Source organism: Chryseobacterium sp. SIMBA_028, assembly GCF_046535285.1.
Taxonomy (GTDB): Bacteria; Bacteroidota; Bacteroidia; order Flavobacteriales; family Weeksellaceae; genus Chryseobacterium.
Window position 1 is genome coordinate 1 of record NZ_JAWRWZ010000005.1, and the last position, 56,801, is coordinate 56,801.

The following is a 56,801-nucleotide window of genomic DNA, read 5'->3' on the forward strand; positions in this document are numbered from 1 at the left end:
AGGCTAATAGAACATTCTCCTAAAGTTACTTGTTCCCATTCCCCATCAAACCCCGGAAATCTCAAATTGGGAACATTAACTAATTCATATCCTCAAGGTTTTTGAATCTTTAATTGCTTTCCTTTGGTATTTAAATTTAAAAAATAATGATTAAACAAAAACAATTGTCCGAAGTCATCGAACTATGGAAAGTAAACAAGAAACAATACGTTAAAAAATCAAGTTTTTCTGCTTACACACTTCTAATTGAAAATCATATAATTCCAATCTTTGGTAAAGCATTTATTATCGAGGAAACCGATGTGCAAAACTTTGTTTTCAAAAAACTAGAAGTGGGTTTAAGCCATAAGACGATTAAAGATATCCTAATTGTTTTAAAGATGATTCTCAAATTCGGGGCAAAAAATAAATGGTTTGATTACACACCTTTTGATATACAGTTCCCTACGGAAAGGGAAAAGCATAGCTTGGAGGTACTTACCAAATCTGACCAGAAAAAGATAATGAATTACATTCAGGAACATTTTACATTTAGAAATCTGGGTGTTTACATTTGCCTAAGTGCTGGAATGCGAATTGGCGAGGTATGTGCATTGACTTGGGAAGACGTTGATACAGATAATGGAATTATAAGTGTGAACCAAACCATTCAACGCATATATGTAATAGAGGAGGGAGTTCGAAGAACAGAATTGATTTTGGATACGCCCAAAACTAAAAACTCTATCCGTGAAATCCCCATAAGTAAAGATTTATTAAGAATCTTAAAACCTTTTAAAAAAATAGTTAATCCTTCTTTTTTTGTATTGACAAATGATGCGAAACCAACAGAACCGAGAACTTATCGAAGTTATTACAAAAACCTTATGAAGGAACTTAATATGCCCAACCTAAAATTTCACGGATTAAGGCATAGCTTCGCCACAAGATGTATCGAAAGTAATTGTGATTATAAAACAGTAAGTGTTCTGCTTGGGCACTCTAATATTAGTACGACATTAAATCTCTATGTTCATCCTAATATGGAACAGAAAAAGAAAGCGATTGAGCAGATGTTTAAAGCTTTGAGATAATTGCTTAATTTTGCCAAATTATTAATAAGATGAAAATAGAGAAAACTTTAAATATTTGTATCTTATTTGTATCATTTAAATGTAACTAATTGATATTCAGTATTAGTTATTTTTGAATAAGTAAAATAATAAATGTAAACACTAACATTTAATTATAAATTAAACCGGCAGTAAACAAAGTTTACTGCCGGTTTTGCTTTTTATCATATTACCGTATATTTATATCAGCAATTTTTATAATTAGATATAAATAGAGATTCACTACAAAATATATGAAAAAAATTATCGGTATAATATGTCTGGCAGGAGTGTTGGCAGGTTGTAGCAAATCAGATCATAAAGGACAAAAAGAGGAGCCGAAAGAAAGGCAGCAGCTTTCTCAAGAAACAAAACCCAAATCAGAAGAATCAAAACCCTCAAAAAACGGAATTTCAAAAGAAGAAGCAGTAAAATTAGCCATGAAGCAATTTGAAGATTATTTGCCCAATATTCTTAAAACCTATGGTGGAATCATTGATCTTCAGGAACCTTATGTAGGAGACTTTACCGGCGATGGAATAGATGATGTAGCCATTTATTGGTCTGTGGCACCTGAGGGCGGAAATGCAATTATAGGACAAGGATTATCATTGTACAAGAATACCGGGAGCAAGGTGAAAGTAATTGCCGGCTACGAGCCCGATTATTTGTTCAGTTTTGATGAAATCAGTAATGGGAAAATTAGAGTTAAAAAATTAGAATATGCTGAAGAAGATGGCAGATGCTGCCCGTCGATAAGTACCGGACATACCCTAACTATTTCAGGAAATAAAGCCTATTAAAAGAGTATACATTCTTGAACGCATACAATGGTGTGAAAATGTATTTCACATCATTTATAAGTTAAAGGTCCAATCTATTTTTTGTACCTTATTCGCTCATTTTTCAACAAGAAATTTAAACATATGAATAAGCTGAAGTTTTTCTTTTTAATCGTAAGTATGTCATTTTTATTTCAGTCATACCAAGGCCAGCAGTTTGACTTAGAGAAACTTGTATTACCAGTCAAACAAAAAGAATTAAAAAAGTTTGATTTAACAGTTTCCGATGCAGGAGTTGGAACTCAGGCAGTCCAATATTCTTCTTATCTGTCTCAGGCAGTTGATGACGCGAAACTTTCATTAAACTTTGCTAAAATTGAAATAGAAAAAGCTCCCGATACAGATTCTTTTACACAAAGTATGATCCGTTTTTATGGAAAAGGGAAAGACAATAACCTGGACGGATATACTCTTACTATTGAAAACGAAGAAAGCTTTCAGAAAGTATTGAATTATTTACTAATTAAAAAGGAAAAATTCAATCTGGTTTTTGATGATGGCAAAGAAAATGAGGAAAGAGCCAGGGTTTTTAATTGTTATCAGAATAATACCATATATCTGGTTTTATCCAGATTTAACAGTAAAGGAAAGAAAGTGGGATATATAGATGCAATTGGTGCTCATGAGACTTTCCTGTTAACTTCCAGACTAGGTGGAGCATTTGGGTACTATAAAGAATATCTGGAGTACCGTAAGCGCAAACCTGCCAATTTTAGTTACCTTGATTTTCTGAAAGAAACAGACGATGAACTTTATAAGCAAAATAATAATCTACATTAATAATCAGTAATGTGTAATGTTTTGCGAAATTCTATTTTGTTACAAAGCATAAAAATCTTATAACAATTCAATCTTTATAATATCGCTCGATTGGTGATGGCTACTGTATTTTTGTACACTTCTATACCATGCTGTCGGGCTTTATATCATCACAAACAAAACTAATATATGAAATACCTTTCAATTGTACTGGTTATTATTTTATTCCAATCCTGTAATCAAAAAAAAGAGAGCAAAAAGGATCCGGTCATTCAAAGTGAAATACAGAAAACAGAAGTTAAAACCGATTCTGCCATTCAAAATACCTCTAAAGCTGCGGAGATTAAAAAAGATACTCTGGATGAAGTAATGTTGGAACAGGATATAATGTTTAATGGTAAGCTGAAAAGGTTTTTTAGCCTTAATGATTTTGGAAAAGTATTCGGAAAGGCAGATAGTACAAGGCTATTATCCGAAGAACAACCCTGTACTTATATTTTTGAGACTCCGGAAAATAACGGAATGAATGATCAATATCTGTATAAAAATGGATCACGCTTTGAAAACAGCGGCCAGAAAGTAGCAGTAGAGGAGTTTAGATTTATCAACGGAAATTATATTCTGTACAAAGGAGTAAAAATAGATTCTAAGTCTACCATCAATGATCTTAAACAGATATTTCCAAATGCAATCAGAAACATAGGGAATCTGGATGTTTATGGTGAGGGAACACTTCAGGCTATTAGGCTAAGAGAAGATAAAGAGGGGATTTCTGATGGTCATATTAATATATTTTTTAAAAATAACAGGATATATTCTTTACATTGGTGGTTTCCTTGCTAAAATTTTATAATAACCAATCTCACAAAGTAAACGGATAATATGAAACTGAATTTAACAAAATACATAGCATTACTATTTGCGGTATGCTTACCACTGATTTCCTGTGGACAAGACACTTCAAAGGATAAGCAAAACCTCCAGACCAAGGCAGAACAATTTACCCAAAAGATAATTACCCTTATATCTCAAAAGGATTATGCAACATTAAATCAACTGACGGCTCAAAAGGTATATTGCTATTTGTGTTTTGAAACAGCCCCGGAAAACAATGCTTTTGTGAACAAAAAAACTTTTTATAGTAAACATAGTAACCATATTTTTAACAAGGATTTGTTGGAGAGACTGAAACGTAAGGAAATTAAGTTTGCAATTGACCAGGATGACCCTGCATTTGGAGACAGAAATTATATTGTACTATATACCACCCATCGTCCCAATGAACTGGATGACGGACATGAAGGAGCACAATTTATCTTTTGGTTGAAAGATGAAAAAGGTATCCTTAAGTTTTCAGGAGTGGAAACAGTGCCCTAATTTGTTTTTACTTCTTAGGTCTTATCAGATAATAAACTTGGTTTTGGGTATCAATCAATAACAGGTAAGCTCCTTTTTTCGGTTGGTAAATAAAATAAGAAAAAGGATCTCTTAAGTTTTCATTAGGATAGTCTATAGAAACATGCTGCTTGTAATGCAGCATTTTTTTTGGCATTGTAATCGAAAAATAACTTGTACCGGTCCAGCCATCACCACCAGAACCATTTCCTGATCCCCAGCTAAAATTCTTCAGATTCCAAAAAGAACGGGCAGCCCATTTTTCTTTGTGAACAAATTCTCGTTTAATGATATTTGCCTGAGTATCTATGGTGTAGGTAGATGTATCGTACTGAATTGATTTTTTATTGGTTTTGTATGCCGGATAATCTGTCCAGCTCTTTTCAGTATAAAAATAATTCCAGACATTATCCTTAAATACAACTAATTTGTATTTGTAATCATTATCAGCCGTATCGGAATGAATGATATCATCGTACATATATTCCTTATCGGCAATGATTTTTTGTGCTTCAGAAACGGAAAAGATTTTATTGTCTGTAATGTTTTTATAGGGATAATGAATGGTATCCCCATCTTTAATCCAGTTAGAGTAGGTATTTTGATCCACATCTACAATATAATCGTTGAAAGTCTGATAGCTATGTGTAGAGTTTAGACTCTTGTAACTGTATTGCAGAGAATCCGTTATCTGACCGTTTAGATTTATTTTATACCATTTATTTACGATATCATCACCACCGTCTTTTGATCCTTTTCTACTTCCGGAAATGATGATAATTGTACTGTCATTTCCTTGAAGTACGGGTTCATTAAAGCTTCCATATATTTTCAATACTTCATAATCAGGATCTTTAAGGCTGTCCAGTGTAGTGTAAGACCTATATTTTTCCGGAAGTTTTTCAGATTTTAATTTGTATTGCTGATAATGCATTCTGATATCAGGCAAAATAATAACGGCAATGATGATGATACACCACAGTATAATGTATTTTTTTTTAATATTTAGTTTCATCTTATTTGTAGGTTTTTTAGTTTTTAACTCCTTTCAGATGGGATTTTATGGTAGGGTCTGAAAAGAAATAAGGGTGTTTTTATTTAATTAAAATTCTCTCTGTGCGGTAAAACAAAATACAAAAAAATAAAAAATGTCAAAAGTAAAATGTTAAATAAATATTTTGCCCTTTCTTTCCTGTTGATCCGGAAAAAGGTTTCAATAGCTATCAATCCTCCCAAAAAGAAAAAAACATACAACGGAATGAGGTCCAGATCGTACGTTTGACGTTTATATCCTGCCTCGGCAAATAAAGCAAACCAAGCAAAGTAAGGAATGGCCAGAATAATAAACCTCACCAGTATATATATCATAACTGTTTTCATTTTTTAGAGCATATTATTTTTTCTGAATTGAAACCTTTCATATTGTGTTCTTATTTTTGAATGAAAAAAATAGATTAATGATGAGCAAGACAATTAAAACTCCAATAAAGATAGAAAATGCGTAAATAGCTGATCCCTGCAGATAAAAAAGTGAGCGGGAGACAAAGAATCTGCTTTCTTTAGGATGGGTTGCATTATAAAGAAGTATACATTTTTGAGAATCAATCTGCTGCTTTGTTTGCTGTAGAAGCTTTGCCTTTAATAGTTGGATTCTTTCTTTACTTTCCCATATCGGGTAATACATTTTTTCAGCTTTCTGTTCTGTATTTGTATAGGTTTTATGATTGAGTGTATATTGATAAGATACATCAATAAAAGCATATCCACTCGATCTCCTAAATGGGTTTTCCCATTCTGATGTATAAGATAATACCTGTCCTTTCGTTTGCTGCCATCCGGGATGTGTCCATTGAAACTCCTTGAATTTTAAAAAAGGTGAAACAGACATCAGGGTAAGCAATGGGAAATAAATTAAGGCCAATAACATTAAAAAATATTCACCTTTTGCTTTCCAGCCTGTCTTTGTAGAGTTTCTTAATAAAAAAATAATAACAGCAACAATCAGTGCATAGATAAAATAACGGTAATTATTGATCCAAAATAATAAGCAAGCTACAATAACCATCATGAGCAGAAAACCCAAATAATGGAACATTTTGTCAATAATGTATTTGATGCTTTTCAAATTCTTATTTATTTTGAAATATACTTGATTTGCAGTTTGTTGTATTCGTTATCATTGAATGTTTTTGCAATAACTAATCTTGCTGCTTGGGTTTGGGTATCAAAAATTTCAATCCCTTTTTGGGTAACATATACAAAATGAGAGGCATCTATAGATTCAATACCAGAAAGAGGTTTGTCTTTAATTTTGACCTTAGTGAAATTTTTTCCGTTAGTGTCTATATAAAAAAGAGTATTAGCGTTATTACCAATGATTTTACCAAGGCTAATAGTCCAGTTTAAAACATCAGGTGGCAGAATTTGTTCCCATTCCAGATTTCCATCTTCAGCATTAATGGCAAGAAGTTTTGATTCATCGTTAGAGGATATTCTCATCTCAGTGTATAAAGTACCGTCCTCAAAAAAAAGGATATGGCTTCTTTTAGCAACAAGCTTGTCATTCTTGTAGATCCATTTGAACACCTTAGGATTTTTAATGAAAGTATTATTTGGATCAGAGATGTCACCATTAGGGAGATTGCCATCTTTATCAAGGTTCAGGGCATAGATGGTTCTTGTTTCACTTCCAATGAAAAGAGTATTGCCATCAGTGTACATCTGGTTGTAAATAGGACGTTGAAATTGGTTAAATTCGTTATGCTGTAAGAGTTGTCCTGCAATTTCCACATCTCTGTCAAACATTCCATACGAAGTATTTACCCCATTTTGAGCACTCAATTTTTCCAGAAAAACAGCCGAATTCACAAAATAGGAATTACGGTATTTTACAGGAGCAAAGTAATTATATATCGTTGGCAGTTCACTAAGCCAGTTTTTTGTACCATCAGCCTTATTGAAATTATAGAGCCAAGCACTATTAACCTCTAAGGGATGTCCGGTTGATGCTATTAGAATATTTTGACCATCTACTAAAGGTTTTGCCATAAATAAAGGCATCCGTGCACTTAGTTTTTTTGCTTCTTCATTCTCATCATTGCTCATATCCAACGGTTGGTCTCCATTACCATAGATCTGTTGCTGCCAGATGATTTTACCCGTGCTAATATCAAAATTAATAAGCTTTCCACTTTCAAAAGGCATAAAAATACTCTGCCCATCCACTGCAAAAAGATTTCGGTTACCGACGCTGTCTATGGCACTTTTATATTGCCAGACCATTTTATTTTCGTCAAGGTTAAAGTTGAAAATCTGGCCTTCAGTAGCCACTAACAATGTAGCATGGTTTACTTTGTTGGATTCTGTTTTTGAGTTCTTATTACAGCCTAAAAAAATGGAAGCTGAAATAAGGAGTATTAGTTTTTTCATGGTGGTGATGGTGGGGGTGTTTATTTTAAAAGCTTGATAAGCTCTGTATTCTTATTGGCTTTTGCAAACTGTAAAGCAGTCTTTCCCTCAACAATTCCGTTATCTGTTTCAAAGGTGACTCTGGATTTTTTATCAGCTCCCTGAGACAAAAGATATTTCGCAATGTCTGTATAATCCTTTTCTACGGCATACAGCAAAGCATTGTACCCATCGTCGTCAAAATGATACATGGGAGAATCCTTACCTTTCAGAGGAATCTTCTTTATAAATTCCAGATCATTGTTCTTTACCGATAGCAGCAGCAGTTTTCCAAGATCTCCTCTTTCAATTTTCTGAGGCTGATGGCTAACATATAATTCTTTTGCAATTTCAAAATTTTCATAAAAAATAGCAGTATACAATGCATTTTGAGCATAGATGCCTTTCCCGAGAAGATAGCGTGTAATCTCCGGGCTTCCATACTCAATGGCTGTATCAATAAGGGTTTTGTCTGCTGTGATATTGGCCCCCTTATTCACCATGTATTCTACCATGGGTAAGTTTTTCTTCCAGATAGCGGCCTTTACAGGTAAAATCTGATCTGAAAGAACGGCTTTAATAGGGTATCCTTGTTCTGTTAACTTTTTCACCAAGGATAAATCATTACTGCTGATGGCTCCATAGAAAGCATCCACCTGTTGTTTACTCTGAGCATTCAGCATCGAAGACAAGGCTATAATGATTGACATTCCAATCTTCTTCATTCCTGTATTATTTTAATAGAATGTAAAAGTAACTAATTTCCCGTATTGCAGAGAACCCCTGATTCTAGGGATATAATTTTTGTATTCTATATTCATTACTACTTAAAAATAATTAAAATAAATGAACAATCTTTTTCTTGTAAATTCCTACATTCGTATAGCATAAAATAAAATTCAATGAAATACTCTAAGATTATTGTGGTTGTTACCTTACTATTATTTCAGTTAGGAACAGCACAGGAAAAAGCAGATGTGGTATTAAATAAAGCGCTTACAGAAGCCAAGGCGGGGAAGAAAAATGTTCTGTTAATGTTTCATGCTTCATGGTGCAAATGGTGTAAGATGATGGAAAAGAATATGAATCTTCCGGAAACCAAACCTCTTTTTGATAAGAAATTTGTTACAGCTTATGTAGACGTTCAAGAAAGAGGTGAAAAGAAATCTCTTGAAAATCCCGGTGGGCAGGAGCTTATGAATAAATATAAAGGAGAAAATGCAGGACTTCCTTTTTGGTTGATTTTAAATCCGAAAGGAGAAGTGCTAGCAGATTCATTTAATGCTAAGGGAGAAAACCTCGGCTCACCTTCAACCCCCGAAGAAGTAGCCACTTTTATTACAAAGCTGGAAAAGACCTCAAAATTGAAAAAAGAAGAACTACAGATCATTGAAAATGTATTTGTGAAAAAGTAAAAGCAGTTTTCTGTTTTTATTAGAGAATGTCCCTTGGCAAAAGTCTTGGGATTTTTTATATTTTTACCGAAATATCAGTTATATGGAGAATATTTACTCTAAAAAGCAATATTATTTTGTAGGATTTACGTCATTGATTGTTTCAGTACTTGGGCTGATATTATCAATAAGTACTTTTAACATCATTAAAAATAGCCTTGGATTTATTTCTGACGAAAGAAAATATGTTGGCTTGTATTGGCTATTTAAACCAATGACCCTTTTCATAGGGGTTACAAAGAATGCTTTTGACGTCTGGGAGGTCTTTTTACTATCCTTATTGCTTGTCGGAAGTATTATATTTTTGCTTAAAAAAAGAGATACCCGGTTAATTGCATTTGTCTTTTCAATCATCTTGATTTCTAACGCTCAGGGAATGTTTAATACTCTGTTTTATTTCCTTTATACCAAAAAGAAGATAGAAGCAGAAACAGGGTCGGGCATGGGAATAATGATGTACTTTTATCCTGTAGTTGAAGCTTTGTATATTGTAATAAGCTATAAAATTCTTACCATCATAAAGAGTAAAAAAGTACTGAATATAACCCATACAGAAACATCTACAGTTATAAAAGATACGCCTAAAATACAGCGGTTTTTCCATTTTTTGATAGATACATTTATTATCTTACTTGTTTTCTGTCCATTGGTTTTCAATCTGTTTGAGGCGTACCTTATAAAAATTTCTTTTTTTAGGGAAAAACTGAACAACGAATTTGGCGCGCTTCTTTTAATTGTTATTGTAAGGTTTATTTACTATCCTTTCTTTGAAATTCTATTTGGTTCCACCCCTGCAAAATTTCTTACAGAATCAAGAGTGATTAGCAATACAGCAGAAAAACCATCTGTATCAGATATTTTTAAAAGAACCCTTTACAGAAATATTCCTTTCAATGCAGTTTCTTTTTTTTGGAAAACAGGTTTACATGATTCCCTGTCGTATACCCATGTTGTAAAAGAAAAAAGGAATGGCTTTAAAACAGGATATCTTTTGATTGTTCTGGCGGTGTTTATCCCGTATGTTTATTTTTATTATTTCGGAGAGAAAATTATCACAGATTATCGGACCTCAAAGATTGATGAAAGAATGATTAAATATGAAAGCGATTTTAGAAGAAGCAGTGTTGAGAATATTAATCCAAATCAGGTTTATATTCTTAAACGGCTTGGAAGTATGTTGTATGAAGGGAAAGCTTTAAAGATTGAAAGGATAGAAGGGAACGAAATTATTTGTAAAGAATTGATCAAGAAAGATACTTATGACCTGAATTATTATGGGCTTGTAGATTTATATAAGAATCAGAAAGATACAGCAACAGTCTATAGATTCACCAAAAAAGATTTTATCAACGCTGTTCCTAAGAATATCAGAGAAATGGATGAAGAAAAACGAAATGGAACAAACTTCTTTGATCAATACGGAACCTATGAAATAAAGGATATCTATACCCTTAACGCTCCATTTATTGAGGAGGGAAAAATAGAACAAGAATATTCCATGAAAAACAGGTCCAATGTTCAGCGGATTTCTTTCAAGAATATTGGAAAAAGCGGAAGAATAGTTTCCATAAAAACAGCAGATGGTAAAGTGATCTGGAAAGATAAATTTCCAATCATGATGAAAGGTTCCAATACTTACTCAGACTGGTTTTCAGTACATGTTGATAATTTGAAAGCTGAAGATACCTTTAGTGCAGATATGGAGGTTGCGGATTCATTGAATAACAGACAAATGTATAAAATAGAGATGGATCAGGCTCCTTATACTGCCATAAGGATCTATCGACTGAATTAAAAAAGCTCCCCAAACAGATCGTGTTTGGGGAGTTTTTGTTCTAATGTAATTTTAAATTTACAATGATTTGTAATGATATTCTATATTGCTCCAAAGTACTGTGTCATCTGCTTCCGTCATTTCAGAGGGAGAAGTAAAAACAGTTCCAAAGGCATTTTCATATTGAGTGATGCCAAAATCTGTATTTTGGTTAATAAATAACGGGCCGTGGTTTCTTGGAGCTTTTTTGATATACCTGAAAGTTCTTTTTAGGGTAAATGTTGAGGCGTTTTTATTGAAATCTCCTAAATAATTGGGCTTATTGCTGCTATCATTGATTAATACAGAATCATTAACGATTTTGATAGGGTATGATACATTACTGGAAGTTCCTGAAATCAATTTTACAGAATTATTTTTCAAATCAAGGCTGATGATTTTCCAGGCTGGCTCCTGATAGGTATTCCAATAATTCTTCAAATAAGATTCATCAGGAGTAGATTTTTGTCCCATTGATCCTCTATACAAAACAGTATTTTTTACGGCATAACTTCTGAATTCAAAATTCCGGATTTCATGATCAATCGGTCTTGGATCATCAATTATATTATCATTATTTCCGCATGAGATCAGGGATAACAATATCATGACAGCATAAAAAGAGTATTTCATTGGTTTTTTTGCAAAAGTAGGGTTTTATAATAGGAAAGCAAAAAAGGCAAAATGGCGAAAAAGTTAAAAGATTTAAATTGCTGCCAAATATATTCTTTCCTCCCTCTTTTAGTAAAAAGATATCGGAAGACTTAAGCAAGCAATCTTGCCAATTTACCTCTTTGTAATTTCGCCTCTATAAAAACTATTTATTTCCCAAAGTAGATCTGGTCTTGCTTCTGCTGCTCATTATAAATAATCTGGAAGCTCACAGGCATATAATGATAAAGAAGCTTCCAATGCTGGATTTTTGCATGCTTTTTAAAGCTTTCAAAAGACCTTATGAAGATATTTTCAATCATGGTTCTTACATAAGAATTTCCATTCCTGTAAAGTCCATCCATAAGTTTGATGTGATGGGCAATAATGTTGATCTTAGATTCCTGCAGCAGGCCTTTCAGATAATTAACGGTTGCCTGCATGATTCCTGCAAAATTATCATGAACAGATAACTGTATGATTTCCTTGCGAAGTGGCGGATAGAAAAATTTTAAGTATTCAACAGCTATTTTTTGATTAATAGTTTGCATTTGTACTTTCATCATAATTAAGAATTTTTCAAACACTTTTTATTGAAGCTAAATGTATACCAAAATTTAAAGACAGGCTGCAAAAATAAATACACCAATGATTATAGCGATGTGAGTGAGTAATATCTCCGAATTGTGTCTGTTAGTCGTTGTTTTCCAGGTTTTCCAGTCTGAAATTTTTCTTATTTTATTTTTCATAATCTATTGATTGTGAGTTATTTTTAATTTTGTTTAATTTAAACACTTTGTAATGAAACGGGTAAAAAATGTAATAAAAACTTTATATGCCGTGGCTGTAAATTTGTCTTGAATAGCTGCTTTTCAGGGGAGAAGAAATATGACTAAATATCATTTTCCGGTCTTCCTTGCTGCAAAAAGCTGTACAATTGTCCAAAGAATAGATAAAAGTGTTCTCAATTGCATTTTTTAAGGTAATATCACCATCGGTGTAAATTTTGTCCATTTTTTGTAAGCTTTTGAGTAGCAGATTACTGTCATTCTGGCGGATCATTTTTTTTATACGGTCCGTGAATGTCCTGATAACACTATACGAATTCGGATTTTTATTCTCTTTTAGTTCAGTTTCAAAATCAGGAACCAATTCTGTTATTTCCTGTACGGCTTGTAAATAGTTCATATTATATTTTTTTAAATGTGGTTTTGTTCAAGTAGCTTTATAATGGCTCCAAAAATGAAAATGGTTAAAAAGGCGATAAAAAGCATGTGGTAAGGCTTTAACCATTTGGGAGTCTTAGGTCCTCTGCTTTTTAATCTTCTTAACTTGTCTATTCTGTTTAATGTTTTCAAGTCCATTTTTTCCATGTTTTCAAATGATGATGCCAATGGTATTCCGTTGAATGCTTATTTGGTTTAATTATTTGATTATCAAAATATTGTATTGTTTTGGGTGAGGTTTTAAAATGACAAAAGCATTTCAAAATGATAAGGATTTTATCAAATTGGAAAAGGAAGAACTCTTTTAACTGTAAAGGATTTAAGAGTAAACTAAACCACAAAAGTCACAAAATAATAGTAGCCTTTAAGTTATTTCAAGTAAAAGGCTTGATATATAAGAAGTACGCATGAGTTTTAAAAACCTGAAATTTTCATCTTTAATGAACTTTTTTCAGCATTATTTTAAACTTTTAAAGTGAACTAAATTGTTTTAAAATAAAGCTTTTGGGACTTTTGTGGTTCAAAAATTCAACACAACCCAAAAACAAAATCATTCCTGTTTTTAAGTTTCGCATAAAGAATAGAATGAATATCTTTGCAGTCCAAATATTCAGAAGATGTTTTCAAAAATAATAGTACACAGAGTCGGAAATAAGATCAACGGAGAATCATTAACGCTTTCTCAAGAGGAATTGAAGCTTGAGGAGGGAATGGCAGAAATGCTTGAGAATTACTTTTTAGGTTCTTTCAAATCAGAAGAAACTTTCCATTTTTACAGTGATACCTACCTGGTGAATAATCCGGTTTACAGCGCAGTATCTGAAATTTTTGAAGATAAGTCCAAGTTCATTTGGGAATCTGAAAATATTGCAAAGCATCTTTTCGAAGCGGCTGAAAACCCAAGAGTTCAGGGAGGAGAATTGTTCATTGTTCTTTTTGAAGATGAAAGTGACCGTCCGGATAGAGTAGACAAGATCGGAATTTTCAAAACTGAAAAAAGAGAGTCATTCTTGAAAATTAATCCACAGGATGAAACATTTGATATAGAAAAAGACATGGGAATTGGTTTATCTAAGATTGATAAAGCAGCCTTAATCTACAATAATAATAAAGATACAGGATATGTACTTTCCGTCGTTGACAACAACAAAAACGGTGATATGTACTATTGGTTCGAGGATTTCTTAAAGGTAAAACAACGTGACGATGAATACTTCCACACTCAGGAAGCATTGATGGTGTACAAAGATTATATCACAAAGCAGTTGCCGCAGGAATTTGAGGTTTCAAAAGCTGACCAGGCAGATTTCCTAAATAAATCGATCAATTTCTTCAAAGAAAAAGAAGAGTTTAAATTGGATGAGTTTGCCAGTGAGGTATTGGGAGATGAACATGTAATTGAAAGTTTCGTCAACTTTAAAACCGATTACGAACAGGATATGCAAGTGAATATTGCAGAAGAATTCCCAATTAGTGAAGCAGCAGTAAAAAAGACCCAAAGACACTTTAAAAGTATCATTAAGCTAGACAAAAATTTCCACATCTACATCCACGGAGACAGACAGAAGCTGGAAATGGGTGAAGATGATAAAGGAAAATACTACAGACTTTACTTCGAGAAAGAGGTGTAATAAAAGAAAAGCCCATTAAATAATAATGTCATAACTTTATCTCGCATCGCAAAATAACAGTTATGAAATTTATGATCATTTTCTGGGGAATCTTTATCCTTTTTTTCTGCATACCATTTCCGATTTTCATTTATATGATGACTGAGGAACTCGCAACAGAACCGAGAAATTCATTAGCTGTGAGCTATGGGTATCTCGGTTTTTCGTTGCTGATATGGCTGTACATTCTTGTATTCTTTATAAATAATCTTTTCGTTAAAACTTTTAAACAGAAAAATACCATTCATTCCATTCTGAGAAACGGAATACCCAGAGAGGCGAAAATTATCCGTTACCAGCTCATCAAATATTTTCCCAAAACCAATATGAATGCCATTCAGATTGTTCTTTCATTTCGTAATCTCAGAAACACGATGATTGAACATGAAATGATGTTTCATGATTCCAAGCCGCAGGAAAAAAGATTTGATGTCGGAAAAGAAGTAAAGGTATTACTGAATTCTAATGCTTCTCAGGAACCTTATTTTATCTTGAGTGATCAGAAAGTTGGATTCAATGCATCGGGAATGATTTTAAGAGTCATATTTATCATATTATTGGTGGCTTATGTAATCGGATTATACTCTTATTTTTATATGCGGGAATCCTTTGACTTTGGCTGGAGGTTTCTCACCTTTATGCATCCGATTATTTTCAGTGGAATCATGACGATTATCTATATAGTAGTATTTCAGCTGATTGTAGGGAAATTTTTTAGGAGTAAAAAAGAAGAACATATTCTTTTTGCCGGAAGAAATGCCAATGCAGAAATTATCAGTGTAAGTCAAACTGGTCTTACTGTGAATGATCAACCGGAATTGATGTTTCAGGTTAGCTTCAAAGATGATAAAGGAATCGAACATATTACTGTTTATAAAAAAATCGTCAGCCTTCTCAATCTTTCTTCTGTACCGAAAAACGGAACCATAGAGATTATGTATGATGAAAATGATCCTAAGAAGATTATGATTCCGAAAATATTTTAAGGCCAAAAAGTAAAAGGGCAAATCTGCTTATTTACAAATCTGCCCTTCATACATTATCGATCTTTTCTTTTTTGCTCTAATTATTTTTTCTGAAAGAAAAGTGCTCTGTTATATTCGAAATTCATTCTGGCAATATTCAGTACTGAAATTCCCTGTGGACATTCCACTTCACAGGCTTCCGTATTAGAACAATGCCCGAATAATTCGCCATCCATCTGTGAAACCATATCCAGCACACGTTTACTTCTTTCTTCTTTTCCTTGGGGAAGTAATGCCATATGCGTAATTTTTGCTGAAGTAAATAATGCCGCACTTCCGTTTTTACAGGTCGCAACACAGGCACCACATCCAATGCAGGCAGCAGAATCAAAAGCTTCTTCAGCAGTTTGGTGAGCAACCGGAATTGCTGTGGCATCCGGAGCTTGCCCTGTATTTACAGATACAAAACCTCCGGAAGAAATAATCCTGTCAAAGGCAGAGCGATCTACCTTTAAATCTTTCTTCACTGGAAAAGCCTCTGCCCGGAATGGTTCTATTAAAATAGTTTCTCCATCCTTAAAAGATCTCAGGTGAAGTTGGCAGGTCGTCGTGTTTTTTAAAGGACCGTGGGCAATACCGTTGATCATCATTCCGCATTGTCCACAGATTCCTTCACGACAATCATGATCAAATTCTACAGGTTCATCTCCTTCGGTAATCAGTTTTTCGTTTAAAGTATCCAGCATTTCCAGGAAAGACATGTGGGAGTTCAGGTCTTTTAGATCGTAATTGACCAGTTTTCCCTCACTTTTTCTGTCTTTCTGTCTCCATATCTTAAGGTGTAAATCCATAATTTTTGTTTTTTATTTGTAACTTCTTACCGTTGGCTGTATTTCTTCAAAGATCAAAGGTTCCTTGATCAGTTCAGGCTCGCCGTTTTCACCTGTCCATGCCCATGCAGAGATAAACTGATAGTCTGTATCGTTTCTCAGTGCTTCACCATCCGGAGTCTGGTATTCTTCCCGGAAGTGGGCTCCGCAGGATTCATTACGAGTTAAGGCATCATAGCACATCAATTCTCCAATCTCAAAATAATCGGCAACACGACCTGCTTTTTCCAGTTCCGTATTCATGGTATCACCTTGTCCGGAAACCCTTACCTCCTTGTGAAATTCCTGTTTTAATTTTCTTATTTCATCAATGGCATATTTAAGACCTTCTTCAGTTCTTGCCAATCCACAATAATCATATAATAACTTTCCTAATGTTTTGTGAAAATAATCAACAGTTTTAGTTCCTTTGATATTGATCAAATCCTGAATCTGGTTTTTAACCGCGTTTTCGGCTTTTTCAAATTCAGGGGTATCCGGTGAAATTTTTCCGGTATGAATTTCATCTGCCAGATAATTGGCAATGGTATAAGGAGCAATGAAATAACCGTCTACAGAAGCCTGTAAAAGAGAATTAGCTCCCAGTCTATTGGCGCCGTGGTCTGCAAAATTAGCTTCTCCTAAAGCAAATAATCCCGGAACGGTAGTCATCAGTTCATAGTCTACCCAAAGTCCGCCCATTGAAAAGTGTGCGGATGGAGAAATCATCATCGGTTCTTTATAGGCATTATATCCTGTAATCTTAAGATACATATCGAATAAGTTTCCATATTTCTCCTGAATCTTATCTTTTCCCTGTTCTTTGATGGCCTTGGAAAAATCAAGATACACCGCGTTTTTCAGAGGCCCGATTCCAAATCCTGCATCAATTCTTTCCTTAGCTGCACGGGATGAAATATCTCTTGGAGCCAGGTTTCCGAAAGCGGGATATCTTCTCTCAAGATAATAATCTCTTTCGTTCTCAGGAATATCGTTGGGTGGTCTATTTTCATCTTTGTGCAACGGAACCCAGATTCTCCCGTCATTACGCAATGATTCAGACATCAATGTTAATTTAGATTGATAATCTCCAGATTGCGGAAGGGAAGTCGGGTGCACCTGAATCCAGCTTGGGGAAGCCATTAAAGCTCCTTTTTTATGGGCTCTCCAGATAGCAGAACCATTGCACCCCATCGCTAATGTAGAAAGGTAATAGATCTTTCCATAACCTCCTGTTGCTAATATTACAGCATGTGCTGCATGACGTTCAATTTCTCCTGTGTCTAAATTCCTTACGATAATGCCTCTGGCCTTGCCATCAATGGTAACCAGATCAAGCATTTCATGCCTTGAAAACAATTGTACAGAGCCTTTTCCTACCTGCCTCATTAAGGCCTGATAAGCTCCCAAAAGCAATTGTTGTCCCGTTTGTCCTCTGGCATAGAATGTTCGGCTTACCTGGACTCCTCCGAATGAACGATTATTAAGGTAGCCGCCATATTCACGGCCGAAAGGAACACCTTGAGCTACAGACTGATCGATGAGGTTTAAGGAACATTCTGCCATCCGGTAAACATTGGCTTCACGTGCCCTAAAGTCACCACCTTTTAAGGTGTCTACAAACATTCTGTAAACGCTGTCACCGTCGTTTTTATAATTTTTAGCGGCGTTTACACCACCTTGTGCTGCCACAGAGTGTGCTCTTCTAGGGCTGTCCTGAAAGCAAAATGACTTGACATTGTAACCCATTTCACCTAAAGAAGCAGCAATAGAACTTCCTGCCAGACCTGTTCCTACAACAATAACATCCAGTTTTTTACGGTTGGCCGGATTAACAAGTTTCGCTTTCTTTTTATAATTATCCCATTTTTGTTCCAATGGGCCTTGTGGTATTTTTGAATCTAAAATCATGATAGGTCTGTTTAATGATAAGTAAAGAATACATAAATAGGCATCAGTGCAAAACCTAAACTGATGATGATTGAATAAGCAATCCCAATGGTTTTGAACCATTTTACAAACTTAGGATGGTATAGCCCAAGTGTTCTTACAGCACTGTGTATTCCGTGAATTAGGTGGTAGCATAGGGCAATCATGGAAAGTACATAAATAAGAACGTACCACCATTCCTTGAAAACCGTTACGACCAAGATGTACAAGTCCTTATTCCCATTCTCATCCAAAGGTGGATTACCGAATTTGTAAACGTACCAGAAGTTTTGAAAGTGGATCACCAGAAAGATCAGGATTAATGTTCCCAGAATTCCCATATTTCGGGAAGCCCATTTACTGGCTCTTCCACGTCTGTCATTCTGATAACCACCACCGGATTTTTTATTTTTTAAAGTGATGATTAAGCCATCTACTGCATGCAGAATGATGCTGGCATACAAAACATAAGAAACTATTTTGATGACGATATTCCCTGATAAAAAATGCGAATAGGCATTAAATTGTAAATGTGCCTGTTCTTGCGGAAGAAACAGCTGGAGATTACCCAGAAAATGAATCAGCAGGAAGAACCCCAGAAAAAGTCCCGTGAGACACATCAGCATTTTTCTTAACAATGTTGATAACATATATTTGATTTAATAATTAATAATATCCTAAAACTTTCATCCAAAGACCTCCAACAACCATGTAGATAATTAATAGAACAATTCCTATTTCAAGACCTCTTAGCCACCAGATTTTTAGATCGACATATCCACTTCCGAAGAATACCGGAGCCGGGCCGTGTCCATAGTGGGTAAGAACTCCATAAATTGAACCCATAAAACCTAGCATCATTGCCAACAGCATAGGAGGGATTCCCAAAGAAACACCTACTCCCAATAAGGCGGCATACATCGCGGCTACGTGGGCTGTAGCACTGGCAAAAATATAATGACTGAAGAAGTAAACTACAATAATAACAGGGAATGCTACCTGCCAGCTAAGACCTCCAATCTGTACTTTAATCAGATCACTAAACCATCCAATGAAGCCCAGCTCATTTAAAGAACTTGCCATCATCACTAAAACTGCGAACCAAACAATAGTATCCCAAGCCCCTTTTTCACTTTTTACATCTTCCCAGGTTAATACTGAGGTTAATAACAATAGTGTTAATCCAATAAATGCGGTTGTTGTAGCATCAATAGAAAGGGCCCCGCCGAATATCCAAAGTGCCAACAGGATAAAGAAAGCCAGTAGCATCAACCATTCGTTTCTGGAAATTGGTCCCATTTCTTTTAATTTTTGGGCAGCCATTTTCGGAGCATCACCTGTCTTTTTCAATTCAGGCGGATATAATTTGTATAATACCAACGGAACTACAAAGAATGCAACCAAACCAGGCACAAAACCTGCAGCTGCCCAAGACATCCATGTAATATCTATTCCAAGGTTGGCTGCAAACTTCTGACACATCGGGTTACTTGCAGTCCCTGTAAGGAACATGGATGAAGCAATAAGATTCATATAATAACTGTTCAATGTTAAAAATGAACCCAGTTTTCTGTGAGTTTCCGGTTTTTCAGGAACAGAGTCAAAGCTTATCGCCATAGATTTCATGATAGGATAGATAATTCCTCCACCTCTTGCCGTATTACTCGGAATGGCCGGTGCCAGACAAACATCCGCAAGCCCCAGTCCATAGGCTAATCCCAATGAACTTTTACCAAAAACCCTGATGAATAAAAAGGCAATACGGTTTCCAAGACCTGTTTTGATGAATCCTCTGGCAATAAAGAATGAGATCCCGATCAGCCAGATCACTTTATCTCCAAATCCGGAAAGAGCCTTTGTAATAGATTTTCCTGCATCTCCCGGAGCAACTACCTGTGTAAGGGCTGTAAATGCTATGGCCATCATACACATGGTACCCATAGGAGCTGCTTTTAAAATAATTCCTAGAATGGTTGCCGCGAAGATAGCAAACAGATGCCAGGCATTCTCGGCTACCCCCTCAGGAGCAGGAATGAACCATATAATCAACGCAGCAATAAATGTGATCGCTACGTTTTTAATATTAATTTCTTTCATGATGATAACTATTTAAGAGGTTAAAATCTACTCTGCACCTGTACGATGAATAGATTATTGTTGTATTGAGAGGTATTTTCTACTTGATGTTTGTAACGGTCAAACTGTACACCCAGCTGAATTCGGGCACCATAATTTTTTAGAAACTCCAGCCCAACCATTGGAGTGATGGTTTGTCTTGGATTGGAAGCCATTCTGAAATTTGTATCAAGGTATTCATATCGGCAAGACAGTTCAAAGGCACTCAGGTTTTTATGGTTGATTTCATATCTCACATTCGGAAGAAAATAAACCCCGCGCACCAGATACTGATCAGGATTAGCAGGTCTTACTTCAGGAGCAATGGAGTTGTACAGGATATGGTTGGTAGCCTGTTTTGCTTCCAGCTGCATATCCAGGCTCCATCTTGGATCAAATTGAATCATGGAACTAAGATCAACCCCTACGGCATATACTTTTTTGCTAAAAACTTCACCAATACCTCCATTCAGACCGACGTTGAAATTATATTTTTTAGATAATCCGAAAAGTAATCGGGTGGAGTATTGTTTTCCGTTGTCGTTGTCATTGACCTGGTTTTTTCCATTACCGTTCACTACAGATACTGCATATTGGAAAGGAATTTCACCAAGCTTAAGCTGTCCCGTTGCAGAAAGTCCGATCTGGAAACTAGTCCAACCCAGTTTTCCAAATTCCGAATACTGATTAGACCAGTCTAGAGATTTGATAATGTCAATAGGATAAGTTTCTTCAATTCCGAACCAAGGTCTGAACTGTCCTACAGTAAATGCCAGTTTAGGACTGAATGTGTACTTCAGATAGGCATTTTCAAGGACCCTGCTTTTAGGGTCATTTTTAAAATCGGCAAAATTAGCCAGGGCAACAACTTCTGTTCGTTTACTGATTTGGGCACGAACCTGAACTCTCATATACTTTAGCATAAAATTATTGCTCGTCCCGGAGCCATCAGAGTGATGAAGCCCGTTTACATCTACATCCTTGCTCATACCCACCAGATAACGAGCCTGAAAAAGCCCTTTGATCTGAAGCTGCGGATATTTTACGTTATCTTCTTCCTGTTGTTGTGGTTTGGTCTGTAAAGAATCCTGTATCTGTGCGTTAGCTGAAAACCAGCCTATAAGAATGCACAGGAGCAGGCTTCTCTTTTTAAATGAAAAAAAGGCCATATCTATTTGTTTAATTTTTGCTTATTTGAAATTTTATTTAAACATAAAAACTTTATCTCTATCCTTAAAAAGTTGAGGTGAAGCACAGAATGTGCTTATAAATGATAATGCTTTTATTGTTTAAACCCCTCCGTTAAATCTTCCATTTATACTTCTCCAGTGGAGGGAAATGATCACCTATCTAATCCTGAATCTGCATTCATGATTTTCTAAACCTTGCGTGTTTCTGGCTGGGTTTTCAGATAGAAACACGTAAGGTTTAAATTTTTGGTTTGGACTTAAATTATTCTAAGCCTAAGAATTTAAAAGATGGGGTTTCTTTGAAGTCAGTATTGGATTTACCGTGATAAGTCTGATAGTTACTTAGATCCAGTTTCATAACCTTTCCTTTAGTGCTCAGGTCAAAATCTTTAAGATCTACCCAGAATGTGTTGGGGGTAAAAACGGTCTCAAAGTAATAGACTAAATTCTTCTGATCCGAAACAGAACGCCATCTTGTAGAAGAAATGTTAGGTTCTGTGGGAGAAGTAATACCATAGGGTACGGAACAGTTTCTGATCACCCCGAATACACTGGCTACAGCCGTACGGATATCAGCCGTTTTTGGAATAGCATTCACATAGTAAGAAGCTCTTACAAATCTGTCTGCAGCACGGTTGGTCCCCGGAAGCATCACAGTACCCGGAATCCCTTTCCAGTAATTATTAAGAGCAAGCTGCTCTTCAAAGATAGGAGAGTTGGTCATTACCGTGTAAGACGGGTCATGATGAATAACCAGTTTCCCATTAATGTATTCCAAGACAGCGTTGTCTCCTGATGCATCAGAAAGAGAAAGATGGATGGTAGTAAACCTTTCTGTTCCCGGAATATAATCACTTACTACAACGAACGGTTCTTTTCTTGAAAAGTCCACCGCTTCTTTTACTGTTGAAAAATTATCAAGATAATATTGTGCCCATAAAGAAATGGCAAGTCCCTTTTTACCGGCTTTGGGATCGAACTTTGGATATTGTGATTCGCCTAACCACAGCATATTGGCCACAAGTCCTTTTTCGTTCATTCCATCTGCAGAAGCAATATCCCATGTAGAACTGATGATACTGCCATATTTGGAAGTCCATTTTACAGATTTAGGTCCGGTTTGTCCGTTCCGGTCAATTCCTTTTGGAAAAACCCAGAGGTTGGCCGGAATTTCGTCACGCCAATCCATAGAACGGGCGGTAAGAATTGTATTTTGCGGACCTTTGTATACTACTCGTGTACATGCTTCAGATGGATTCCATAATCCTACAGAGAGGACCAAAGAAAATAAAATTAATGGGAACTTTTTCATAATAGTATTATTTGTATTTAATTATTATCTTGAATTTATTGTGAATAATTCAATAGATTTTGTTCATATTCATTATTCGGTGATATAAATTTAGCTAAAAATGTTTAAATAAACCAATTATTCTGGTTAATAATCCTTAATTCATGTTATGAATCAGGGTTAATAGTTAAAAACATAGATATTGTATTTTTTTTCGTATATTTTAGAGATATCCTATTAAAATTACTTGAAAAAGGAGAATATTTTAATGTTGTTTTTTTTTCTGTAAAATCATATAACTTTCAGTGTGGAGGAAAAAATAATACTACAGAATCAATACCGTTAAAAAAAGCCTTATATTTGATTGATAGACTGAATACTTATATGAATTTTGTAGAATGCCAAGATGAACCCATCCATATTCCAGGCTCCATACAAAGTTTTGGTTATTTGATTGGCATTGATGCGGAGTCCCATTCCATTACTTTTTTCAGCAGGAATATATCGGATATATTTAAGATCGGAAACCTAGATGAGTTGTTCGACAGGAAGCTTTCGGACTTTCCGGAAAGTTTTCAACATATTATTGATTCAGATATCTATACTTCACTGAACAGATTCACCAGAAGGGAAAATGAGACGTATTTTGATAAGATCTTTATTAATGATAAGGAATATCATTTTTCTGTATTCAGAAGTGGGGAATCTATTTTTCTGGAATTTGAAGAGGTTTTAGTTAATCCTGATAAAAGAATTTCCAATAAATATGATAACTTTTATATCATAGATGACGAAAAAGAACTTTGGAACCATTTGCTGGAAACCCTTGCCAAGGTCGTGAACTATGACCGTATGATGGTCTATAAATTCATGATGGACGGTTCCGGAAAAGTTATTGCCGAAAAGAAACATGAAGAAATGGAAAGCTTCCTTGGACTTCATTATCCGGAATCAGATATTCCAAAACAAGCCCGGGAACTTTATCTTAAAAAAAGAAAAAGAATATTCAGTAACGTGCATAGTGAGGTTGTTCCGATTATAAGCAAAAGCAATAAAAATATTGACCTTAGTTTTTCAGGATCGCGAGGAATGTCTCCTGTTCACAGGCAGTATCTTATAAACTCTGGTGTTTCTTCCAGTTTTAGTGTTTCGATTATTATTGATAACCATCTTTGGGGGTTGGTGACCTGCCAGAATACTGAACCAAAGCATGTAGATCTTGAAGACAGGGTACAGGCAGGGATTTTTACAGCCCTGGCAGCAAATGCTTATTCTTCTTTTAAATCCAAAAAGGAACTGAACTACCGCCTGGAACTGAATGAGATATTAGGTCAGCTGAAAACAGAGTTTTTAAAGCGCCATAATTTATTCGATTCTCTTCTGGAAAGTAAGACAGCGATTAGAAATTTGCCTGAAGCAGATGGCCTTGCCATTATTTCGGATGAAAATATAATTACAGAAGGGGGCGCTCCTTCAATTGATACAATTAACAGAATTGTACGTTGGGCACTGGAAAATACAGCTGATCGGATTTATGTTAACAGAAGTTTCCTTAAAAATCATGGAGAAGAACTGAATCTGCCTGAAAATGCTGCCGGAATCATTATTTATTTCATTGAAAGAGATAAAAATGAAATGCTGATTTGGTTCCGTAAAGAGTTTGACGAACATATTAGCTGGGCCGGTAATCCGGAGAAAACAATAAGCGTGTTTTCTCAGAATGGAAAGGAAAAACAAATGGTTTCTCCCAGAACTTCATTCCGAATTTTTACAGAAAATATTAAAGGTCATTCTAAAAGATGGAATTCCAGAAATGTGAGTGCAGTACAGGCTGTAAGAGATTTAATTCTGGAAACCTCTCACAAGAATTATAATGCAATCAAAAGGCTTAATGATGAGCTTAAAAAGGTGAATGAAGAACTGGATAGCTTTTCTTATACAATTTCTCATGATCTGGGAACACCTTTAACAGTGATGAAACTGAATGCCCAGATGCTTTTGGGGAACCTTACTGATGATTCTGAAAAGAGCAAAACAAAGATCAATACCATTATTGAAGAAATTGATAATATGGCGGAAATGATGAAAGATGTGCTTCAGCTCAGCCGGGCCAAGCATAGCGAGATTCAGCTTGAGAGTCTCAATACATTGAATACCATTTACAAAATTTCTGAAAATGCAAAAATGACCTACGGAAGTCCTAAAAGTGAAATTATCATTAAGGAATGTCCGGATGTAATGGCAGATAAAACCTTGCTTCATCAGGTATTTTTAAATATCATCAATAATGCGGTAAAATATTCTTCTCATAAAGATCAGCCAAAGGTAGAAATTGAGGGAACAGAAGACGGCCCAACCATTACTTACAGAATCTCGGATAACGGGATTGGTATTCCTGAGGAAGAGAAGCATAAGATGTTTAAAATCTTCAACAGGATGGATAATGCAAAGAAGTTTAAAGGAAATGGAGTAGGGTTGTCCATCGTATACCGAATCATGAAAAGAATAGGAGGAAATGTGGATTATGAGAGTAATAAAGAGGGTACTTCTTTCATTTTAACGTTCAAAAAACCTTACATTTGAGAAACTTTTAAAACGTTATTTATGGTATCAGAATATCTTAAACAAAATACAGCAGAATATCACGATGCAGCAGAAAGGCTTTTTAATTCTGAAAAGATTTTTAATAAAACTTTCACCTTAGAAGATTATAAAAAGATCATCCATACCAATTATCTGATGCTTCTTCACAGTGAAGATAAAATATTCAACAGTCTTTCTGATAAGTATGCGGAAAAACTTCAGCTTGAAGACAGAAAGAAACTTTCCCTTATTGAAAAGGACCTTGAAAGTCTTTCTCTGGATAATCAAGCTGTATCTCATTCTCTTGAGTTTGAGAATGAACATGAGGCTCTGGGTGCCATGTATGTTATTGAAGGTTCTACTTTGGGTGGAAACGTTATTGCCAAACAGCTTTCTAAAACGGAAGGTTTTGATGAGGTAACTTTTAATTTCTTTGGATGCTATCAGGAGAATACCGGACCTATGTGGAAAAGCTTCAAGGAGGTTTTGGACACGGAAGTTGCAGAGGAAAACTATAATGAAGTGCTTTCCGGAGCAAAAAAACTATACACGTTTTTACTGAACGTCAACTAATTTCTTTTAATTCTAATTAAATTTCTGAAAAATTGCTCATTTTTTCAGGATTTATTAAATTTGGGGAGTTTCAATTTTAAACTTAACTAACAAAAATAAATAATTTAAAAAGTAACAATATGAAAGTAACTGTAGTAGGTGCAGGCGCTGTAGGAGCAAGCTGTGCGGAATACATCGCAATGAAGAACTTCTGTTCAGAAGTAGTTTTGGTAGATATTAAAGAAGGATTTGCTGAAGGTAAGGCAATGGATTTGATGCAAACGGCATCTCTTAACGGATTCGATACAAAAATTACCGGAACAACAGGAGATTACAGCAAAACTGCAGGTTCTCATGTAGCAGTAATCACTTCAGGTATTCCAAGAAAACCTGGAATGACCAGAGAAGAACTCATTGGTATCAATGCGGGTATCGTAAAAGAAGTTACTGAAAACTTAGTAAAACATTCTCCAGAAGTAATCATTATCGTGGTTTCTAACCCAATGGATACTATGGCTTATTTGGTTCATAAAACTTCAGGTCTTCCTAAGCATAAGATCATCGGAATGGGTGGTGCTTTAGACTCTGCAAGATTCAAATATAGATTGGCTGAGGCATTAGAAGCTCCAATTTCTGATGTTGATGGTATGGTAATCGCTGCTCACAGTGATACAGGGATGCTTCCATTATTGAGCAAAGCTACAAGAAATGGTGTTCCTGTAACTGAGTTCCTAAGTGATGAGCAACAAAAATATGTAATCGAAGAAACCAAAGTAGGTGGTGCTACCCTTACTAAATTATTAGGAACTTCTGCTTGGTATGCTCCAGGTGCAGCAGTTTCTGTAATGGTTCAGGCAATTGCATGTGACCAAAAGAAAATGATCCCTTGTTCTTTAATGCTTGAAGGAGAATATGGACAAAACGATATCTGCCTAGGTGTTCCAGCTATCATTGGAGCAAATGGAGTAGAATCCATCGTAAACGTAACGCTTACTGCTGAAGAGCAATTAAAATTCGCTGAAGCTGCTAATGCAGTGAGAGAAGTGAATGGAGATCTTAAATTCTAATTTACTGAATTATATATATGAAAACCGCGCCCAGAGGGCGCGGTTTTTTCTTATTAAATTATCTAAGATCTTATAATCAAAGGCCTATTTTAATAGTTGAATATAGACAAAATCCAGATCTTGAAATTTTAGTTTATTAAAATTCTTATTTGGAATTTGAATTCCATTTAAATTATCAAAAAGAATTGAATAATCTGCAGAGCCAAATTCCTTTTGCATAATTTGCTCTGTTTTGTCCCGTGTTACTTTTACTGTCTTTTGATATTGGGTATAATATTTTGTCTGATCTTTAAAATCAATCGGAATGGATGTTATTGTGATATTTTTAGTTGAGGTTTGGGCGAATACCTGAAATGCCACATAGATAATATCTCTTTTGATATTTTCATCAATTATTTTATCTGAATCTCCTTCTACAATCGGTTTTGAAATCTGAATATGGAGGTTATTCTCATCACTATTGATAAAATTTAATGTTCCTTGTTCAAGAGTGAAATCATGGGCATCTTCCAGCATTTCTTTTACAGATTTAAACTTTTTGAGTTCAGATGTGGAGACTTTTTGAGGTTGAATTATTGTGTTTTCAATAATTGCTGGTTTGTTTTTTTTATCATTGCTACAACTCAGAGATATGAGTGTAATAACCGACAAAATTGGATTAAATTTTATTTTCATGATCATTTTTTGCAATAATTCAAAATTAAAGAATCTTCGATTTTGATCATTACGGAAAGCCATAATAGTGTTGCCAGCCAGCTGGCAATAGATTCGGGGCGGCCTTTGGCCGCCCCGAATCTATAAGGGTTTATTTTTACTTTATTTTACTCATAAATTGGGTAACCGTGTTCACAAACTCTTTATTCTTTTCATAATACAAAAGATGTCCGCCATCGATGGATACTACTTTCTGATTAGGAAACTTAAAGGTTTTATAATGTTGGGTTCCTACTGCTTTATCCTTTTTCCCGGTAATAATGAGTACAGGGATACGAATCTCTTTTGTCATTGGAGCGTAATCTGCATAATATTCCGGATAGTCTTTAGGCTTTGAAATAACTGCCATCCCGAAATCTATGATCCGTGGGTGAAGTGAATCAATCTTATCCATCTCCTGTATGGTTTTGATGTCATCAGTAAGAAATTTATAGCCTATCCGTTTTTTTCTTAATAAGCTGCTTATTTTTGAAAGTTCCGAAGAAAGACTGTCTTTGGAAACTGTTTTATTTTCTGTTTGCAGAAAGCTGTTTCCATATTCAATTTGTTCTTTTATGGATTCATTATTCAGAAAGTGAAGGGTGACATTGGCCAGGATAATCCCTTTGGTATGTTGTGGATATTTTTTTGTATAGTTAACTGCAATAATTCCACCGAAGGAATGGGCCAGAAGGAACACTTTCTTCAATTTCAGATGCTGTCTCAATTCTTCAATATCCTGAACCATTTTTTCTAAATGATAATTCTCCGACTGACCAGATTTCCCTGAGCCACGTTGATCCATATAAATCATCTGCATTTTCTTTTCAAGATTATTTCCACTCATCAGTTCAAATGACGGATATCCTTGGCCGGGTCCTCCCGGAATATAGATACATGGATTTCCTACTCCGGAAACTTTATACTTTATTTCGACATGATCCGAAGTTTCAAAAAAATCTTCGGAAGTATTGGTCTGAGCTGAAACAGGAGCCAGAGAAATGAATAAAAAGAAGAGTAAAGAGATTGCTTTCATATAGTAATAACAGTTAAGAAGTAAGTTTTATTACTTTCTTGAATTCTGGCGTATGGATATTCCTTTTGGTAGAGTAAAAGTTATTCTTCACTCTCATCATTCCTAAAATCGCTCATCATTATGAGATGAGATTCACTGATTGCATCTTTTTCTTCTTGGGTCCAGATGTCAAGTTCAAGCATTTGCTTTCTGGCATCATAAAGGGAAACCTGTTGAGAATGTTGCAGAAAAGCCACGCATCCCAAAAAAGAAACGTTATTTTCTTTCAGTTCCTTAATTTTATTGCTGAGTTCCTATTTATTTTGAGCTTTAAAGGCGAGAGCAGCCTCTTTGATTTCATAAATAGTCATTATGATTTTATATTTAAAAATAATTAAAATAAAAAACTCCTGTAATGAAGTATCTGAAAATGTAAAATTATAATTCTCCAATTTTTTCAAACAAGTCCGGATAAGTGACGACCAATCCATTTTCATCCACTAGAATTTCTGCTTTAAAGTAGGTTTGGATATTTTCATATAGGTATTTGTTGGCAGCAGTCCGTGTATACCTCTGTTGAGCTGGTTTAATATGATGGTTCAAAACATCAATATAAATCACATCAATTTCCTGTGGGTTATTTTCTTGAAGTTTCAAATGATGTATTGGCAATGTATTGGTAAATGGAGTTAAGGAAATATCTATATATTTAAACCCTTTACAGTCCGGATGTATAACATTATTGATTACCCATTCCTCCTGCAATTTTTTGCCAGTTAGTTGATGTTTGATTCTATTGATTTCAGATTTGATAACAAATTCATGAATTTTCCAGTCTTTATCAATGATGAGGTTATAGTCCACCGCATAAATCTGATCTTTGTAAAAGCCAATAATTCTTGATTCTACAATGTAGCACCCGTTATCTTCCTTGATGTTAAAGTATTCGAGAGACTGATAGGTTATTCCTTTCCAGATCAATGTTGTCATTTTGCTTGGTTTAATAAATTTTATAGATTGTTTTTTATAAGAGTATCATATTACTGCGTTATTCTTCGCTTTCTAATTCTGCTTAATGTTTCCCTTGCTACTCCAAGAAATGAAGCCAGCTGAGTAAGGGGTACCCGTTGCATCATTTCGGGATATTTCTTTTCCAGATATTCTAATCTTTCCTGCGCAGAATACAATTTGAATAGATTGGAAAACTCTTCCTGTTTAGAAGCAAACTGACGGATGCAATGACGGCCTAATGCTTCTATTTCTGGGGACTGTTCTGCAGTCTTAAATAGTTTTTCTTTATCGAAAATAATAGCATACACTTCCTCGCAGGCCATGATGTTGAATTCAGACGCTTGCCTGCTTCCAAAACTGTTGATATTGGTTGATATTTCATTTTCAAAGAAAAAACCTGTATTCTTTGTCACTCCATTTATTTCATAATAACTTTTACAGAATCCTTTATCAATAAAAAATAAAGAATGGCATACTTCCTCTTCCCGTAACATCAATTCGTTTTTCTTGTAAATCTTTTCTGAAAGAGCAGTTTGAAGTAATGTCCAGCTTTCATCAGAAAATGGAGTAAGGGTATGAATGTATTTCAGTAGATTTTTCATGATTGAAATATTTTTTTCTAATATCCGAATTTTAATTTATGTAGTAGGTTGGGGGGATGTTTTTATAAAAAAATAGTAACACTCAGGTTTTTTGGGATTACAAACCTGATGATATGGTCATTGTTCCTGGCAAGGTATTCTGGCAATCCGCATCTGATAATTTACCTTCTCGTAACAAAAGACTTAATTTTCAAAAAGCAATAATGAGAAATGCGTTGATGATATTAGGAATGTTTGCTGTACTTTTTTAGTTATAGTAATAACTTTTAGTTTGTTAGATAAACACTCCAGATAATGCCTATCAAACCATAATTATAAATCCCTATTCAAATCGGTTTTTTTATTTTAAATGTTCATTCATTGGTCGTTCTTATCAAAGGGATAAAGTATCCAAGCTAAGATTATTTCTGTTACTAGAAACAAAAAAAGAGCGGTAAAAAACCGCCCTAATTTATCTAACAACTAACTTTAATAATGACATCCACATCCTGTTTCCCATTCCTGACAGAAGCGTTGTGGCTCATGACAAGGAGTACCGCCACCAGTGCCTCCTCCAGGATTACCACCTCCGCCAGTTACTCTGTAGCAGGTATCTCCACTACAGTAATAGGATCCATGGGTTGGAGGGCAAACACCATCTAAACAAAAGGCATAAGCTGTATCTCCTCCGCTAATTAACACCAATTGGCTTCTCTTTAATTTTTTTAAATTTTTCATAGTAATTAATGTTTTTAATTTGCTGATTACTAATGTATAAAAAATATAAGACACTAGCAAGTGTTTTAATTTTTTAATGAAAGAAAAAAAATAATAATGCAGAGATAATATTAAAAAGAGCGTCTTTAGTTTTAGAATTAATCAATATCCAAGGTCATAAAAAGGGCAATTTCATCAGGATTATTATATAACCTTGTATTCAGCCCTGTGATATTGAATCCCATTCTTCTGTAAAACTGTATGGCAGGATAGTTGGTATTCTGGGTTTCCAGTTCAATGACTCGGCAGTTGAGGCTTCGAGCTTCTTTGATGGCGTTTTTAATCAGTATAATTCCGATTCCGTGTCTTCTGTATTTTTCATTGACAAGAATGTTTTCTATGTAAAAACTATTGTTCCATGTTCTATGTTCACCTATGATCCAGCCTTGGAGTTCACCATCTGCAAAGGCTCCAAAAGAATTGTCTTTTTCAATGATTGTATTAAGCTCCTCCAGTTCATCAGCATCAGTCTCCCAGGTTTTGCTATAAGATAAGGACTTTTCCCTTAGGGTAAACTCAAAGGAATTGGAGTATTCTATAGACGAAACAGAATAAATTTTATCTGTTGTATACCCATTATGGCCCCAATTCAGGCTGGGGTTGGAGGATAACTTTTGTAGTTTTTTTATTTCCACGAAGAAGAATGTTTATTGAATTTCAGTACAGATTTCCACTAAATAATGGTCAAGATCCTTGATATAGGCTGTTTTTTGGCCCCAAGGTTTTACAGCAATTTCTTCATACAGTTCAGCGCCATTTTTTACTGCCTTTTCCAACAGTGCTTCCACATCATCGGTTACAAAGCCAAGTTCTATTCCAAAAGGTTTTGCTTCTGTTTTGGAAGGTAGAAAGCCTTGTTTTAGGTTTGAACCAGCTAAGCTGATTGAAGCAAAAGAAAGACTGGTTTCACCGGTAAGTAATTCTCCATAGTCTTTTTCAGGGGTAATGAATTTTATTTCGGCCTCAAAGGTATTCTTATAGAAATTCATGGATTGTTCCACATTTTCCACGTACAAAATGACGTATTTAAACTTAATCATATTATTAAATTATAATGGGTTTATTTTTTGATTAAAATGTATTCTTCATCCACAATCAGTTCGATATGAGGTCCGTTTTGCGGATAGTTGTTTAATCCACCAAAATGGCCAAAATGAAGTGAATATTTTTGACTGAGCTGTCTTACCTTATTTCCAAATGAATTAACATGAACAGTCAGGATAGCATCTTTGCTCTGTCGTCCATTGGTGAAAAAAAGCATTACATTACAATGATTATTAAAATCATGGTCTTTATAATAGAATACATTAATATTTTCTTCTCGGCATATAGAAATCAGATCGTTGATGAAGTTTTTTTTATCTGCTAAGGGTAGGTTACAGTCTATTCTTATTGAAAGATTTTCAGCATTGTTCTTTTTTAAATCTGAACTAACGATTTGAATAAACTGATGTTCAATATTTTCAAAACTTTCCCTTTCCGGCGGGTAGTTTTTATTGAGTTGAGCTTTAAAAGGACCGCTTGAATCCAATAGTTTTGCATTTTCTTGAATCAACAAATCTTCTATTTCGGTTGCAAATTGAAAATGATAATCGAAAAGCTGATGATCTCCAATACTAATAATAAGCTGATTCTCATTGATGGCAAGGGATAAATAAGTTCTTTTGAAACGTAATTTCAATTCTTCCAGTTGTCTGATGAGGTTTTCAATATTACTGACCTGAACTCTTGCTGCCAGTTCTGCATCATGATCTGCATGACCTCTATATCCCTCAAAAAACCTGAAAAACTTGAAGTGGTATAGGTTTTCAGGGAATTTAAAGTACCAGTATACTCCTAAAATCATGATGAATTGGGTTAAGGAATTGAATAAAGATCAAATTTAAATAAAATTTCATACTCTAAACCTTTCAAAACCCCTAAATTTGTGATCAATAAAAATTTACTTGGATGCTTAGGAACATTTCAATTGCGGCAGCTACTTTTTTGTCCGTAGTTACAATCAATGCGCAGAAGAACAGAAATTCTCAATTGGAAAGACCCAAATTAGTAGTAGGTCTGGTAGTGGATCAGATGCGTTGGGATTATCTATACCGTTTTTACAATAAATATGGAAATGACGGTTTCAAAAGATTGTTGAATACAGGATATTCTTTAAATAATGTACACATTCCGTATGTTCCTACCATTACAGCGTTGGGACACACATGTATCTATACAGGATCTGTACCTGCCATTCACGGGATTGCCGGAAATGACTGGACGGATAAGGAAACGGGTAAAGGGGTATACTGTACTGCAGATGACAGCGTTCAGCCTGTAGGAACTACCAATACAAAGACAGGAAGCCATTCTCCGAAAAATCTTTGGTCTACAACGGTAACGGATGAATTAAGACTGGCAACCAATTTCCAGGGAAAAGTAATTGGTGTTTCTTTGAAAGATCGTGCTTCCATTCTTCCTGCGGGACACACTCCAAACGGAGCATTCTGGTTTGATGACAGTACCGGAAATTTTATTACAAGTACATGGTATATGAATGATCTTCCTCAGTGGGTAAAATCATTCAACTCTCAGAATTTACCGGAAAAATTAGTAGCGAATGGTTGGAATACGTTACTTCCAATCAATCAGTATACAGAAAGTTCACCTGACAATTCTTCTTGGGAAGGGTTATTGGGAAGTGCAAAGACACCTACTTTCCCTTACAATGATCTGGCTAAAGATTATCAGACAAAAAAAGATAACATCCGTTATACCCCTTTCGGAAATACACTGACTTTGAAGTTGGCAGAAGCGTCTGTAGAAGGTGAAAAGCTAGGAGGTGATGCTATTACAGACTTTTTAGCAATCAACTTGGCTTCCACGGATTATGCTGGGCATAAGTTCGGGCCGAACTCCATTGAAGTGGAAGATGTATATATCAGACTAGATCAGGATTTAGCACAATTCTTCAACTATCTGGATTCAAAGGTTGGAAAAGGAGAGTATACTGTTTTCCTTTCTGCTGACCACGGTGGAGCTCATTCTGTAGGATTCCTGAAAGAACATAAAATCCCTACAGGTTTCTTCGGAGAAGGAGCTGAGAAGAATATTAACGAAAAGTTGAAATCGAAGTTTGGTGCTGATAAATTGATTAATGCAATTGATAACTACCAGATTTATTTTGATAGAAAAGTATTGGCAGACAGCAAGCTTGAGTTGGATGATGTAAGAAACTTTACGGTAAAGGAATTAGAAAAAGATCCTACTGTTTTATATGCCGTTTCGGTAGATAAAGTTCAGGAATCTAGTATTCCGGAACCTATCAAGCAAAGAATTATCAATGGAATCAACAGACAGAGAAGTGGTGATATCCAATTGATTTCCCATGATTCTATGCTTCCGCCATATTCCAAAACAGGAACTACACACAGTGTATGGAATTCTTATGATTCACATATTCCATTGATCTTTATGGGATGGGGAGTGAAGCAGGGAGAAAGCAACAAGGCATATCATATGACAGATATCGCTCCTACAGTTTCTTCATTATTGAAAATTCAGTTCCCAAGTGGAAATGTTGGAAATCCAATTACAGAAGTAATCGGTAAATAAGTAAACATCTTATTATATATAATCAGCTGCTTTCGTATGGAGGCAGCTGATTTTATTTTATATATGTAATGTTTCAAGCTTAAAGTTATCTGAATTTTTACAGTAAACCTATATGCATCTATTTTTGTTAAAAATAGGTACAGATGATCATAACATGTAAAGGCTGGCCTATAAATTTGCTTTTTGGTCAATACATTTAAAAAGCTATCTTTGCAAAAATTTTGGTTTCCAGCATATTGGAATGAAAAGGGAATTGGGTGAGATCCCCAGACTGTCCCCGCAACTGTAAATCGCAACAAGAGTTTCTGTAAACAGCCACTGTACAAACGGGAAGGCGCAGAAAGCGAAAGTCAGGAGACCTGCCAGAATAATAATCAAAAAACATATTGCTTTCGGAGGAAAAGTGGAATAATATGGATATAAAAAGATCTTTAGTACTGTTTTTGTCGTCTTATGGCTGCTTTCTTTTCGGACAGGAGAAAGTTGTTGATACGATTTATATTTTCGATAGTCAGATGAATAAGGTGAAACTTTTTCATCCTGTAACAACGATTAGTGCTGAAGATGTCAAAAAGAATTCCAGTAATCTTTCTGAGCTGCTGAGATTCCAGTCTGCTGTTTACATTAAGGAAAACGGTCGTGGAGCAGTTTCTTCACCTTCTTTTAGAGGAACAACAGCCCAACAGACGGCTTTTGTCTGGAACGGAATTAATATTAACTCTAATTTTTTAGGTCAGGGAGATATTAATAATATTGCTTTGTTCGGGTATGACCAGATAGGAATAAAAGCCGGTGGGGGAAGTGTCACTTACGGATCCGGAGCTATTGGGGGGAGTATTCACCTGAATAATAATCTCGATTTCAATAAAGGCTTTCATGGTATGCTGTTTTCAGAAGTAGCATCTTTTAATACTTATAATAACTTCCTTAAAGGAGCTTATAGCAATGAAAAGTTCAGCTTTAAGGCTTCAGGAAATTATTCTGTAAGTGAGAATGATTATGAAGTAAAAGAGGCTAAAAACTACATCAATAGAAACGGCCAGTACTATAATACAAATTTCAATATGGCTGCAGCTTATAAAATTGCGCCGTATCACCAGGTTTCATGGATTTCGGAGTTCTTTAACGGACAACAGCATTATCCAATCCTCTTTGATAATGAAACTGAAACGAAATACAGAACTCAAAATATAAGAAGTCTGATTTCATGGGATTGGAATAAAACACTATTCAATAACTCTTTCAAGGCAGCTTATACAGAGGAAAACTTTCAGTACTTTGCTAAAGCTGATGGTCCTCAGACCAGTGGTGGAACAGGGAAGAATTATATCCTGAAGAATGATTTCAATTATTTTCTTAATTCTAAATGGAACTTCAATGTTATTGGAGAATATCAGCTCAATAAAGGTGAGGGATATGGCTCCGGAATAGATAATATAAGTCGAAATATGGGATCAGTTTCAGGGCTAGTAAGGTATTTTCCTGTAAAAGATCTACGTCTTGAAGCCGGAATACGAAAAGATTTCGTGGGGAAAATTAGCTCACCTGTACTATTTTCTTTTTCAGGAAAATGGAATGCCATCAATTGGTATACTCTGGGACTGAGTGTTTCAAGAAATTTCAGGGCTCCATCTTTTAATGATTTATATTGGCAGCCGGGAGGTAATATGGATTTAAAGCCGGAGACATCCTATCAGTTTGAATTGAGAAATCAGTTTAAGGCAGGGGCTTTTCAGATGTCAGTCGCTCCTTTTTACCTGGATATCCGCGATATGATAAGATGGCTTCCAACTTCCTTAGGCTATTATCGTCCTGTAAACACAGATCATGTAAGATCATATGGGGTAGAGTCTCAAATGGAGTATATGAAAAGATTGGGTAAGCATCTTCTAAAAGGAAGCCTGGGATATACCTATACAAATTCTCAGGATCTGGAAAAGAAAAAACAACTGATGTATGTGCCATTCCATAAGTTCACCGGAAATATTGATTACCAGTATGAGTTTATAAAAGTTTATGTTCAAGGACTTTTTAACGGACTTACCTATACGGATTCCAACGAAAAGAGAAGTGAGGCTTTGGAAAAGTATTTTGTAATGAATGCCGGGCTTGGCCTTACGTTCCATAAGGATTATACTATAGGATTCAAGGTTAATAATATTTTCAATGAAGTTTATTACACCATGTTTGCGTATCCTTTGCCTAAAAGAAATTACAGCGTAAGTTTAAATATCAATTTTTAAAAAAATAAAATTAAGTATATATGAATATTAAAAGAATTTTACCTCTTGCATTTGCTTCCATGTTACTTTTCAATGTTTCATGTAGCAGTGATAATGATAGTGAGACTACACAGTCAACTACGTATGAAAACGGAATCCTTATCTCTAACGAAGGTGGATTTACAAAACCTACCTCTGATGTTACTTTCTTGAGCAACAGCCTTGGGAATATATTTACTAACATCTATTCTGAGAATAACAATAAGGAATCTTTTGGTAAGGTACTTCAAAGTATAGGCTTCCTTGGAGATCGTGCTTATTTGGTAGCGAATGTTCCTAACAAAATCGAGATTGTAAACCGTTATACATTTAGAAAACAAGCTACAGTAACTGCTAATCTTGATAATCCAAGATATATAGCATTCTCTGGAAATAAGTATTTTGTAACGAATAATAACTTTACGGATGTAAGAAAGCTTAATGCCTATAATATTGCAGATAACACCTATGTAAATAGTGTTAGTTTTCCTCGTTATGCTGAAAAAGTAGTGGAAGCAGAAGGAAATATTATTGTACAAACTGATGGTATTGGTTATAACACGGCTCCTCCTTTTGATTCATTTGCAACAGGATATACAATCACTGTTGTAAGCCCCTCTACCAATGCTATAAGCAAGACGATTACACTCCCTAGCGTAGGGATTATTAAAGACCTTATTTCTTACAAAGGAAGCGCTTATGTACTGGTTTCTGATAATACAGATTCCTACATTTACAAGATCAATTCTTCTGCAGGAACTTTTACAACAACTACTCTTACGGGAATTCCTAAAGTTCAGAAACTGAGAGCAGATAGTGATAAGTTCTATTTTATTACTGATACCAATAAAATTTATGGGATGGCTGTTAATTCTACAACTGTTCCTACCACACCTATTGCTACTGCTGTAGGGAATGTTTATGGTTTTGACGTTATTGATGGTAGAATATTTGCCGCAGATGCAAACTTCTCAGAAGATGGTAAAGTAAATGTTTACAATGCGAACAATGGTTCTCTATTGAAAAACTTTACGGCAGGCGTTGGAACAAACGGGTTCTATAAAAATTAAGAATAACGCTTAGGCGTACGCAAAATAATTTTTTATTTTTTCATCATTTGTGTTTTTTTCCGGACGGGCTCTAAGAGCCTGTCCGGCTTTGTTATATACCTCATTGAAGCAAACGAAATACGGCTGGATGTGAAACACATCCAGCCGTATTTTATAGAGTATAAATTCTATTATATTTTTAGTCCCAGTTTTTCTGCTTCAGCAATAACAAACTTGGTTGCTTCCTCTTTTTCATTTGGAATTTCTCCCTCAAGGATTGCTTCTTTTACCTTTTCCTTTAAAATACCGATTTCACGGCCCGGCTTAAGGTCAAACATTTGCATAATCTCCTCTCCAGTGATAGGAGGCTGGAAGTTCCTTACCTGATCCTTTTCCTCTACTTCCTTGATCTTAACTGCCACATATTCAAAATTTTTCTTGAATTTCTCCTGTTTTTTAGAGTTTTTAGTGGTGATATCAGCCTTGCAAAGTGTAAAAAGTTCCTCAAGGTTTTCTCCTGCATCAAATAAGAGCCTTCTTAATGCAGAATCTGAAGCATCATCTGTAATAAGGGCAATAGGTCTGGAAGAAAGTTTTACCATTTTTTGAACATACTTCATATCGCTTCCCAAGGGCAGTTTTAATCTCTGGAAAAGAGTCTTTACCATTTTTGAACCTAAAAATTCATGTCCATGGAAAGTCCAGCCTGTTCCTTCCACAAACTTTTTGGTAGGAGCTTTTCCGATATCGTGAAGTAATGCAGACCAACGCAGCCAAAGGTTATCAGTATTCACTGAAATATTATCTACCACCTCAAGAGTGTGATAAAAGTTATCCTTATGGGTTTGTCCTTCTACTTCCTCTACCCCTTTAAGTTCTATTAATTCAGGAATGATAAGCTTTAAAAGCCCCGTTTGTTCCATTAATTTTAATCCTACAGATGGTTTTTCAGATAACATGATCTTGTTAAATTCAACCATGATTCTCTCCATAGAAACAATATTGATTCTTTCTGCTTCCTGCTTAATGGCATTTAAAGAATTTTCTTCAATGGTAAAGCTTAGGGTTGAAGCAAAACGTACTGCTCTCATCATTCTCAATGGATCATCAGAATAGGTTTGGGCAGGTTCTAATGGAGTTCTCAGAATTTCTTTTTCCAGATCTTCAATCCCATTGAACGGATCAATAAGTTCTCCGAAATTATCTTTATTTAAAGAAATGGCCATCGCATTGATGGTGAAATCTCTTCTTTTTTGGTCGTCTTCCAATGTTCCGCCCTCCACTTCAGGTTTGCGGCTATTTTCTGTATAACTTTCCTTTCTGGCACCTACAAATTCAAGTTCAAGATCCTTGTACTTAATCATGGCAGTTCCATAGGTTTTGAATACAGAAACTTTTAATTTAGGATCAATGTCCTTAGCTACATTCTGGGCCAGTTCAATACCGCTTTGCTCGGTCACAAAGTCAATGTCCGTAGAAGCCTTTCTCTTCATCAGAAGATCCCGAACATATCCACCAACAATGTATACAGACTGGTTATTCCTTTCTGCAGCTTCAGAAATTATTTTAAAAAGTTTTAAATTCTTATTTTGATTAAGATTAATTTTCATCGTTTATAATAGCGTCAATTTCTACCCATGCCGTTCACTACTCATAATGAGCGTACATTTTACTAATTTTTCCCTCTTCATTAAAAAACATTACTTCCACAGCGTGTTTATCCATAATAGACTTATAAAGTAATGCTACAGAACCCATTCCAGCCGTTAATTGGATGAGATCAAAGTGTGAAGATCCGGAAATTTTTCCAATGCTTTTTTCCAGTATTCCCGGACAGCCTCTTTACCTTTTAGAGAACTTTCCTTTCCTCCGGTAGCCATGGCAATCATGGGAGTGGTGATCTCTATATCTTCAGAATAATGAGAGAGAACATCCTCCAAATCATGAGAGTTCCAGGCATTTATCCACATTTTAGCGAATTCCTGATGATTCATAGCATCTATTTTATGAGTTGGGTTTTGCAAAGATAGAACTAAAAAAAAGAAATTCTGTTGATATGAGCCGGCAAGGCTCTAAAAAAATGAAGAGATTAATCCGAAGTTTTTACTCCCTAAGAACTTTTATTCTGTTATCACCCCATATTTTGATAACCGACGAACCTGAGTATTTTGAAACCTTATCTCTATCTTCTTCCACGGCATAGTCTACAAGACTTATCATTTCTTCGGAGATATCAGAAAACTTTAAAGGACTTTTCTCACCACTGAAATTGGCAGATGTAGAAACCAAAGGCTTATTCAACTTGGTAATTAATTTTTTACAAAAATCATTTTTTACCAACCTGATTCCTATGCTTCCATCTTCAGCAAGCAACTCTTTAGGTAAACCTTTTGGATTTTCATAAACAATAGTTACCGGCTTTTCGCTTAGATCAATGATTTCCCAAGCCATTTCCGGAACATCTACTAAATCCTGAAGCCTTTTTTCAGACTCAACCAAAATAATCATGGATTTATTTTTATCGCGTTTCTTGATGTCAAAAATCTTATTGACCGCTTCTATATTGGTAGCATCACAACCAATCCCCCAAATGGTATCAGTAGGATAGAGAATAGTTCCGCCGGATTTTAATATTTCGATTATTTTTCCCATAATTTTATTTGAATTCAAAACAGTTGATAAAGGTAAAAAATATATGAATTTTGAACAAAAAATTGAGGGATAAATGAAAGTGTATTTTGATAGCTCTTTAGCAAAAGTCTAAAAGTGATAAAAATTATAAACCATGGAAAAATGACCTAAAGTAATTTTTACGTCTAGTTGTTTCAATATATTCTTTTTGTAGCATTTTTTTGAAATCTCTTTTAATGAGATGTTGAGAAAATAGTACTGTGAAATTTGATTTAGAACCTTCCTTAATTACTGTATAGAGAATGACGTTACTTTTTAAAAATATAATATAAGTTTGTTCATAATTTCCTGGACTGTAAATACCAGTAGCTTCATTAAGGAATATTAGATTGTCAGCCGCTTTAGAGATCCTATAATTATGTCCTTGAGCATATTTAATAATTCTATTCTTAGCTTCAGCTTTAGAAATGGTGAATTTAATTTCCTTTAATTTTTTTTCCGTGAATTTGCAATATATTATATATAAGCTAGAAGTTAATAGAATAAGTAAGATAATATATTCAAAGCTGCTATTAAGAGATGGCTTTATTTGGGAAAAACCAAACAAAGCAAACCCTGCTAACGTAAGATAAGCAAAATAGATGGTTAAAGTATCAAATTTATCACTCCAACTTTCTTCAAAAACCAATTTTTTATATTGAATACTTTCAGTGATTTTTAATTCTTTTAATAATCTCATGGGAATAACTATTGAAACTTTTTTAATATACCCTTATATTTTACATCCATCCCAATTTAGATAAATATCTTTCTTCAATAATATTCAAATGGTGATAATTATGGCCAATAATAAGTTTTCCAATGGTCTCTACTGAAATTTCATGGCCATTGGCTGTTCCAATACTTTGTAAAGCAGCAGGATTCATGGTTTCCAATAGAATTTTTGAAGATTTTCTTACCAATTTATATTCCTCCAATAAAGATTCAAGGGATCTTTCATTGGCGTAGGATTTTTCAGCATATTCATTTTCATCAAATCCCGGGAGGTTGTTTTTTTCTCCTCTGGCAATGGCGAGTATTCTGTATTGAAAAACTCTTTCAGTATCTGATAGATGCAATAAGACTTCTTTCAGTGTCCATTTACCTTCAGCGTAGGCAAATTTAGATTGTTCTTCAGTAAGATTAGAATAAATTCCTGCTGTTTTCTCTTTTGATTTTATTAATTCAGCTGACCAGTCTCCGGATGGAATAAGGTCTAAATATCTTTGGATGTATTTTTGAAAATCTGTCATATTATTTTGGATTATAAGTTAAGGTGAGAGTGGTGATAATGTTAGATATAATACATTTTATTTTTTACATCTTACAAAACCTATGAATTGCTCCACTCGTAGAAATTTACAGAGTCATACAGTTCAAAACCGGATGATGGATACAATTGATTTCCTATGTCATTGCTTTTTCCTGTTTCAAGCAGTATTCCGCAGGCATTGGAAGCTTTGCATAATTCCTTGGCTTTTTCAATAAGTTCTTTGGAGTATCCTTTTCCTCTATGATTTTCATTGACATACAAGTCGTTCAACAGCCAATAGCGCTGCATTCTTGTAGATGAAAATATTGGGTATAATTGTACAAAACCGGTGAGTATACCATTTTCCTCTGCAACAAAAATTTCAGAATCCTTGTTTTCAATTCTTTCCTGAAGAAAATTTTCTGCCGCTGGAACATCGGATTGCTTATGATAAAATATTCTGTACTGATCAAATAATTCAGCGAGTTGAGGCAAATCTGAAATGATGGCTTTTCTTGTATTTTTCATAGATATTTTGTGGTGGTAATAAAAAATGAGAAAGATATTAAATCCTTCTCATTTTAGTTTATTGTGATGTATTAAGAAAAAGCTTTTTCCAGATCTGCAATAAGATCTTCCGCATCTTCAATACCAACGCTTAAACGAACCAGATCATCAGTGATTCCTAATTCAGCACGTTTTTCTGCAGGGATGGAAGCGTGAGTCATTAAAGCAGGGTGGTTAGCTAAAGATTCTACACCTCCTAGAGATTCTGCCAGTGTAAATACTCTTACTTTCTCTAAGAATTTAACAGCATCTTCTTTCTTACCGGATTTGAATGTGAATGAAACCATTCCTCCGAATTCCTTCATTTGGGATTTTGCCAATTCATATTGAGGGTGAGACTCCAATCCAGGATAAATTACTTTATCAACTGCCGGATGATTTTCAAGATATTTTGCTACTGCAAGACCATTGTCCGAGTGTCTTTGCATTCTTAATGCCAATGTTTTGATCCCTCTTAGTACAAGATAAGAATCGTGAGGTCCTAAAATACCACCACTTGCAAATTGGATGAAGTGAAGCTTGTCTCCCAGTTCAGCATCTTTAGCAATAAGGGCTCCCGCAATCACGTCAGAGTGTCCACCTAAATATTTAGTGGCTGAGTGCATTACAATATCAGCTCCCAGATCAATTGGTCTTTGGATATAAGGGGTAGCGAAAGTATTATCTACCGCTACTAAAATATCTTTTCCTTTAGCAATCTCTACCACAGCTTTGATATCTACCAATTTCATCAAAGGATTCGTTGGAGTTTCTACCCAGATCAATTTAGTTTTATCAGTAATGACATCAGCAATTTTAGAAACATCATCAAAATTTACGAAAGTAAACTTCAACTGATATTTTTCAAAAAGTCTGGTAAACATTCTGTAAGTTCCTCCGTAAAGGTCATCTACAGCAATTACTTCATCACCTGGATTTAGTAATTTTAAAACACAATCAATGGCTGCAAGTCCCGAACCGAAAGCTAAACCTCTCGCTCCGTTTTCAATACTTGCCAAAGAGTCTTCCAACGCTTGTCTTGTAGGGTTAGCAGCTCTTGAATATTCATATCCGGAATGTACTCCCGGGCTTTTCTGTGCAAACGTAGAGGTTAAAAATACAGGAACATTTACAGAACCCGTTGCAGACTCATGATGCTGCCCTCCGTGAATTACTTTTGTATTAAAATTCATAATATTTTATAATTTATCAATCTAACAGCGTACCAATGTATTAATGTTTTATCATTATTATATTGGGCAACAGTTACATGTATTGGTTACTTTTACTTAATAGCTGATTTTACTGCAAACTCTTCTGCAATCCCTTCCAGCCATTGTGCTACATCTTCTTCACCGGTAGCTCTTTGATACGTACTTCCTAAAGACATTAAAATCTGGTGGATAAACATCTTCATTTGATCTACTGGCATTTCTTTTGTCCAAAGATCAATTCTTAAAGCTTCCATTGCTTTATCATCCCATACAGAGATCATCGTTGCTTTCGTTTCTTCTTTTTCAATACCTCCATCCTGAGCGTTCCATGTAATGTTTTCAGGGATGTGGTTTTCATCCAGCTCTACATCTATCGTAATCTGAGTTTTTCTCATTTCTCTATTTTTTCTAAATTCTAAATTTTCTATTATTTAAGTTTCGGTTTATAACCGGACTGATTAAAGATTGTTGTGGCATCCATTTTCAGGAAATCCTTCAGCTTAGTTTCAGGTTTTTCTTTAAGATAAGCCTTGCAGATCTGCCATCCTGTAAAGATTCCAATTTGTGGTGAAGACTCATTGTCAATTTCAGTATAAAACTTTGAAAATGGTCCCGGCGCAATAAAACGTTCACCTAATCTTGGATCATCACCAAACAGCAAATTGCTCTCCACAAAATAATTCCAGATATTGGCTTCATTGGAAGTCGCCCATTCATACTGCTTCTTGGTGTAATTTATTTTCAAATAATCAGGAAAGTCGGGAAGAAAAGCATCCTGTAAGATCATCACCTTTCCGTTAAGAATAACCTGATCAATAAATTTCTGGTGATCGGCAGATTCGGTTACAATATTTTCAGCAAAAAGCTGAGAAACCTTGGGAACAATATTCTGAGGGTTCATCGACTTTTGAAAATAAAGTTCCAGTCCTTTGTAGTGAGCGTTACCATCTCCCATAAATCCTGTAATATCTATGAATAAAAGATTTCCTTTCTGATCATAAAAAATTGGATCCTGAACCATTTGTAATGCAGATGAAAACAGAAATACCTTTGGACTCTTAAACTGAGGGAAATAATGCTTTATATGGGAAAACAAGTCCTGAAGCTCTTTTTGAAGCTTAACCTGATCTATTTTTCCAATAGCTTCCTTATAGATTTTTATTTCTTCTGCATCAGTTCTTCTTTTTCCGAAATCTGTATCAGAAACACTGCCCTGAAACCAAGGAAACTGGGATTTAAACTGCTCCAACGAAATATTAGGATTATAGAATTCCTTAGAAATGTCAGTCATTTCAACCTTTCCAGCAGTATCTTTAATCTCTATTTTCCATTGATTTTCGGTTTCTTTTTTGCAAGAACTCAGTCCTGCAACTAAAATAGAAGAAAGCGCAATATATCTAAAAATCTTCATTATTTTTACATGGAATTTAAGTTTACAAAAATAAGGATTAAATAGACAATTCATGATGAAAATTAAAATATTTACAGCCCTTAGTCTTATTTTAGGGCTTGCTTTTTTCAATGGACAAAAGCTTGAATTTAAAGATAAAAACCTGGAAAAAGCCGTTATCGAAAATTTTGACCTGAATAAAGACGGAGTAATAGAGGCCTCAGAGGCTGAAATGGTTGCCAATTTATTTTTGGTTCAGAAAGATATCAAATCTACGGAGGACCTGGCCTTTTTTAAAAATGTAAAAATGATCTTGCTTGATGATAATACAATTCCTGTTATTCATCTGAAAAATCTGGAAAAGCTTGAACTCTTTTCATGCACAGGCTGTAAAATCTATTCATTCACGGCAGAAAATCTGAAAAAACTGGCTTCATTGTATGTAGATAACAACCTTTTGGAAAGTATTTCACTGAAAGATACTCCAAGAATCGATCAATTAACATTATCTTTAAATACACTGAAAGCAGTTGATCTCACTCAACTCAAAAATTTAAGAAAACTAAATGTAGAACATAATAAGATCCAGAAAATTGACATTTCGGGAAATCCGCTTTTGCAAACCTTAAATGTAGGTGGAAATAAAATGAAAGAAACAGATATTAAAAAGGGATTGAAAACGGATGTAACTGTTTTTGGAACTGAACAATAAACTAATACTATGAAAATAGAAACAAAAAGATTGATTTTAAGAAAACTTGAAGACAGAGATGCTGAAAGAATGTTCCTTATGCATTCTAACCCTGAGGTGATGAAGTATCTTGAAACTCCTGTAACATCATTGGAACAATCACAGAATGATATCAGAATGATTCAGAAACAATATGAAGAAAATGGAGTAGGGAGGCTGGCTGTGGTTGAAAAAGAAAGCGGACTGATGATAGGATGGTGCGGGTTAAAATTACTGAAGAAACCCATCAACGGCCATGTTGAAACACTGGATCTTGGCTATCGTTTCATTCCTGAATTTTGGGGGAAAGGCTATGCCTGGGAAGCTGCAACAGCTACTCTTGAATATGGTTTTAATGATTTAAAAGCTGAGACTATATACGCTTATGCAGATTCAGGAAATGCAGGTTCAAACTATATTTTAACAAAGCTGGGTTTTGAAAATACAGGCGAATTTGAAGATGATGGGGTAAGATATTTTTGGTATCAATTGAAACGCGAAAATTATAATGTAGAAAATGGTAAAGATTAGACAAGAAGAAGAAAAAGACTATAAAAAAGTTTTTCAATTGATAGAAGAGGCTTTCAGAGATATGGAGCATAGTGACCATCAAGAGCAATTTTTGGTTGAGAAATTAAGAAAATCGGATGCTTTTATTCCGGAATTATCACTGGTGGCAGAAGATGAAAATGGTGACATTGCAGGACATATTTTGTTTACAAAGCTTCGCATTGAGAATAATTCAGAAACTTTTGAGTCACTTGCCTTGGCGCCAGTCTCCGTAAAACCTGAGTTTCAAAATCAGGGAATTGGAGGAAAACTTATTCTTCAAGGACATCATATTGCCCAAGAACTAGGATATCAATCTGTTATTTTAATTGGACATGAAACGTATTATCCGAAGTTTGGTTACGAAAAAACGAGTAATTTTGGGATTTCATTTCCGTTTGAAATTCCAGAAGAAAATGGAATGGCTATTGAGCTGGTAAAAGACGGACTTAAAAATAAAAATGGGGTTGTAAAATACCCTAAAGAATTTGGAATAGACTAAAAAAATATAAACGATGCAGACACAAAAAGTGATAGACCATATTGTAGGCTGGTTAAAGGATTATGCAACAAAAGCTAAAGTAAACGGATATGTATTAGGAGTTTCCGGAGGAGTAGATTCCGGAGTGGTTTCTACATTGGCAGCAATGACAGGACTGAAAACATTGCTTATCGAAATGCCTATCCGCCAGAAAGCAGATCAGGTAGACCGGGCAAAGGACCATATGAATGATCTAAAATCAAGATTTCCCAATGTGGAGATCATGTCTGTAGATCTTACTCCTGCTTTTGAAGAACTTTATAAAACCTTTGATGTAAAAGACGATCTGTATCCCAACGAAAAACTGGCTTTTGCCAATACAAGATCTCGCTTGAGAATGCTTACCCTGTACTATTACGGGCAGCTTAACGGACTTTTGGTATGCGGAACAGGAAACAAAGTTGAAGATTTCGGGATCGGATTTTACACAAAGTATGGTGACGGAGGAGTAGATGTATCCCCAATTGCCGATTTATATAAAACTGAGGTGTATGCACTTGCCAAAGGCTTGAATTTAATTAAAAGTATTCAGGAGGCTATTCCAACAGACGGACTTTGGGATGTAGACAGAACTGACGAACAGCAGATCGGAGCAACCTACCCAGAATTGGAGAAAATTCAGAAAGAATACGGAACCAAAACGGCTGAAGACTATGAAGGAAGAGATAAGGAAGTATTCCTGATCTTTGACCGAATGCATAAAGCTGCAAAACATAAGATGGATCCTATTCCAATCTGTGACATTCCGGAAGAGTGGAGAGAATCATAAAATAAATTGTTACAATGAACAGTAAAATAAGAGGTGTATTTTTTATCTGTCTTGGACTTCTCTTTGGGATGTCTGTGATGTATATCTACAACCGTTTTATCTCCGATAAAAAAGATCATTCAAACGCTGCAAAAACAGAAGCGGTAAGCTATGGAAGCGCTGCTACAGAAGATCAGTATAATGCTGGAAACCCATTAGCACAGGTTTCTATTGACAAACTGACTGAAGAAAAGACAGTGATAAGCTATGTAAAGCAAAATCATAGACTTCCGGATTATTACATTACAAAAAATGAAGCCAGAAATCAGGGCTGGAATCCATCAAAAGGAAATCTTTGTGAAGTGCTTCCGGGGAAAGCAATTGGTGGAGATAAATTTGGTAATAGAGAAAGAAGATTGCCGGATGGAGAAAAATATTTTGAAGCAGATGTAAACTACCACTGCGGTGGAAGAAATGCAGACCGAATTATTTACACTCAAAATGGAGATGTTTATCTTACCAAGAATCATTATAAAAGCTTTGAAAAACAATAATTGTACGTAGTAAATAGTCATTGCTCCTCGCAATGACTTGATGTATAATTTGCATTTAAATAGTTATAAATATTAATTTTGAAAAATAATAACCTTGTTTGCTTATTTTTTTTATTGCTTCTGATGTTCTCTTGTTCAGAAAAGGAAAGGTCTGTAAAGAAGAAAGAACAAGAGAAAGCAGTAACCTTACTCATACAGCCGTTTCAGGATATTAAACCTGAAAACTTGGAAAAAGTAGTAGCAGGGATTAAAAAAGTATATCCTAATGTCGAGGTTCTTGAAGCAATAGCCTTTCCGGAAAATACTTATTACAAAGAGAGAAACCGTTACAGAGCAGATTCTATCATTAAGTTTTTAAGTGGTAAAACAAAGGATGGATTTGTGACCATAGGGTTGACTTCAAAGGATATTAGTGCAACCAAAGGAAAAATAAAAGACTTTGGAATTATGGGTTTGGGGTATAGACCCGGAAAAGCCTGTGTAGCATCAATGTTCAGGCTGAGCAAGGAAAATACAGATGATCAGTTTTATAAGATTGCCATTCATGAATTGGGACATACCCAAGGGCTGCCACATTGTCCGGAGAAAATGTGTTTTATGAGAGATGCAGAAGGCAAAAATCCAACCAATGAGGAAACGGATTTCTGCAAAAAATGCAAGACTTTTTTAATTAATAAAAATTGGAAATTTAGTTCAATATGAAGACAGTATATATAGATTTTACAGACATAGGTGATTATGAAGATTTTTATACCCAGCTAAAGGAAAAGGTTCAGCTTCCTGAATATTTTGGGGATAATCTCGATGCACTTTTTGATATCATTACCGGAGAATTAGAGATGCCGCTTCATCTTGAATTCGTAAATATGACAGTAGATCAGCTGGAAATTTTTGAAGATCTTCTGACTACACTGGAAGATGCAGAGGAAGAAGTTGAAGATTTTACTTTCAGCTATTATTTGGAGCAGTACGAGGATGATGAAGAGGAAGAAGAAACAGAAGATTAATCTGTAATGTAAAAAAATAAAGAGATTGTTTTAGAAATAGAACAGTCTCTTTTTTTTTATTTAAATATTTAAAATCTATGATTATAAAATCCTTGCGCCTTATATCGTCCTATTTTATCAAAACCTTAGCGTCTTATCATTTTCCAACCTGATAAAATTTCTTTTTAGAGATCACCCAAAATAAAAAAACCAACAAAATATTTGTTGGTTTTTGATCAAAAATCTGCTATGATTTACAAAAATGATGTAAATCAATTCATATCACAGCAAAGACTGAATATTAAATTTTTTTGGCTGCCAATAGCCTTTTTATAGTTTTACTTTTTCGCTCTTACAAAAATGTAGAATCAAAATAAAAAGGTAATAAGTCCTTAACTGCATGCACTTTCACAACTTCCTCATTCATACTTGAAAAATAAAGATCGATGTTTTCGTTTTGTTTGGTTTCGTACTCTATTAAACTCTGACGGCATGCTCCACAAGGCGGGATTGGTGGATTTTTCTCATGAAATTCCTTGGGTCCGCCAACCACAAATATTTTTTTCACCTTAACATTTGGAAAGTTAGCTGCTACCCAAAACAACGTGGTTCTCTCAGCACAAAGTCCGGATGGGAAGGCTGCATTCTCCTGATTGTTTCCGGAGTATATTTCTCCGTTTTCCAATAACACAGAGCATCCTACAAAAAACTGTGAGTAGGGTGCATAAGCGTTTTCGCGGGCCGCCTTGGCTCTTTCGAATAATTGTATTTCTATATCGGTCAGTTCACTTCTATTTTTAAAATATTCGTAACTGATCTGTATGTCTTTTTTCATATATTGTAGACTAAAAAAGGGGCGTAAAATTACTTCTTTTTAATGAGGTGGGCAATATTTATTCTTCCAATGATAAAGTTCAAATTTTAAAACAAATAAAATGTTATATACCCCGATACAATTCAGGAATGTAGAGCTTAAAAACCGCTGGGTAATGTCTCCAATGTGTATGTATTCATGTGAAAACGGTATGGCGAATGATTTTCATTTCGTGCACTACGGAAGCCGGTCACAGGGTGGTACAGGTTTACTGATCGTAGAAGCTACAGGTGTGGAACCAAGAGGACGGATCACTAATCATTGTATGGGAATCTGGAATGATGAGCAGGCAGAAAAATTACAGAGAATTGTAGAATTTGTTCACAAAAACTCAGAAAGTAAAATAGGAATTCAGCTGGCTCATGCAGGAAGAAAAGGTTCAACATGGAATAATCTGCAGATCTCTCTTGAAGAAGGCTGGGAAACCCTTGCACCAAGTTCTATTCCTTATCATCCATCAGAAAGAATTCCTCACGTATTGAGTAGTGATGAGGTAAAAGAACAAGTACAGTATTTTAAAAAGGCAGCCCAGCGAGCTGTAGAAGCAGGTTTTGATGTGATTGAAATTCATGGAGCGCATGGCTATCTTATCCATCAGTTTTTGTCTCCTCTTTCTAATATCAGAACGGATGAGTATGGCGGAAGCTTTGAAAATAGAATTCGTTTTTTGATTGAAATTGTAGATGCTGTAAATGAAGAATTGAATGAAAATACGGCTCTTTTTGTACGTATTTCCGGAACAGAATATGCTGAAAACGGTTGGGATATTGAAGATAGTATTGCATTAGCAAAAATTTTAAAAGAACATTCCGTAGATCTTGTGGATGTATCTAGCGGTGGAAATATTCACGGAGCTAAAATTTCGGTTTTTAATGGCTATCAGGTTCCTTTTTCTTCACAAATAAGGAATAAAGCTATAGTGAAAACAGGTGCTGTAGGCTTAATTACGAATGTAGGACAAGCTGAAGAAATTCTTCAGAATAATGAGGCAGACCTTATTTTTGTGGCGAGAGAAATTCTTAGGAATCCATATCTGGCGATTCAGGGAGCCTTTGAAATGAAAGAAGACTGCTTTTTCCCACTGCAATATACAAGGGCTAAAATCTCTTTATAACAAATCTTACAAATGGATATTGAAGACTTCATGCTGACCTGTCCCAGTAAAAAGTTTCTGGGGGTAGAATGCCTTGGGTGTGGTGCTCAAAGAGCAATTGTATTGGTCTTTGAAGGAAAGTTTTCTGAGGCTTTTCATATGTATCCGGCGGTGTATACCTTATTGTTGTTTTTTTTAACGTTGGGTCTTAGTTTTATAGATAAGAAAAGGAAGTATACGAATGTACTGCTGGGCCTGATTGTTATTAACCTTATTATTGCAATCGTTTCTTATATTTATAAACATTTTTGATTATTTCTTTAATAGTGTTAAAAATTAAGATTGTTTTATTGGTTTTTATTCAATCCTGTTGAATAGTGAATCGTAGAACTACTACAATTTATGAAACTGTTGCCTTAAAACTTTTTAAATTAGAACATGAAGTCTATCTTTGTTATATAGATACTATTATACAGGGCTATCATTAATGATTTAAATTTAAGAATATGGCAGGAAATTCAAGAGGAATCTTAAAATTCAATGGAGGAGAAGGTCAGAAGTTATTAAAACTTAATTACAGCGTATCAAGAGCTACAGATATTTCAGGACGTGTAGCATCAGATCCGTCAAATGCACTTATCAAAGTAACCATTGAGGCAACTGAAAAGTCTGATGTTTTAGAAAGTCTACTCAATAGCAAATATAAACCTACATCTGGAGAAATTAACTTTAACAAATCCCATGAGGAAGGAACTTTAATCTCTTTAAAATGGGAAAATGGATATGTAATCCAACATGAAGTAGATTTTGATGCAATAGACAGCAACAATATGCTGATTAGCTTTGTAGTGAGCGCTGAAAGTATTAGCTACGGAAACTCAGCTTATGAAGGACTTTGGCCAATGAGCTAAGTCTTCATGACAAAGAAATAAAAAGGCTGTCCCTATAAGACGGTCTTTTTTTACCTATTGTAGAGCCTTATTCTAGGGGATTTTATTTAATTTTTTAAATTCCCGTTTTATTGAATAATTTTCAAAAATTTAAACAAATCACAACCTAATATGTCAAACACACCTGGAAAATCAAATGCCGCATCCTTTCGTCCTACGCAGAATGCAGATGGTGTATCAGAAAATCATCATACAGGTATCAACCGTTTGGTAAAGCTTTCCCTCGTTATAGAAGGGAAGATTATCAAATACTATAAACACTTTAAGCTTAAACAAAGTACAGGATATCATCACGAATTTATCCTTACTCTGGCCCATGATACCTTGGGCGAAAGACAAACCCATTCTCTGGAAGATGCCAATAAATTTTTGGGAAAACGTCTTACAGCAATCATTTCATATAAAGATATTGATAACAGTCCTGAAAGAACCTTTGTAGGCGTGATCACAGGAGTAGGTTTCAGCCAGGAGAGAATGAGCCTTGGAAATATAGTACTGACTGGTAGCAGTCCAACAATTTTACTTGACGGTGCTCCCCATATTCAAAGTTTTGGAGGTACTCAGCCGGTTAATATCGGAATCATTGCAGAAGAAATAATCAAACAGGGAATTGATAAAAGCCGCTTTGATATCAGAGTAGATGCCAATAACTTCTCTCAGATTATTTACAGCAGCCAATATGATGAAACCCATTATAACTATCTGGCAAGAATGGCCGAAGCCTATGGAGAACAATTCTTTTACGATGGTGAAGTACTGCATTTCGGAAAACTTCCACCTCAGAATAAACCGATCGTTTTAACCTATGGAAGCAGCGCACATGATATTAAGGTTGAATTAAAAGCAGTTCATACCAAACCACAATTTTATGGCTACAATAGTAATAAGCACGAAAGACTGACTTCGGGATCTACTCCGATTAAACATGTAGGGGACCTTGCCAAAACAGCATACAGCCACAATGATTCTATTTATAAAACACCAGCATTGCAGATGGCTCCCATTAAGGCAACTACACATCTTGACGTAGAATATTCTCAGAAAAGTGCTTCCGGAAGTGAGGCGGTGAATGTTTTTACCATTTCAGGAAATACAACCGTTCCTTTTCTGCATCCGGGGTGCGTAGCGGATGTACAGATGCGTAAGCCAGATTCTAACGAGACGTCTTACTTTACGAGAATTATGATTACAGAAGCTGAACATGAAATTGATACCATTGGTCATTATAAAGGAAGCTTTGTAGGAATCGCAGCAGATACAGGATTTCTTCCAAGACCGCAGTACAATATTCCAAAGGCAGAACCACAGATTGCTACAGTAATTTCCAATACAGATCCGGAAGGGCAAGGAAGAGTACAGGTGAGATTCGACTGGCAAACCAATGATACCACTCATTTTATTCGTATGATGAGTCCGGATGCCGGAGGAACAGATCAGGTATCTCAAAACAGAGGGTATGTGGCAATCCCTGAAGTAGGAGATCAGGTAATGATTAATTTTGTTCACAGTCATCCAGACAGGCCTTTCGTAATGGGGGGTATGTTCCATGGTGGAGTGGCGCTGGGTGGAGGAATCAATAATCACTTGAAATCCATACAGACCAGAAGTGGGATCAAAATCCTATTGAATGATGATGAGGGAAGTGTAACCATTCTGGACCCAAGTGGAAACAGCTACTTTATGGATGGTAAAGGGAATATCAATATGAAAGCTCCTAAAAACTTTACTTTAAATGCAGGTGAAAACATCAATATTACTGCAGGAAAAGAAATTTCCATAGATGCAGGAGCAAGCATTACCAGCACAGCGAATGAAGATATAAGTTCTACAGCAGGAAAAGATATTATGCAGACTGCTTCCGGAGATATCAGAGAATCCTCGGATAACAGAACAGAATTGGTAGATAAGGAGTTTAAAAGACACTCCGAGACTTCCAATGAAATAGCAGGAGAAATTTCCATGTTTAGCGAAGTGGAAAATATGACCATGCAAAGTGGAAAAATAGTGGAATTCAACAGTGCTGAAAAATCAAAACTATTCTAATATGGCGATTATCAAGACTGCAAAGAATATACTGATAACAGTGAAAGACACTTATCAGCTGAACGTAGGAAAAAAGGCAGAGAAGAGAGCTCAAAAGATTAATGTAGAGGCCCAGAAGCAAAACCTTGTTTTAGCCAGTAACAAGAAGATTATGTCCCATGGTCACCAATAAAATAAAGACTCTTATTCTTTGTGTAGTATGTTGTTTTTCAACAATAAATTGTCAGAATAAAAAAATGGAAGAAAAATACCAATGGTTGGGGACTGTTTCTGCACCGCAGGAATATCCAATGGAAGTTTATAAAGGAGCTATTGTTGCAGATGATTTTACCTACGGCTTTGATGCGATCTGGGGAACACAAAATACAGGCTGGGGAAATGAAGGCGGAACGATGAGTGTAGAGACCGAAAAAATGAATCTTCCGCACCAACTGGAATTTACATGGTATTCCTTGGTTGAAAAAAAGTTCTATACTGGAAAATGGGACCTGAATAAAGATAAAATTAAAACACTTTTTGAAGAAGGTTTTGTAGATCAGGATACACATAAAAGAACAACCTATAGTACATTTATTGTAGGATTGGCGCCTAAGGGAAAAGTAGTTTTATGGGTAAAAGGTCCGGGAAACCAAAAAGAAATAGGTGCTTTTCAGGCCCATGATACCATTATTACTAAAGAAAAAGCATATAAGAATGCCCAATATATGTTTAATGAGGGCTTTGCAGACAGAATGCTGAATGATCCGTCCTACAAGACATTCAAACCTGAAGTTTTGGAAAAAATTAAAAGGGAAGGATATCCGGCTGAAAATATTTATGAGGTGTACAGACAGAGATACCATTGGAAACCGGTAGTCATTCTTCCTGAGGGAGGCGTATGGCTGGACTTTGGATTTACCAATTATAATGGTGAACAGGAAAATCTTTTTGCAAAAAATCTAAAGGATGATCCCTATAAAGAAAGAGCCATTCCGAAATTCTGTGGCTTCTATTGGAGAGATAAAGATAAAAATAGATATGGTGTATGGATAGATTCCTTTGATGAAAAGGAGATTTTTGAGCTATTTCAAAAGATAGACAAGGATGAAGAGATCAATTTTACCATTAAAGTAAATGATGACAATACAAAGGCGTTTCTGTCATTAATTACTGAGCAGGGAGAAGTTTTCATTACCCAGGCAAAGATCAGGTTATCCAGAAAAATAGAATAAGACTTCCTGTGAACCTATTTAAAAACGAGAACTATGCACAATAATCAATTTGGAGGATATACACCATCCATATCCAGAGAGGAAGTATTGGATATTACCATTGGGATATTTTTTGACGGAACTCTGAATAATAAAACCAATACCATAGAAAGAGTAAAGAAAACTCCGGACTATAAAAAACATGGAGGTGTACCTGGTGATAATAATAGCTATAATAACGATTGGAGCAATGTAGCCCGAATGTGGGATAACTATGATAAAGACTATGGTATTTATATAGAGGGTATCGGAACAGAAGATGCCAAAGGAGATGAAACCCTTGGATATGCCTTTGGTACAGGGGCCACAGGGATCAGATCCAAAGTAAGAAAAGGCTGCGAGGAGATTGTGAAAAAGGTGAAAACCATCAAAAGCTCAAAGAAAGCCGATAAAATTGCCGTACTTACCTTTGATGTATTTGGTTTTAGCCGTGGAGCTGCTGCAGCCCGAAATTTTGTACATGAAATAGGAAAAGCAAAATATAAAGCCTCTTCACATACCGTTTCCAATGATGGGGTGACAACAACATTCTATTCCGATGATGATGGAAAAGATACTACCTCAGAAGAACTTCCTAAGTGGGGACATTTAGGCTTGAAGCTACAAGAAGCGGGAATTACCATTGATGTTTTAAAAGTCAGGTTCCTGGGGATCTATGATACTGTTTCCTCTTATTCAAAATATTTGTCACCAGTACCCAATTTCAGCAATGATGTAGAAGAACTGAGCCTTAATGATATTGGGAAGGCCCAAACGGTGATTCATTTCATTGCAGAAAATGAACATAGAGAGAACTTTGACCTTACCAGGGTGCATACAGGAATAGAAAAAACCTTTCCCGGAGTACACTGTGATGTAGGAGGCGCCTATGAAGACGGAGAGGAAGTATGGGAAGAAATTGAAACAGCATGGGGCATCAGTACCTCTAAGCTGGAAGCTCTGAAAAAAGAGCTTGTTGCAGAGGGCTGGTTTGAAGATAAACAACTCACCATTACTTCAGGATTTTATTGGTCTTTAAGAAGTCAACGTGATCTGGTAAAGACATTTAGCTACATTCCGTTACACTTTATGGCAGATTATGGCATTCAGAAGGACCTTCCGATTAAAGATAAAAAAATGATCAATGAAACCTATTCCATTGCTTCGGATGCATTGCTGATAAGGGTGAAAAGTCGTTTGGAGCCTTATGTAATGGGAGACGGCAGACCTTATGTCTTTAAGACTACCGATGATCTTAAAAAAACGTATGGAGGAGCAACCATTCCGCAACAACGATATGCTGACTATCAGAAAGAGGTTCAGGAGCAAAAAGATCTGGGAGAACTTCGAAAGAAATATCTTCATTGGTCTGCAAGAAGAGAGGGAATCGGAATGGATCCAAGACCAAACAGAGTAAGAGTTATTCATTAAAATTGAAATCGAATTATAGAAAGAATTTTGAAGTAGGATCATCATATGCAGAAGTTTAATACCCACACCATTCAAAAAAATGAAACCTTAAAAAGTATTGCCACACTT

The 56,801-nt window shown here is 35.3% G+C and carries 63 protein-coding genes and 1 riboswitch (1 of these 64 running past the window's edge); of the genes, 30 read left to right on the forward strand and 33 right to left on the reverse strand.

The annotated features are described in order from the left end of the window. Positions 1–146: 146 nt before the first annotated feature. From SCA31_RS07605 to SCA31_RS07625, 5 genes are all read left to right on the forward strand, one after another. On the forward strand, positions 147–1,073 hold the full coding sequence (locus tag SCA31_RS07605) for a tyrosine-type recombinase/integrase (RefSeq protein WP_410696362.1): 927 nt from the start codon (positions 147–149) through the stop codon (positions 1,071–1,073). A gap of 272 nt (positions 1,074–1,345) precedes the next feature. Beyond that, entirely contained in the window at positions 1,346–1,894 is a 549-nt protein-coding gene (locus SCA31_RS07610; RefSeq protein WP_410696363.1) for a hypothetical protein, read from the forward strand. Between the two features lie 159 nt (positions 1,895–2,053). Continuing rightward, positions 2,054–2,713 carry a hypothetical protein gene (locus SCA31_RS07615; RefSeq protein WP_410696364.1) on the forward strand — a complete coding sequence of 220 codons (660 nt, stop codon included), beginning with the start codon at positions 2,054–2,056 and terminating at the stop codon, positions 2,711–2,713. A gap of 168 nt (positions 2,714–2,881) precedes the next feature. Further along, a complete protein-coding gene (locus tag SCA31_RS07620) occupies positions 2,882–3,535 on the forward strand; it encodes a hypothetical protein (RefSeq protein WP_410696365.1) in 654 nt (217 codons plus the stop codon). 39 nt (positions 3,536–3,574) lie between these two features. Further along, positions 3,575–4,069: a hypothetical protein gene (locus SCA31_RS07625; protein WP_410696366.1), complete on the forward strand. Its 495-nt coding sequence runs from the start codon at positions 3,575–3,577 to the stop codon at positions 4,067–4,069. 7 nt (positions 4,070–4,076) lie between these two features. On the opposite strand, the gene SCA31_RS07630 is transcribed toward SCA31_RS07625, so the two are convergent. From SCA31_RS07630 to SCA31_RS07645, 4 genes are all read right to left on the reverse strand, one after another. Continuing rightward, positions 4,077–5,102: a hypothetical protein gene (locus SCA31_RS07630; RefSeq protein WP_410696367.1), complete on the reverse strand. Its 1,026-nt coding sequence runs from the start codon at positions 5,100–5,102 to the stop codon at positions 4,077–4,079. 402 nt (positions 5,103–5,504) lie between these two features. Beyond that, positions 5,505–6,212, reverse strand: a complete 708-nt coding sequence (locus tag SCA31_RS07635) for a hypothetical protein (RefSeq protein ID WP_410696368.1) — start codon at positions 6,210–6,212, stop codon at positions 5,505–5,507. A gap of 8 nt (positions 6,213–6,220) precedes the next feature. After that, entirely contained in the window at positions 6,221–7,516 is a 1,296-nt protein-coding gene (locus tag SCA31_RS07640; RefSeq protein WP_410696369.1) for a PQQ-binding-like beta-propeller repeat protein, read from the reverse strand. 20 nt (positions 7,517–7,536) lie between these two features. Next, positions 7,537–8,259: an ankyrin repeat domain-containing protein gene (locus tag SCA31_RS07645; protein WP_410696370.1), complete on the reverse strand. Its 723-nt coding sequence runs from the start codon at positions 8,257–8,259 to the stop codon at positions 7,537–7,539. Between the two features lie 177 nt (positions 8,260–8,436). Between SCA31_RS07645 and SCA31_RS07650 the strand changes: the two genes are divergently transcribed. Both SCA31_RS07650 and SCA31_RS07655 read left to right on the forward strand, forming a co-directional pair. Continuing rightward, positions 8,437–8,949 (forward strand): thioredoxin family protein, encoded by a 513-nt coding sequence (locus SCA31_RS07650; protein WP_410696371.1) that lies wholly within the window; start codon positions 8,437–8,439, stop codon positions 8,947–8,949. Positions 8,950–9,031: 82 nt separating this feature from the next. Beyond that, a complete protein-coding gene (locus tag SCA31_RS07655) occupies positions 9,032–10,783 on the forward strand; it encodes an RDD family protein (protein ID WP_410696372.1) in 1,752 nt (583 codons plus the stop codon). 57 nt (positions 10,784–10,840) lie between these two features. Here SCA31_RS07655 and SCA31_RS07660 read toward each other — a convergent pair whose 3' ends face one another. The 4 genes from SCA31_RS07660 to SCA31_RS07675 form a co-directional block, all read right to left on the reverse strand. Further along, on the reverse strand, positions 10,841–11,434 hold the full coding sequence (locus SCA31_RS07660) for a hypothetical protein (RefSeq protein WP_410696373.1): 594 nt from the start codon (positions 11,432–11,434) through the stop codon (positions 10,841–10,843). A gap of 188 nt (positions 11,435–11,622) precedes the next feature. Continuing rightward, entirely contained in the window at positions 11,623–12,018 is a 396-nt protein-coding gene (locus SCA31_RS07665; protein WP_076352484.1) for a hypothetical protein, read from the reverse strand. 51 nt (positions 12,019–12,069) lie between these two features. Continuing rightward, positions 12,070–12,201: a hypothetical protein gene (locus SCA31_RS07670; protein ID WP_410696374.1), complete on the reverse strand. Its 132-nt coding sequence runs from the start codon at positions 12,199–12,201 to the stop codon at positions 12,070–12,072. Positions 12,202–12,283: 82 nt separating this feature from the next. After that, positions 12,284–12,640 (reverse strand): hypothetical protein, encoded by a 357-nt coding sequence (locus tag SCA31_RS07675; RefSeq protein WP_410696375.1) that lies wholly within the window; start codon positions 12,638–12,640, stop codon positions 12,284–12,286. 655 nt (positions 12,641–13,295) lie between these two features. Here SCA31_RS07675 and SCA31_RS07680 point away from each other — a divergent pair. Both SCA31_RS07680 and SCA31_RS07685 read left to right on the forward strand, forming a co-directional pair. After that, complete coding sequence (locus tag SCA31_RS07680; RefSeq protein ID WP_410696376.1) at positions 13,296–14,309, forward strand: nucleoid-associated protein; 1,014 nt, start codon at positions 13,296–13,298, stop codon at positions 14,307–14,309. A 62-nt stretch (positions 14,310–14,371) separates the two neighbouring features. After that, on the forward strand, positions 14,372–15,334 hold the full coding sequence (locus SCA31_RS07685; protein ID WP_410696377.1) for a hypothetical protein: 963 nt from the start codon (positions 14,372–14,374) through the stop codon (positions 15,332–15,334). A gap of 80 nt (positions 15,335–15,414) precedes the next feature. On the opposite strand, the gene SCA31_RS07690 is transcribed toward SCA31_RS07685, so the two are convergent. The 6 genes from SCA31_RS07690 to SCA31_RS07715 form a co-directional block, all read right to left on the reverse strand. Continuing rightward, complete coding sequence (locus SCA31_RS07690) at positions 15,415–16,164, reverse strand: succinate dehydrogenase/fumarate reductase iron-sulfur subunit (RefSeq protein WP_410696378.1); 750 nt, start codon at positions 16,162–16,164, stop codon at positions 15,415–15,417. Between the two features lie 12 nt (positions 16,165–16,176). Beyond that, positions 16,177–18,093 carry a fumarate reductase/succinate dehydrogenase flavoprotein subunit gene (locus tag SCA31_RS07695; protein ID WP_410696379.1) on the reverse strand — a complete coding sequence of 639 codons (1,917 nt, stop codon included), beginning with the start codon at positions 18,091–18,093 and terminating at the stop codon, positions 16,177–16,179. An 11-nt stretch (positions 18,094–18,104) separates the two neighbouring features. After that, positions 18,105–18,761, reverse strand: a complete 657-nt coding sequence (locus SCA31_RS07700; RefSeq protein ID WP_410696380.1) for a succinate dehydrogenase cytochrome b subunit — start codon at positions 18,759–18,761, stop codon at positions 18,105–18,107. A gap of 16 nt (positions 18,762–18,777) precedes the next feature. Beyond that, the gene (locus SCA31_RS07705) at positions 18,778–20,208 is read right to left on the reverse strand and encodes an anion permease (RefSeq protein WP_410696381.1); all 1,431 of its coding nucleotides are present in this window, start codon (positions 20,206–20,208) and stop codon (positions 18,778–18,780) included. 20 nt (positions 20,209–20,228) lie between these two features. Further along, on the reverse strand, positions 20,229–21,395 hold the full coding sequence (locus tag SCA31_RS07710; protein WP_410696382.1) for a porin: 1,167 nt from the start codon (positions 21,393–21,395) through the stop codon (positions 20,229–20,231). A 283-nt stretch (positions 21,396–21,678) separates the two neighbouring features. After that, positions 21,679–22,728: a linear amide C-N hydrolase gene (locus tag SCA31_RS07715; RefSeq protein ID WP_410696383.1), complete on the reverse strand. Its 1,050-nt coding sequence runs from the start codon at positions 22,726–22,728 to the stop codon at positions 21,679–21,681. Between the two features lie 339 nt (positions 22,729–23,067). Here SCA31_RS07715 and SCA31_RS07720 point away from each other — a divergent pair, with 339 nt between their 5' ends. From SCA31_RS07720 to SCA31_RS07730, 3 genes are all read left to right on the forward strand, one after another. Further along, complete coding sequence (locus SCA31_RS07720) at positions 23,068–25,290, forward strand: ATP-binding protein (RefSeq protein ID WP_410696384.1); 2,223 nt, start codon at positions 23,068–23,070, stop codon at positions 25,288–25,290. A gap of 21 nt (positions 25,291–25,311) precedes the next feature. Beyond that, positions 25,312–25,863 carry a biliverdin-producing heme oxygenase gene (locus tag SCA31_RS07725; RefSeq protein WP_410696385.1) on the forward strand — a complete coding sequence of 184 codons (552 nt, stop codon included), beginning with the start codon at positions 25,312–25,314 and terminating at the stop codon, positions 25,861–25,863. A 119-nt stretch (positions 25,864–25,982) separates the two neighbouring features. After that, positions 25,983–26,909 carry a malate dehydrogenase gene (locus SCA31_RS07730; protein WP_034699354.1) on the forward strand — a complete coding sequence of 309 codons (927 nt, stop codon included), beginning with the start codon at positions 25,983–25,985 and terminating at the stop codon, positions 26,907–26,909. Positions 26,910–26,993: 84 nt separating this feature from the next. Here the strand turns inward: SCA31_RS07730 and SCA31_RS07735 are convergent, their stop codons facing one another. From SCA31_RS07735 to SCA31_RS07775, 9 genes are all read right to left on the reverse strand, one after another. Beyond that, positions 26,994–27,584, reverse strand: coding sequence for a hypothetical protein (locus SCA31_RS07735; RefSeq protein ID WP_410696386.1), 591 nt, complete (start codon positions 27,582–27,584; stop codon positions 26,994–26,996). A gap of 136 nt (positions 27,585–27,720) precedes the next feature. After that, positions 27,721–28,638: an alpha/beta fold hydrolase gene (locus SCA31_RS07740; protein ID WP_410696387.1), complete on the reverse strand. Its 918-nt coding sequence runs from the start codon at positions 28,636–28,638 to the stop codon at positions 27,721–27,723. Positions 28,639–28,718: 80 nt separating this feature from the next. Continuing rightward, positions 28,719–28,883, reverse strand: a complete 165-nt coding sequence (locus tag SCA31_RS07745) for a hypothetical protein (RefSeq protein WP_410696388.1) — start codon at positions 28,881–28,883, stop codon at positions 28,719–28,721. A gap of 172 nt (positions 28,884–29,055) precedes the next feature. After that, positions 29,056–29,607: a putative glycolipid-binding domain-containing protein gene (locus SCA31_RS07750; RefSeq protein WP_410696389.1), complete on the reverse strand. Its 552-nt coding sequence runs from the start codon at positions 29,605–29,607 to the stop codon at positions 29,056–29,058. Between the two features lie 50 nt (positions 29,608–29,657). Then, a complete protein-coding gene (locus tag SCA31_RS07755) occupies positions 29,658–30,230 on the reverse strand; it encodes a Crp/Fnr family transcriptional regulator (protein ID WP_410696390.1) in 573 nt (190 codons plus the stop codon). Positions 30,231–30,698: 468 nt separating this feature from the next. Next, positions 30,699–30,947 carry a hypothetical protein gene (locus SCA31_RS07760; protein WP_410696391.1) on the reverse strand — a complete coding sequence of 83 codons (249 nt, stop codon included), beginning with the start codon at positions 30,945–30,947 and terminating at the stop codon, positions 30,699–30,701. Between the two features lie 137 nt (positions 30,948–31,084). After that, positions 31,085–31,621 carry a GNAT family N-acetyltransferase gene (locus SCA31_RS07765; RefSeq protein WP_410696392.1) on the reverse strand — a complete coding sequence of 179 codons (537 nt, stop codon included), beginning with the start codon at positions 31,619–31,621 and terminating at the stop codon, positions 31,085–31,087. Positions 31,622–31,633: 12 nt separating this feature from the next. Next, positions 31,634–32,026 (reverse strand): VOC family protein, encoded by a 393-nt coding sequence (locus SCA31_RS07770; protein ID WP_410696393.1) that lies wholly within the window; start codon positions 32,024–32,026, stop codon positions 31,634–31,636. Positions 32,027–32,046: 20 nt separating this feature from the next. After that, on the reverse strand, positions 32,047–32,832 hold the full coding sequence (locus tag SCA31_RS07775; RefSeq protein ID WP_410696394.1) for a hypothetical protein: 786 nt from the start codon (positions 32,830–32,832) through the stop codon (positions 32,047–32,049). Between the two features lie 104 nt (positions 32,833–32,936). On the opposite strand from SCA31_RS07775, the gene pafA reads away from it, so the two are divergent. The 3 genes from pafA to SCA31_RS07790 all read left to right on the forward strand — a co-directional run bounded on the left by pafA (position 32,937) and on the right by SCA31_RS07790 (position 37,914). Further along, positions 32,937–34,583, forward strand: coding sequence for an alkaline phosphatase PafA (gene pafA / locus SCA31_RS07780; protein ID WP_410696395.1), 1,647 nt, complete (start codon positions 32,937–32,939; stop codon positions 34,581–34,583). Between the two features lie 205 nt (positions 34,584–34,788). After that, a riboswitch (cobalamin riboswitch) is annotated at positions 34,789–34,965 on the forward strand. A gap of 31 nt (positions 34,966–34,996) precedes the next feature. After that, positions 34,997–36,826 carry a TonB-dependent receptor plug domain-containing protein gene (locus tag SCA31_RS07785; protein WP_410696396.1) on the forward strand — a complete coding sequence of 610 codons (1,830 nt, stop codon included), beginning with the start codon at positions 34,997–34,999 and terminating at the stop codon, positions 36,824–36,826. Positions 36,827–36,846: 20 nt separating this feature from the next. Beyond that, positions 36,847–37,914 (forward strand): hypothetical protein, encoded by a 1,068-nt coding sequence (locus SCA31_RS07790; RefSeq protein WP_410696397.1) that lies wholly within the window; start codon positions 36,847–36,849, stop codon positions 37,912–37,914. A gap of 170 nt (positions 37,915–38,084) precedes the next feature. Here the strand turns inward: SCA31_RS07790 and SCA31_RS07795 are convergent, their stop codons facing one another. The 9 genes from SCA31_RS07795 to SCA31_RS07835 all read right to left on the reverse strand — a co-directional run bounded on the left by SCA31_RS07795 (position 38,085) and on the right by SCA31_RS07835 (position 44,986). Then, complete coding sequence (locus tag SCA31_RS07795) at positions 38,085–39,503, reverse strand: CCA tRNA nucleotidyltransferase (protein WP_106915005.1); 1,419 nt, start codon at positions 39,501–39,503, stop codon at positions 38,085–38,087. Between the two features lie 156 nt (positions 39,504–39,659). Continuing rightward, positions 39,660–39,887, reverse strand: coding sequence for a nuclear transport factor 2 family protein (locus SCA31_RS07800; RefSeq protein WP_410696398.1), 228 nt, complete (start codon positions 39,885–39,887; stop codon positions 39,660–39,662). A gap of 109 nt (positions 39,888–39,996) precedes the next feature. Continuing rightward, positions 39,997–40,545, reverse strand: a complete 549-nt coding sequence (locus SCA31_RS07805; RefSeq protein ID WP_410696399.1) for an L-threonylcarbamoyladenylate synthase — start codon at positions 40,543–40,545, stop codon at positions 39,997–39,999. 124 nt (positions 40,546–40,669) lie between these two features. Next, on the reverse strand, positions 40,670–41,263 hold the full coding sequence (locus SCA31_RS07810) for a hypothetical protein (RefSeq protein ID WP_410696400.1): 594 nt from the start codon (positions 41,261–41,263) through the stop codon (positions 40,670–40,672). Between the two features lie 40 nt (positions 41,264–41,303). After that, positions 41,304–41,816 (reverse strand): DinB family protein, encoded by a 513-nt coding sequence (locus SCA31_RS07815; protein WP_410696401.1) that lies wholly within the window; start codon positions 41,814–41,816, stop codon positions 41,304–41,306. An 80-nt stretch (positions 41,817–41,896) separates the two neighbouring features. Next, the gene (locus tag SCA31_RS07820; RefSeq protein ID WP_106915010.1) at positions 41,897–42,343 is read right to left on the reverse strand and encodes a GNAT family N-acetyltransferase; all 447 of its coding nucleotides are present in this window, start codon (positions 42,341–42,343) and stop codon (positions 41,897–41,899) included. Positions 42,344–42,414: 71 nt separating this feature from the next. After that, positions 42,415–43,554, reverse strand: a complete 1,140-nt coding sequence (locus SCA31_RS07825; RefSeq protein WP_410696402.1) for a cystathionine gamma-synthase — start codon at positions 43,552–43,554, stop codon at positions 42,415–42,417. Between the two features lie 92 nt (positions 43,555–43,646). Further along, positions 43,647–43,970 (reverse strand): gliding motility protein GldC, encoded by a 324-nt coding sequence (gldC, locus tag SCA31_RS07830; RefSeq protein WP_410696403.1) that lies wholly within the window; start codon positions 43,968–43,970, stop codon positions 43,647–43,649. A 32-nt stretch (positions 43,971–44,002) separates the two neighbouring features. After that, on the reverse strand, positions 44,003–44,986 hold the full coding sequence (locus SCA31_RS07835; protein WP_410696404.1) for a gliding motility protein GldB: 984 nt from the start codon (positions 44,984–44,986) through the stop codon (positions 44,003–44,005). Between the two features lie 52 nt (positions 44,987–45,038). Between SCA31_RS07835 and SCA31_RS07840 the strand changes: the two genes are divergently transcribed. The 7 genes from SCA31_RS07840 (at position 45,039) to SCA31_RS07870 (ending at position 49,094) form a co-directional block, all read left to right on the forward strand. Continuing rightward, positions 45,039–45,677, forward strand: coding sequence for a leucine-rich repeat domain-containing protein (locus tag SCA31_RS07840; protein WP_410696405.1), 639 nt, complete (start codon positions 45,039–45,041; stop codon positions 45,675–45,677). Positions 45,678–45,686: 9 nt separating this feature from the next. After that, the gene (locus SCA31_RS07845; RefSeq protein WP_410696406.1) at positions 45,687–46,226 is read left to right on the forward strand and encodes a GNAT family N-acetyltransferase; all 540 of its coding nucleotides are present in this window, start codon (positions 45,687–45,689) and stop codon (positions 46,224–46,226) included. Then, positions 46,213–46,746 carry a GNAT family N-acetyltransferase gene (locus SCA31_RS07850; protein ID WP_410696407.1) on the forward strand — a complete coding sequence of 178 codons (534 nt, stop codon included), beginning with the start codon at positions 46,213–46,215 and terminating at the stop codon, positions 46,744–46,746. Before SCA31_RS07845 ends, SCA31_RS07850 begins: the two co-directional genes overlap by 14 nt. A 13-nt stretch (positions 46,747–46,759) precedes the next feature. Beyond that, positions 46,760–47,554 (forward strand): NAD(+) synthase, encoded by a 795-nt coding sequence (gene nadE, locus SCA31_RS07855; protein ID WP_076352457.1) that lies wholly within the window; start codon positions 46,760–46,762, stop codon positions 47,552–47,554. 14 nt (positions 47,555–47,568) lie between these two features. After that, on the forward strand, positions 47,569–48,087 hold the full coding sequence (locus SCA31_RS07860; protein ID WP_410696408.1) for a ribonuclease domain-containing protein: 519 nt from the start codon (positions 47,569–47,571) through the stop codon (positions 48,085–48,087). A gap of 78 nt (positions 48,088–48,165) precedes the next feature. After that, the gene (locus tag SCA31_RS07865) at positions 48,166–48,789 is read left to right on the forward strand and encodes a Zn-dependent protease (RefSeq protein ID WP_410696409.1); all 624 of its coding nucleotides are present in this window, start codon (positions 48,166–48,168) and stop codon (positions 48,787–48,789) included. Further along, positions 48,786–49,094: a barstar family protein gene (locus tag SCA31_RS07870; RefSeq protein WP_410696410.1), complete on the forward strand. Its 309-nt coding sequence runs from the start codon at positions 48,786–48,788 to the stop codon at positions 49,092–49,094. Before SCA31_RS07865 ends, SCA31_RS07870 begins: the two co-directional genes overlap by 4 nt. 331 nt (positions 49,095–49,425) lie before the next feature. On the opposite strand, the gene SCA31_RS07875 is transcribed toward SCA31_RS07870, so the two are convergent. Then, on the reverse strand, positions 49,426–49,908 hold the full coding sequence (locus SCA31_RS07875) for a cytidine deaminase (RefSeq protein WP_410696411.1): 483 nt from the start codon (positions 49,906–49,908) through the stop codon (positions 49,426–49,428). Between the two features lie 100 nt (positions 49,909–50,008). On the opposite strand from SCA31_RS07875, the gene namA reads away from it, so the two are divergent. The 8 genes from namA to SCA31_RS07915 all read left to right on the forward strand — a co-directional run. After that, positions 50,009–51,061, forward strand: a complete 1,053-nt coding sequence (gene namA, locus SCA31_RS07880) for an NADPH dehydrogenase NamA (RefSeq protein WP_410696412.1) — start codon at positions 50,009–50,011, stop codon at positions 51,059–51,061. Between the two features lie 12 nt (positions 51,062–51,073). Continuing rightward, the gene (locus tag SCA31_RS07885; protein WP_410696413.1) at positions 51,074–51,352 is read left to right on the forward strand and encodes a DUF2752 domain-containing protein; all 279 of its coding nucleotides are present in this window, start codon (positions 51,074–51,076) and stop codon (positions 51,350–51,352) included. Positions 51,353–51,546: 194 nt separating this feature from the next. After that, positions 51,547–51,951 carry a type VI secretion system tube protein TssD gene (tssD, locus tag SCA31_RS07890; RefSeq protein WP_123942342.1) on the forward strand — a complete coding sequence of 135 codons (405 nt, stop codon included), beginning with the start codon at positions 51,547–51,549 and terminating at the stop codon, positions 51,949–51,951. Positions 51,952–52,101: 150 nt separating this feature from the next. Then, positions 52,102–54,033 carry a type VI secretion system Vgr family protein gene (locus SCA31_RS07895; protein WP_410696414.1) on the forward strand — a complete coding sequence of 644 codons (1,932 nt, stop codon included), beginning with the start codon at positions 52,102–52,104 and terminating at the stop codon, positions 54,031–54,033. 1 nt (position 54,034) lies between these two features. Beyond that, positions 54,035–54,205: a hypothetical protein gene (locus SCA31_RS07900; RefSeq protein WP_410696415.1), complete on the forward strand. Its 171-nt coding sequence runs from the start codon at positions 54,035–54,037 to the stop codon at positions 54,203–54,205. A 64-nt stretch (positions 54,206–54,269) separates the two neighbouring features. Then, positions 54,270–55,244, forward strand: coding sequence for a DUF2931 family protein (locus tag SCA31_RS07905; RefSeq protein ID WP_410696416.1), 975 nt, complete (start codon positions 54,270–54,272; stop codon positions 55,242–55,244). Positions 55,245–55,277: 33 nt separating this feature from the next. Continuing rightward, entirely contained in the window at positions 55,278–56,693 is a 1,416-nt protein-coding gene (locus SCA31_RS07910) for a T6SS phospholipase effector Tle1-like catalytic domain-containing protein (protein WP_410696417.1), read from the forward strand. A 45-nt stretch (positions 56,694–56,738) separates the two neighbouring features. After that, on the forward strand, positions 56,739–56,801 hold the 5' portion of the coding sequence (locus SCA31_RS07915) for a hypothetical protein (RefSeq protein WP_410696418.1). 978 nt of this gene lie beyond the right edge of the window; 63 of the gene's 1,041 nt are visible here — the first part of the coding sequence; it begins with the start codon at positions 56,739–56,741; the stop codon falls past the right edge of the window.

What these genes read in the sequence shown, in the direction of transcription:
- SCA31_RS07670 (WP_410696374.1), bottom strand. Translation starts at nt 12,201, where the DNA reads ATGAAAAATAAAATAAGAAAAATTTCAGACTGGAAAACCTGGAAAACA.
- SCA31_RS07875 (WP_410696411.1), bottom strand. Translation starts at nt 49,908, where the DNA reads ATGAAAAAAGACATACAGATCAGTTACGAATATTTTAAAAATAGAAGT.
- SCA31_RS07660 (WP_410696373.1), bottom strand. Translation starts at nt 11,434, where the DNA reads ATGAAATACTCTTTTTATGCTGTCATGATATTGTTATCCCTGATCTCA.
- SCA31_RS07885 (WP_410696413.1), top strand. Translation starts at nt 51,074, where the DNA reads ATGGATATTGAAGACTTCATGCTGACCTGTCCCAGTAAAAAGTTTCTG.
- SCA31_RS07805 (WP_410696399.1), bottom strand. Translation starts at nt 40,545, where the DNA reads ATGGGAAAAATAATCGAAATATTAAAATCCGGCGGAACTATTCTCTAT.
- SCA31_RS07675 (WP_410696375.1), bottom strand. Translation starts at nt 12,640, where the DNA reads ATGAACTATTTACAAGCCGTACAGGAAATAACAGAATTGGTTCCTGAT.
- SCA31_RS07730 (WP_034699354.1), top strand. Translation starts at nt 25,983, where the DNA reads ATGAAAGTAACTGTAGTAGGTGCAGGCGCTGTAGGAGCAAGCTGTGCG.
- SCA31_RS07895 (WP_410696414.1), top strand. Translation starts at nt 52,102, where the DNA reads ATGTCAAACACACCTGGAAAATCAAATGCCGCATCCTTTCGTCCTACG.
- SCA31_RS07870 (WP_410696410.1), top strand. Translation starts at nt 48,786, where the DNA reads ATGAAGACAGTATATATAGATTTTACAGACATAGGTGATTATGAAGAT.
- namA (WP_410696412.1), top strand. Translation starts at nt 50,009, where the DNA reads ATGTTATATACCCCGATACAATTCAGGAATGTAGAGCTTAAAAACCGC.
- SCA31_RS07640 (WP_410696369.1), bottom strand. Translation starts at nt 7,516, where the DNA reads ATGAAAAAACTAATACTCCTTATTTCAGCTTCCATTTTTTTAGGCTGT.
- SCA31_RS07755 (WP_410696390.1), bottom strand. Translation starts at nt 30,230, where the DNA reads ATGAAAAATCTACTGAAATACATTCATACCCTTACTCCATTTTCTGAT.
- SCA31_RS07620 (WP_410696365.1), top strand. Translation starts at nt 2,882, where the DNA reads ATGAAATACCTTTCAATTGTACTGGTTATTATTTTATTCCAATCCTGT.
- SCA31_RS07845 (WP_410696406.1), top strand. Translation starts at nt 45,687, where the DNA reads ATGAAAATAGAAACAAAAAGATTGATTTTAAGAAAACTTGAAGACAGA.
- SCA31_RS07695 (WP_410696379.1), bottom strand. Translation starts at nt 18,093, where the DNA reads ATGATTTTAGATTCAAAAATACCACAAGGCCCATTGGAACAAAAATGG.
- SCA31_RS07750 (WP_410696389.1), bottom strand. Translation starts at nt 29,607, where the DNA reads ATGACAACATTGATCTGGAAAGGAATAACCTATCAGTCTCTCGAATAC.
- SCA31_RS07700 (WP_410696380.1), bottom strand. Translation starts at nt 18,761, where the DNA reads ATGTTATCAACATTGTTAAGAAAAATGCTGATGTGTCTCACGGGACTT.
- SCA31_RS07710 (WP_410696382.1), bottom strand. Translation starts at nt 21,395, where the DNA reads ATGGCCTTTTTTTCATTTAAAAAGAGAAGCCTGCTCCTGTGCATTCTT.
- SCA31_RS07625 (WP_410696366.1), top strand. Translation starts at nt 3,575, where the DNA reads ATGAAACTGAATTTAACAAAATACATAGCATTACTATTTGCGGTATGC.
- SCA31_RS07705 (WP_410696381.1), bottom strand. Translation starts at nt 20,208, where the DNA reads ATGAAAGAAATTAATATTAAAAACGTAGCGATCACATTTATTGCTGCG.
- SCA31_RS07825 (WP_410696402.1), bottom strand. Translation starts at nt 43,554, where the DNA reads ATGAATTTTAATACAAAAGTAATTCACGGAGGGCAGCATCATGAGTCT.
- SCA31_RS07740 (WP_410696387.1), bottom strand. Translation starts at nt 28,638, where the DNA reads ATGAAAGCAATCTCTTTACTCTTCTTTTTATTCATTTCTCTGGCTCCT.
- SCA31_RS07795 (WP_106915005.1), bottom strand. Translation starts at nt 39,503, where the DNA reads ATGAAAATTAATCTTAATCAAAATAAGAATTTAAAACTTTTTAAAATA.
- SCA31_RS07910 (WP_410696417.1), top strand. Translation starts at nt 55,278, where the DNA reads ATGCACAATAATCAATTTGGAGGATATACACCATCCATATCCAGAGAG.
- SCA31_RS07665 (WP_076352484.1), bottom strand. Translation starts at nt 12,018, where the DNA reads ATGATGAAAGTACAAATGCAAACTATTAATCAAAAAATAGCTGTTGAA.
- SCA31_RS07815 (WP_410696401.1), bottom strand. Translation starts at nt 41,816, where the DNA reads ATGACAGATTTTCAAAAATACATCCAAAGATATTTAGACCTTATTCCA.
- SCA31_RS07835 (WP_410696404.1), bottom strand. Translation starts at nt 44,986, where the DNA reads ATGAAGATTTTTAGATATATTGCGCTTTCTTCTATTTTAGTTGCAGGA.
- nadE (WP_076352457.1), top strand. Translation starts at nt 46,760, where the DNA reads ATGCAGACACAAAAAGTGATAGACCATATTGTAGGCTGGTTAAAGGAT.
- SCA31_RS07785 (WP_410696396.1), top strand. Translation starts at nt 34,997, where the DNA reads ATGGATATAAAAAGATCTTTAGTACTGTTTTTGTCGTCTTATGGCTGC.
- SCA31_RS07770 (WP_410696393.1), bottom strand. Translation starts at nt 32,026, where the DNA reads ATGATTAAGTTTAAATACGTCATTTTGTACGTGGAAAATGTGGAACAA.
- SCA31_RS07790 (WP_410696397.1), top strand. Translation starts at nt 36,847, where the DNA reads ATGAATATTAAAAGAATTTTACCTCTTGCATTTGCTTCCATGTTACTT.
- SCA31_RS07690 (WP_410696378.1), bottom strand. Translation starts at nt 16,164, where the DNA reads ATGGATTTACACCTTAAGATATGGAGACAGAAAGACAGAAAAAGTGAG.
- SCA31_RS07650 (WP_410696371.1), top strand. Translation starts at nt 8,437, where the DNA reads ATGAAATACTCTAAGATTATTGTGGTTGTTACCTTACTATTATTTCAG.
- pafA (WP_410696395.1), top strand. Translation starts at nt 32,937, where the DNA reads ATGCTTAGGAACATTTCAATTGCGGCAGCTACTTTTTTGTCCGTAGTT.
- SCA31_RS07820 (WP_106915010.1), bottom strand. Translation starts at nt 42,343, where the DNA reads ATGAAAAATACAAGAAAAGCCATCATTTCAGATTTGCCTCAACTCGCT.
- SCA31_RS07685 (WP_410696377.1), top strand. Translation starts at nt 14,372, where the DNA reads ATGAAATTTATGATCATTTTCTGGGGAATCTTTATCCTTTTTTTCTGC.
- SCA31_RS07630 (WP_410696367.1), bottom strand. Translation starts at nt 5,102, where the DNA reads ATGAAACTAAATATTAAAAAAAAATACATTATACTGTGGTGTATCATC.
- SCA31_RS07735 (WP_410696386.1), bottom strand. Translation starts at nt 27,584, where the DNA reads ATGAAAATAAAATTTAATCCAATTTTGTCGGTTATTACACTCATATCT.
- SCA31_RS07715 (WP_410696383.1), bottom strand. Translation starts at nt 22,728, where the DNA reads ATGAAAAAGTTCCCATTAATTTTATTTTCTTTGGTCCTCTCTGTAGGA.
- SCA31_RS07610 (WP_410696363.1), top strand. Translation starts at nt 1,346, where the DNA reads ATGAAAAAAATTATCGGTATAATATGTCTGGCAGGAGTGTTGGCAGGT.
- SCA31_RS07860 (WP_410696408.1), top strand. Translation starts at nt 47,569, where the DNA reads ATGAACAGTAAAATAAGAGGTGTATTTTTTATCTGTCTTGGACTTCTC.
- SCA31_RS07680 (WP_410696376.1), top strand. Translation starts at nt 13,296, where the DNA reads ATGTTTTCAAAAATAATAGTACACAGAGTCGGAAATAAGATCAACGGA.
- SCA31_RS07615 (WP_410696364.1), top strand. Translation starts at nt 2,054, where the DNA reads ATGTCATTTTTATTTCAGTCATACCAAGGCCAGCAGTTTGACTTAGAG.
- SCA31_RS07850 (WP_410696407.1), top strand. Translation starts at nt 46,213, where the DNA reads ATGGTAAAGATTAGACAAGAAGAAGAAAAAGACTATAAAAAAGTTTTT.
- SCA31_RS07905 (WP_410696416.1), top strand. Translation starts at nt 54,270, where the DNA reads ATGGAAGAAAAATACCAATGGTTGGGGACTGTTTCTGCACCGCAGGAA.
- SCA31_RS07800 (WP_410696398.1), bottom strand. Translation starts at nt 39,887, where the DNA reads ATGAATCATCAGGAATTCGCTAAAATGTGGATAAATGCCTGGAACTCT.
- SCA31_RS07810 (WP_410696400.1), bottom strand. Translation starts at nt 41,263, where the DNA reads ATGAGATTATTAAAAGAATTAAAAATCACTGAAAGTATTCAATATAAA.
- SCA31_RS07900 (WP_410696415.1), top strand. Translation starts at nt 54,035, where the DNA reads ATGGCGATTATCAAGACTGCAAAGAATATACTGATAACAGTGAAAGAC.
- SCA31_RS07645 (WP_410696370.1), bottom strand. Translation starts at nt 8,259, where the DNA reads ATGAAGAAGATTGGAATGTCAATCATTATAGCCTTGTCTTCGATGCTG.
- SCA31_RS07725 (WP_410696385.1), top strand. Translation starts at nt 25,312, where the DNA reads ATGGTATCAGAATATCTTAAACAAAATACAGCAGAATATCACGATGCA.
- SCA31_RS07655 (WP_410696372.1), top strand. Translation starts at nt 9,032, where the DNA reads ATGGAGAATATTTACTCTAAAAAGCAATATTATTTTGTAGGATTTACG.
- SCA31_RS07760 (WP_410696391.1), bottom strand. Translation starts at nt 30,947, where the DNA reads ATGAAAAATTTAAAAAAATTAAAGAGAAGCCAATTGGTGTTAATTAGC.
- SCA31_RS07840 (WP_410696405.1), top strand. Translation starts at nt 45,039, where the DNA reads ATGATGAAAATTAAAATATTTACAGCCCTTAGTCTTATTTTAGGGCTT.
- gldC (WP_410696403.1), bottom strand. Translation starts at nt 43,970, where the DNA reads ATGAGAAAAACTCAGATTACGATAGATGTAGAGCTGGATGAAAACCAC.
- SCA31_RS07605 (WP_410696362.1), top strand. Translation starts at nt 147, where the DNA reads ATGATTAAACAAAAACAATTGTCCGAAGTCATCGAACTATGGAAAGTA.
- SCA31_RS07775 (WP_410696394.1), bottom strand. Translation starts at nt 32,832, where the DNA reads ATGATTTTAGGAGTATACTGGTACTTTAAATTCCCTGAAAACCTATAC.
- tssD (WP_123942342.1), top strand. Translation starts at nt 51,547, where the DNA reads ATGGCAGGAAATTCAAGAGGAATCTTAAAATTCAATGGAGGAGAAGGT.